The 45764-nt window shown below is 53.8% G+C and carries 52 protein-coding genes, 3 tRNA genes, 1 pseudogene and 2 riboswitches; of the genes and pseudogenes, 7 read left to right on the forward strand and 49 right to left on the reverse strand.

What is annotated here, in order from left to right:
- Positions 1-113 precede the first annotated feature (113 nt).
- From PVA01S_RS20310 to upp, 23 genes are all read right to left on the reverse strand, one after another.
- Positions 114-1631, reverse strand: a complete 1518-nt coding sequence (locus tag PVA01S_RS20310) for an NADH-quinone oxidoreductase subunit N (protein WP_127609100.1) — start codon at positions 1629-1631, stop codon at positions 114-116.
- A 4-nt stretch (positions 1632-1635) separates the two neighbouring features.
- Entirely contained in the window at positions 1636-3261 is a 1626-nt protein-coding gene (locus PVA01S_RS20315; RefSeq protein WP_127609101.1) for a complex I subunit 4 family protein, read from the reverse strand.
- Positions 3254-5146, reverse strand: coding sequence for an NADH-quinone oxidoreductase subunit L (nuoL, locus tag PVA01S_RS20320; protein WP_127609102.1), 1893 nt, complete (start codon positions 5144-5146; stop codon positions 3254-3256). Before nuoL ends, PVA01S_RS20315 begins: the two co-directional genes overlap by 8 nt.
- 44 nt (positions 5147-5190) lie before the next feature.
- On the reverse strand, positions 5191-5508 hold the full coding sequence (gene nuoK / locus PVA01S_RS20325) for an NADH-quinone oxidoreductase subunit NuoK (RefSeq protein WP_054796279.1): 318 nt from the start codon (positions 5506-5508) through the stop codon (positions 5191-5193).
- 2 nt (positions 5509-5510) lie between these two features.
- Entirely contained in the window at positions 5511-6035 is a 525-nt protein-coding gene (locus PVA01S_RS20330) for an NADH-quinone oxidoreductase subunit J (protein WP_127609103.1), read from the reverse strand.
- Entirely contained in the window at positions 6036-6479 is a 444-nt protein-coding gene (nuoI, locus tag PVA01S_RS20335; RefSeq protein ID WP_127609104.1) for an NADH-quinone oxidoreductase subunit NuoI, read from the reverse strand.
- Positions 6480-6522: 43 nt separating this feature from the next.
- Positions 6523-7530, reverse strand: coding sequence for an NADH-quinone oxidoreductase subunit NuoH (gene nuoH, locus PVA01S_RS20340; protein WP_054799360.1), 1008 nt, complete (start codon positions 7528-7530; stop codon positions 6523-6525).
- Entirely contained in the window at positions 7530-8633 is a 1104-nt protein-coding gene (locus tag PVA01S_RS20345; protein WP_127609105.1) for an NADH-quinone oxidoreductase subunit D, read from the reverse strand. The genes nuoH and PVA01S_RS20345 overlap by 1 nt, the downstream gene beginning before the upstream one ends.
- Positions 8634-8639: 6 nt before the next feature.
- Positions 8640-9533, reverse strand: coding sequence for an NADH-quinone oxidoreductase subunit C (locus PVA01S_RS20350; RefSeq protein ID WP_127609106.1), 894 nt, complete (start codon positions 9531-9533; stop codon positions 8640-8642).
- Entirely contained in the window at positions 9530-10048 is a 519-nt protein-coding gene (locus PVA01S_RS20355) for a NuoB/complex I 20 kDa subunit family protein (protein WP_127609107.1), read from the reverse strand. The genes PVA01S_RS20350 and PVA01S_RS20355 overlap by 4 nt, the downstream gene beginning before the upstream one ends.
- Positions 10033-10398, reverse strand: coding sequence for an NADH-quinone oxidoreductase subunit A (locus PVA01S_RS20360; protein WP_127609108.1), 366 nt, complete (start codon positions 10396-10398; stop codon positions 10033-10035). Before PVA01S_RS20360 ends, PVA01S_RS20355 begins: the two co-directional genes overlap by 16 nt.
- A gap of 390 nt (positions 10399-10788) precedes the next feature.
- Positions 10789-11196 carry a F0F1 ATP synthase subunit epsilon gene (locus PVA01S_RS20365; protein WP_127609109.1) on the reverse strand — a complete coding sequence of 136 codons (408 nt, stop codon included), beginning with the start codon at positions 11194-11196 and terminating at the stop codon, positions 10789-10791.
- Positions 11197-11339: 143 nt separating this feature from the next.
- Positions 11340-12746: a F0F1 ATP synthase subunit beta gene (atpD, locus tag PVA01S_RS20370; protein ID WP_127609110.1), complete on the reverse strand. Its 1407-nt coding sequence runs from the start codon at positions 12744-12746 to the stop codon at positions 11340-11342.
- Positions 12747-12890: 144 nt separating this feature from the next.
- Positions 12891-13748 (reverse strand): ATP synthase F1 subunit gamma, encoded by an 858-nt coding sequence (gene atpG, locus PVA01S_RS20375; RefSeq protein ID WP_127609111.1) that lies wholly within the window; start codon positions 13746-13748, stop codon positions 12891-12893.
- A 132-nt stretch (positions 13749-13880) separates the two neighbouring features.
- Entirely contained in the window at positions 13881-15395 is a 1515-nt protein-coding gene (atpA, locus tag PVA01S_RS20380) for a F0F1 ATP synthase subunit alpha (protein WP_127609112.1), read from the reverse strand.
- 16 nt (positions 15396-15411) lie between these two features.
- Positions 15412-15963: a F0F1 ATP synthase subunit delta gene (locus PVA01S_RS20385; protein WP_054796276.1), complete on the reverse strand. Its 552-nt coding sequence runs from the start codon at positions 15961-15963 to the stop codon at positions 15412-15414.
- A complete protein-coding gene (gene atpF / locus PVA01S_RS20390) occupies positions 15960-16445 on the reverse strand; it encodes a F0F1 ATP synthase subunit B (protein WP_127609113.1) in 486 nt (161 codons plus the stop codon). The genes PVA01S_RS20385 and atpF overlap by 4 nt, the downstream gene beginning before the upstream one ends.
- A gap of 84 nt (positions 16446-16529) precedes the next feature.
- A complete protein-coding gene (gene atpE / locus PVA01S_RS20395; RefSeq protein ID WP_054796275.1) occupies positions 16530-16745 on the reverse strand; it encodes a F0F1 ATP synthase subunit C in 216 nt (71 codons plus the stop codon).
- A 41-nt stretch (positions 16746-16786) separates the two neighbouring features.
- Complete coding sequence (atpB, locus tag PVA01S_RS20400; protein ID WP_054796274.1) at positions 16787-17569, reverse strand: F0F1 ATP synthase subunit A; 783 nt, start codon at positions 17567-17569, stop codon at positions 16787-16789.
- A 33-nt stretch (positions 17570-17602) separates the two neighbouring features.
- Positions 17603-17962: an ATP synthase subunit I gene (locus PVA01S_RS20405; RefSeq protein ID WP_127609114.1), complete on the reverse strand. Its 360-nt coding sequence runs from the start codon at positions 17960-17962 to the stop codon at positions 17603-17605.
- 4 nt (positions 17963-17966) lie between these two features.
- On the reverse strand, positions 17967-18197 hold the full coding sequence (locus tag PVA01S_RS20410; protein WP_127609115.1) for an AtpZ/AtpI family protein: 231 nt from the start codon (positions 18195-18197) through the stop codon (positions 17967-17969).
- A 280-nt stretch (positions 18198-18477) separates the two neighbouring features.
- Positions 18478-19620 (reverse strand): non-hydrolyzing UDP-N-acetylglucosamine 2-epimerase, encoded by a 1143-nt coding sequence (wecB, locus tag PVA01S_RS20415; protein WP_054799355.1) that lies wholly within the window; start codon positions 19618-19620, stop codon positions 18478-18480.
- A 30-nt stretch (positions 19621-19650) separates the two neighbouring features.
- Positions 19651-20280 (reverse strand): uracil phosphoribosyltransferase, encoded by a 630-nt coding sequence (upp, locus tag PVA01S_RS20420; RefSeq protein WP_054796272.1) that lies wholly within the window; start codon positions 20278-20280, stop codon positions 19651-19653.
- A 246-nt stretch (positions 20281-20526) separates the two neighbouring features.
- Between upp and PVA01S_RS20425 the strand changes: the two genes are divergently transcribed.
- Complete coding sequence (locus tag PVA01S_RS20425) at positions 20527-21291, forward strand: TrmB family transcriptional regulator (RefSeq protein ID WP_054796271.1); 765 nt, start codon at positions 20527-20529, stop codon at positions 21289-21291.
- Positions 21292-21473: 182 nt separating this feature from the next.
- On the opposite strand, the gene glyA is transcribed toward PVA01S_RS20425, so the two are convergent.
- The 12 genes from glyA to PVA01S_RS20485 form a co-directional block, all read right to left on the reverse strand.
- Positions 21474-22721, reverse strand: coding sequence for a serine hydroxymethyltransferase (gene glyA, locus PVA01S_RS20430; protein ID WP_054796270.1), 1248 nt, complete (start codon positions 22719-22721; stop codon positions 21474-21476).
- 53 nt (positions 22722-22774) lie between these two features.
- The gene (locus tag PVA01S_RS20435; RefSeq protein ID WP_127609116.1) at positions 22775-23395 is read right to left on the reverse strand and encodes a TIGR01440 family protein; all 621 of its coding nucleotides are present in this window, start codon (positions 23393-23395) and stop codon (positions 22775-22777) included.
- Between the two features lie 19 nt (positions 23396-23414).
- Complete coding sequence (gene rpiB / locus PVA01S_RS20440; RefSeq protein WP_054796268.1) at positions 23415-23873, reverse strand: ribose 5-phosphate isomerase B; 459 nt, start codon at positions 23871-23873, stop codon at positions 23415-23417.
- Between the two features lie 105 nt (positions 23874-23978).
- Positions 23979-24059: riboswitch (ZMP/ZTP riboswitch) on the reverse strand.
- 85 nt (positions 24060-24144) lie between these two features.
- Positions 24145-24729: a low molecular weight protein arginine phosphatase gene (locus tag PVA01S_RS20445; protein ID WP_054796267.1), complete on the reverse strand. Its 585-nt coding sequence runs from the start codon at positions 24727-24729 to the stop codon at positions 24145-24147.
- A gap of 93 nt (positions 24730-24822) precedes the next feature.
- Entirely contained in the window at positions 24823-25386 is a 564-nt protein-coding gene (locus PVA01S_RS20450; protein WP_127609117.1) for a manganese efflux pump MntP, read from the reverse strand.
- 84 nt (positions 25387-25470) lie between these two features.
- The gene (locus PVA01S_RS20455) at positions 25471-26529 is read right to left on the reverse strand and encodes an L-threonylcarbamoyladenylate synthase (protein ID WP_127609141.1); all 1059 of its coding nucleotides are present in this window, start codon (positions 26527-26529) and stop codon (positions 25471-25473) included.
- A gap of 39 nt (positions 26530-26568) precedes the next feature.
- Entirely contained in the window at positions 26569-27375 is an 807-nt protein-coding gene (spoIIR, locus tag PVA01S_RS20460) for a stage II sporulation protein R (protein ID WP_127609118.1), read from the reverse strand.
- 124 nt (positions 27376-27499) lie between these two features.
- On the reverse strand, positions 27500-28450 hold the full coding sequence (prmC, locus tag PVA01S_RS20465) for a peptide chain release factor N(5)-glutamine methyltransferase (RefSeq protein ID WP_127609119.1): 951 nt from the start codon (positions 28448-28450) through the stop codon (positions 27500-27502).
- Positions 28443-29522: a peptide chain release factor 1 gene (prfA, locus tag PVA01S_RS20470; protein WP_054798171.1), complete on the reverse strand. Its 1080-nt coding sequence runs from the start codon at positions 29520-29522 to the stop codon at positions 28443-28445. Before prfA ends, prmC begins: the two co-directional genes overlap by 8 nt.
- A 166-nt stretch (positions 29523-29688) precedes the next feature.
- Entirely contained in the window at positions 29689-30789 is a 1101-nt protein-coding gene (gene ychF, locus PVA01S_RS20475; RefSeq protein ID WP_127609120.1) for a redox-regulated ATPase YchF, read from the reverse strand.
- Positions 30790-30925: 136 nt separating this feature from the next.
- Positions 30926-31654, reverse strand: coding sequence for a peptidoglycan recognition protein family protein (locus tag PVA01S_RS20480; RefSeq protein WP_054798175.1), 729 nt, complete (start codon positions 31652-31654; stop codon positions 30926-30928).
- Between the two features lie 130 nt (positions 31655-31784).
- Positions 31785-32492 (reverse strand): PilZ domain-containing protein, encoded by a 708-nt coding sequence (locus PVA01S_RS20485; protein WP_127609143.1) that lies wholly within the window; start codon positions 32490-32492, stop codon positions 31785-31787.
- Between the two features lie 93 nt (positions 32493-32585).
- Positions 32586-32678: riboswitch (cyclic di-GMP riboswitch) on the reverse strand.
- 346 nt (positions 32679-33024) lie between these two features.
- On the opposite strand from PVA01S_RS20485, the gene tadA reads away from it, so the two are divergent.
- The 3 genes and pseudogenes from tadA to PVA01S_RS20500 all read left to right on the forward strand — a co-directional run.
- Complete coding sequence (tadA, locus tag PVA01S_RS20490) at positions 33025-33492, forward strand: tRNA adenosine(34) deaminase TadA (protein WP_269058707.1); 468 nt, start codon at positions 33025-33027, stop codon at positions 33490-33492.
- Positions 33493-33550: 58 nt separating this feature from the next.
- Positions 33551-33627: transfer RNA gene (locus PVA01S_RS20495), tRNA-Pro, on the forward strand.
- 110 nt (positions 33628-33737) lie between these two features.
- Positions 33738-33911, forward strand: a pseudogene (locus PVA01S_RS20500) (amidase family protein); the annotation flags it as partial.
- Positions 33912-33996: 85 nt separating this feature from the next.
- On the opposite strand, the gene PVA01S_RS20505 reads toward PVA01S_RS20500, so the two are convergent.
- The 4 genes from PVA01S_RS20505 to PVA01S_RS20520 are packed head-to-tail and all read right to left on the reverse strand — an operon-like array spanning position 33997 to position 36901.
- Positions 33997-34659, reverse strand: a complete 663-nt coding sequence (locus tag PVA01S_RS20505; protein ID WP_127609121.1) for a LiaI-LiaF-like domain-containing protein — start codon at positions 34657-34659, stop codon at positions 33997-33999.
- Between the two features lies 1 nt (position 34660).
- Entirely contained in the window at positions 34661-35875 is a 1215-nt protein-coding gene (locus tag PVA01S_RS20510; protein ID WP_127609122.1) for a hypothetical protein, read from the reverse strand.
- Positions 35868-36380 carry a zf-HC2 domain-containing protein gene (locus PVA01S_RS20515; protein WP_164751916.1) on the reverse strand — a complete coding sequence of 171 codons (513 nt, stop codon included), beginning with the start codon at positions 36378-36380 and terminating at the stop codon, positions 35868-35870. The genes PVA01S_RS20510 and PVA01S_RS20515 overlap by 8 nt, the downstream gene beginning before the upstream one ends.
- Positions 36377-36901: an RNA polymerase sigma factor gene (locus tag PVA01S_RS20520; protein ID WP_127609124.1), complete on the reverse strand. Its 525-nt coding sequence runs from the start codon at positions 36899-36901 to the stop codon at positions 36377-36379. Before PVA01S_RS20520 ends, PVA01S_RS20515 begins: the two co-directional genes overlap by 4 nt.
- 174 nt (positions 36902-37075) lie before the next feature.
- On the opposite strand from PVA01S_RS20520, the gene PVA01S_RS20525 reads away from it, so the two are divergent.
- Both PVA01S_RS20525 and PVA01S_RS26785 read left to right on the forward strand, forming a co-directional pair.
- A tRNA-Arg gene (locus PVA01S_RS20525) sits at positions 37076-37148 on the forward strand.
- A 67-nt stretch (positions 37149-37215) separates the two neighbouring features.
- A complete protein-coding gene (locus PVA01S_RS26785) occupies positions 37216-37386 on the forward strand; it encodes a hypothetical protein (RefSeq protein ID WP_164751917.1) in 171 nt (56 codons plus the stop codon).
- A 75-nt stretch (positions 37387-37461) separates the two neighbouring features.
- Here PVA01S_RS26785 and map read toward each other — a convergent pair whose 3' ends face one another.
- Positions 37462-38205 carry a type I methionyl aminopeptidase gene (gene map / locus PVA01S_RS20530; protein WP_054798166.1) on the reverse strand — a complete coding sequence of 248 codons (744 nt, stop codon included), beginning with the start codon at positions 38203-38205 and terminating at the stop codon, positions 37462-37464.
- 198 nt (positions 38206-38403) lie between these two features.
- Here map and PVA01S_RS20535 point away from each other — a divergent pair, with 198 nt between their 5' ends.
- The gene (locus PVA01S_RS20535) at positions 38404-38583 is read left to right on the forward strand and encodes a hypothetical protein (protein ID WP_127609125.1); all 180 of its coding nucleotides are present in this window, start codon (positions 38404-38406) and stop codon (positions 38581-38583) included.
- 120 nt (positions 38584-38703) lie between these two features.
- Here PVA01S_RS20535 and PVA01S_RS20540 read toward each other — a convergent pair whose 3' ends face one another.
- From PVA01S_RS20540 to guaB, 9 genes are all read right to left on the reverse strand, one after another.
- A complete protein-coding gene (locus PVA01S_RS20540; protein WP_054798173.1) occupies positions 38704-38847 on the reverse strand; it encodes a hypothetical protein in 144 nt (47 codons plus the stop codon).
- A gap of 22 nt (positions 38848-38869) precedes the next feature.
- A complete protein-coding gene (locus PVA01S_RS20545) occupies positions 38870-39055 on the reverse strand; it encodes a hypothetical protein (protein ID WP_127609126.1) in 186 nt (61 codons plus the stop codon).
- A 17-nt stretch (positions 39056-39072) separates the two neighbouring features.
- The gene (locus tag PVA01S_RS20550) at positions 39073-39420 is read right to left on the reverse strand and encodes a hypothetical protein (protein ID WP_054798165.1); all 348 of its coding nucleotides are present in this window, start codon (positions 39418-39420) and stop codon (positions 39073-39075) included.
- 235 nt (positions 39421-39655) lie between these two features.
- A tRNA-Ser gene (locus tag PVA01S_RS20555) sits at positions 39656-39745 on the reverse strand.
- A gap of 46 nt (positions 39746-39791) precedes the next feature.
- Positions 39792-41072: a serine--tRNA ligase gene (gene serS, locus PVA01S_RS20560; RefSeq protein WP_127609133.1), complete on the reverse strand. Its 1281-nt coding sequence runs from the start codon at positions 41070-41072 to the stop codon at positions 39792-39794.
- Between the two features lie 11 nt (positions 41073-41083).
- Positions 41084-41656: a pyridoxal 5'-phosphate synthase glutaminase subunit PdxT gene (gene pdxT, locus PVA01S_RS20565; protein ID WP_127609135.1), complete on the reverse strand. Its 573-nt coding sequence runs from the start codon at positions 41654-41656 to the stop codon at positions 41084-41086.
- Positions 41657-41695: 39 nt separating this feature from the next.
- The gene (gene pdxS / locus PVA01S_RS20570; RefSeq protein ID WP_127609137.1) at positions 41696-42577 is read right to left on the reverse strand and encodes a pyridoxal 5'-phosphate synthase lyase subunit PdxS; all 882 of its coding nucleotides are present in this window, start codon (positions 42575-42577) and stop codon (positions 41696-41698) included.
- A gap of 117 nt (positions 42578-42694) precedes the next feature.
- Entirely contained in the window at positions 42695-43990 is a 1296-nt protein-coding gene (locus PVA01S_RS20575; protein ID WP_127609139.1) for a D-alanyl-D-alanine carboxypeptidase family protein, read from the reverse strand.
- A 147-nt stretch (positions 43991-44137) separates the two neighbouring features.
- Positions 44138-45595: an IMP dehydrogenase gene (gene guaB / locus PVA01S_RS20580; protein WP_054800301.1), complete on the reverse strand. Its 1458-nt coding sequence runs from the start codon at positions 45593-45595 to the stop codon at positions 44138-44140.
- Between the last annotated feature and the right edge of the window lie 169 nt (positions 45596-45764).

The raw sequence follows: 45764 nt of genomic DNA on the forward strand, positions 1-45764 counted from the left end.
CCTCCGCTGCTCCTTTTTCATCCCGCATTCCTCCCTTCAAACGTACGGTAAAAAAGCCCGCAGTCCCGGAATCGATACGATCGTTCCGGAAGTGCGGGCTTAGCCCTGGGCTATTAACTAAACATAAACAAATCTTGCGTGAGCGTGAAAATCTGCTCGATGTAGGCCAGCACGCCTTGCGGGAACAGACCGAGCAGTACGCTGGCGGCCGCGCAGAGCCACATGGTGATGCTCAGCGGAAGCGCCGGCCGAATCGGTGCGGATGCGTCGTCGCTGCGCATGAACATTTGGCGGATGAGGCCGAAATAGTAGTAGAACGAAATGACGCTCGTCGCAATCAGGATCGCGCCCAGCCAGTAATGCTGCGTCTGCATCGCGCCCAGCAGGATGAACAGCTTCCCGAAGAAGCCGGCCGAGACCGGCAGTCCCGCGAGGGACAAGACGAGCAGCACGGTGGCGACCGCCATACCCGGAGCGCGATAGTACAGGCCGGCGAACCCTTTAAGATCTTCTTCTCCGGTCGAGCGCTCGATGATCATCAACACGGCGAACATCCCGATGTTCATGAACAGATACGCGATCAAGTAGTAAACAAATTCGGCAAAGTTAGAGAAATGCACGATCGAGAATTGAACCGCGATCGGCACAAGCAGGTAGCCCGAGTTAGCGATGCCTGAATAGGCGAGCAGGCGCTTCAAGTTCGTTTGGCGAAGCGCGACGAAGTTGCCGACGATCATCGCCGCAGCCGCCACCACCATCATCCCCAGCAGAAAGTCGCTGTGAATCGGCGTCCCCATGATGCCCGGCGAGGCGAAGACAGTATACATGACGCGGAACAAGATCGCGAATGCGGCCGCTTTCGAGACGACGGCCAGGAATGCGGTTACCGGGGTGAAAGACCCCTGATACACGTCCGGCGCCCACATATGGAACGGCGCTGCCGCTGCTTTAAAGCCGAAGCCCGCCAGCAGCAGGAAGAAGCTCAAGTAAATCATCGGCTGCAGCGTCTCTCCGCTCCGCTCCAGCACGCTGCTAATCTGCGGGATCACCGTCGAACCGGTCATTCCATAGAGGAACGACATGCCGTACAAGATGACCGCGGACGAAATGCCGCCCAGCACGATATATTTAAAGGCGGCTTCGTTAGTCAGCCAATTTTTCTTCCGCATCGCGACCAGGATGTAGGATGTGATGCTAAGCAGCTCAAGGCCGACGAACAGCGTAATCAATTCGCCGGACGAAGCCATGATCATACCGCCGATCGTGGCCGGCAGCAGCAGGTAATAGTATTCGCCGACATGCGGCACTTCCTCTTCCCGAACCGAGCCGATGCTCATGAACGTTACAAGTCCGGCGCCCACAAGCAGCACCAGCTTGATGATGCTGGCAAAATCATCGATCCGGTAGCTGTAGAGAAGCAGCTGCTTCGGTTCCGCCGGATTCAACTGATACAGGACGACGAATACGGCCGATATCGCAATGCTGATCAGCGACAACCAACCGAGCCACGTTCGGCCGGCTTGACGAGGCAGCAGCAAATCGAGCAGCGACAGAATGACGGCAGCGACGACAAGCGTCAGCTCCGGTGCCAGCAGACCGAGATCTTGGAGTTGAAGACGTATTGGTTCCACCGGTCTAACCCCCCATCTTCGTTACGCTGCGAATGAATTGATCGAAACCGACGACGGTTTGATGCAGCGGCTCGCTCAGTACGCTCGGGTAAATCCCGAGCACTACAATAAACGCCACGAGCGTAATCATTGGAATCGCCTCGATGAAACGTGCGTCCCGCATCGCAGGCAGCTCGGTCCGGGACGGACCGTAGGTGATGCCGAGCACCCCGCGCAGCACGTACACGGCGGCCAGAATGATGCCGAGCGCTCCGACAGCCGTCAAGATGGGGTGCGATTCAAACAGCCCTACAAAAGCAAGAAACTCGCTGATAAAGCCGGACAGCCCCGGCAGCCCGAGCGACGCCATACCCGATACAAGCAGGATGCCGGAGATGAACGGCACCGACTTCGCCAGTCCGCCGAGCTCATCCAGCTTCGTTGTACGGGTGCGCTCATAGATGCTGCCGACGATCAGGAACATCAACGCCGAGATCAAGCCGTGCGAAACGAGCTGGAAGATCGCGCCTTCCAATCCGATCGTGTTGAATGCGGAAATCCCGAGAAGCACGATGCCCATATGGCTAATACTCGAGTAGGCCAACACAAGCTTGAATTCCTTCTGCACGAAGGCGAGCACCGCGCCGTACAAAATATTGACGATTCCCAGCACGGCGAGCACGGTTCCCCAGGCCACCGCTTGATCCGGGAACAGCAGGATGCCGAAGCGGATTAAACCATACGCCCCCATTTTCAGCAAGAGGCCGGAGTGAATCATGACGATCGACGGGGGCGCCTCCGTATGTACCTTGAGCATCCAGGTATGGAACGGGAAGAGCGGCAGCTTGATGCCGAACGCCACGAGCAGCATGAGGAACAGCGCCCATTTCATCGTATCGCTTAAGAAAAATACGTTGCCTTCCAGATCGCTCTGATTGACATAAGAGTCGGCATTTTGAAACAAGTTTTCCGTGATTACGTTGAGATCGCCGGAGTAGTGAATCGTAACGCCGTTCTCCACCGCCGTTTGCGTGAAGCCAGCCGTACTGACCAAGATGAGAAAGGCGATGATCATAATCGCCGAGCCGAGGCCGTTATAGATGAGGAACTTGTTGGCCGCCCGTTCGCGGTCCATATATCCCCAAATTCCGATCAGGAAGAACATCGGCACCAGCGTCAATTCGAAGAAAGCGAAGAACAAGAACAGGTCTTGCGCCATGAATACGCCGAACATCCCCATCTCGAGCAGCAGAAACCAGATAAAGTACGACTTCCACCGCTTCTTGATGTATACGGAAGCCAGAGCGGCCATCGTGGAGACGAGCGCCGTCAGGAACACGAGCGGCAGCGACAGCCCGTCGACCGCGAGCGTGAACTTGAACTCCAGGAAGTAGGCCGACATTTGGCTTAAGCCCTGCGTCTCTCTATCGAGCGGGATTGAAATCCACGGCAGATCTTCTTTAAACTGCATGCCGCCCACATTCGAATTGAATTTCACATAGAGCCATGCAGACAAAATCAATGGAATAAGCGTGACGGCAATAGCCGTAATTTTGATCCATTGGCCCTGCGTCTTAGGCATGAACAGCAGGATCAGCACACCGATGAGCGGCGAGAACGTAATCAACGACAAAATCGGGAAATTATCCAAAGTTGATGAACCTCCTTCCCGCGATCACAAGCATCAGGACGAGCAAACCGAGCAACGTCGCAAGACCGTACGTTTGCACTTGCCCGTTCTGCAAGCGGGAACCGAGGCGGCCAAGACCCGTTACGGCATAAGTCGATAAGCGCACGACCCCATCCACCACGTATACGTCGAACAGATTCAGCACCTGTCCGATCGCCCCCAGCGGACGTACCCATACGGCTTGATACAGTTCGTCAATGTAATATTTGCGGTTCAGCAGCCTATACAGCCAAGGCGCCGAGGACACGAACGACGCTGAAGAAATCGATCGTTTCACGAACACCAGGTAACCGAAGCCGATGCCCAACAAGCCGACGACGTTAGATAAAATCATAACGAGCGCGGATGCATGCTCTTCTGCTTCATGACCGGTCAGCCACCCGCCTAACCACGGGTTAAACGGTGTGAACACGAAGCCCGCTGCGACGGCTAATACGGCGAGTACGATCAGCGGGAATGTCATCGTCCCCGGCGATTCGTGAACGTCATGACGGTGCGGGTTTCTCGATTTGCCGAAAAACACCAGGAAGAACAATCTCGACATATAGAATGCCGTGAAGAAGGCAGCCGCCAGCCCGACAATCAGCAATCCGTAATGTCCGGTGTTATACGCCTCCGTCAAGATCGCGTCCTTCGACCAGAAGCCGGACAACGGCACGATGCCGCTAAGCGCCAAAGCGCCGATGGCGAATGTCCAAGCCGTGATTTTCATTTTGCGGCCTACGCCGCCCATCTCGTGAATGTCCTGCGTATGCACGGCATGGATGACGTTGCCCGCTCCGAGGAACAACAGCGCTTTGAAGAAAGCATGCGTGAACAAGTGGAAAATCCCCGCCGTGTAAGCCGCCGCCGTTCCGATCCCAAGCGCCATCATCATGTACCCGAGCTGACTGACCGTCGAGTAAGCGAGGATACGTTTTATATCGTTCTGCGCGGTGCCGATCGTCGCCGCGAAAATCGCCGTAAACGCCCCGACCACCGCTACGACGGTAAGAGCCGCAGGCGCTGCCGTGAAAATATCGAAAGTACGCGCCACCAAGTAAACGCCGGCCGCTACCATCGTCGCGGCGTGAATGAGCGCACTGATCGGCGTAGGACCTTCCATCGCGTCCGGCAGCCACGTATGCAGCGGGAACTGCCCCGATTTCCCCATCGCACCGATAAAAATCAGAATGGCAATCCACGTCGCTATTTCCTCGGAAATTTTTCCGCTTGAGAAGGCGTTGCTGATCGAAGTGAAATCGAGCGCATGATCCGGCATCGCCCAGAACAGCAGCAGAATGCCAATGAATAATCCGACATCGCCGACGCGGGTAACGATGAACGCCTTCTTCGCCGCTGCGCGCGCTTCCGGCTTGAAATACCAGAAGCCGACAAGCAGGAAGGAACAAACGCCGACGAGTTCCCAAAATATGTAGAGCTGTACGAGATTCTCGGAAATGACGAGTCCCAGCATCGAAAACGTAAATAACGCGATATAGGCGAAGAACACGTTGATCCGTTCGTCGTCGTGCATGTAGCCTTTGGAATAAATATTGACGAGTAAGCTGACAAGCGTCACGATCACGAGCATGAGCGAATTGAGATTCGTCACCTCGAAACCCATCGTCAAGACGACGTCGCCGAGCTTAATCCATTGCAGCTTGTTCCACGTGTAACCTTCAAGGTGTCCCCCGATCCGTTCCATGAAGACCAGCACGGACAACACGAACGAAGCGAACACGGCTACAATGCTAATATAGGCGCCTACTTCCCGCAGCGAGCGTCCTGCCGCCGTTAAGATCAAAAACGACAGCAGCGGAAACAACGGGATGAGCCAGGCGTATTGCGAGTAAGCCGATATCATGAGCTTAAATCCTCCTCTACGCGTTTGCCGACGGCAAACCTGCGCTATCGCTTCAGCGAATCCATATCCCCAACATCCGTTGTTCCCTTATTGCGGTAGAGCGCAATCAAAATTGCGATGCCGACGGCCGCTTCGGCTGCGGCAACGGTAATGTTGAACAGCGAGAAAATTTGACCGGTCAAACTTGGCTGAGCCCCGAACTTGGAGAATGCGACCAAATTCAAGTTGACCGCATTAAGCATCAGCTCGATGGACAGCAAGACGATGACGGCATTTTTCTTGGACAACGCTCCGTAAAGCCCGATGCAAAACAAGATGGCCGCAAGCGTTAAATAAGGGGTGGCTAAGCCGCTGGCTCCCATGCTTAATCCTCCTCCCTCTTCGCCACGATGATCGCACCGATGAAGGCTACCGTCAGCAGCAGCGACATCAATTCAAACGGCAGAACGTGAAGGTTAAAGAGCAGCTTCCCGATTTCCATCGTATTGTCTTCCACCTTCGGGAACTCGCCGGTCGGCAGCTCCGTCCGTTGGATGACGTAGAAGATGATCCCGAACAACCCCGCAGCCCCGATGAACAACAGCCCGTTATGCCAAGGGCGCTTCGGCTCCTCTTCTTCGTTGTGGTGCTTGGTCATCATAATTCCGAAGATCATCAAAATCGAGATGGCCCCGGCGTAGATAAGAATTTGGACCACGGCCACAAATTCCGCCTGCAGCACGACGTACAAGCCGGCCAAGCTGACGAAGGTTAACGCGAGCGCCAATACCATGTGCACCACTTTCGTGTAGCTGAGCATGAAGATCGCTCCGCCGATGGCCAGCAGCGCACACACGAAGAACACCAGGTTTTCACCGCTGGATAAAAAAGTCACGACGTTGGATAGCATTTACTTCGCACCGCCCTTCGGCATCGCGGAGTTATTTTCTTTACGTATGTTCGAATTGTTATCGTTCAACCACTCCAGGTTTTTGAACAAATCGTCGCGGCTGTATGTGCTCAGCTCGAAGTTGTTCGTCATGACGATCGCTTCCGTCGGACAAACCTCGGTACACAGATCGCACAGGATGCAAATTTCAAAATTAATATCGTAGGTGTCGATGACCTTGCCTTTTTTCTCGGGGTCGGGATTCGGTTTACCTACCAGATTGATGCACTCGGTCGGACAAATGCGCGCACATTGATTGCAGACGATACATTTCTCCGGATCGAAGTGCTGGATGCCTCGAAACCGGTCCGGCATTTCGAGCGGGACGTCCGGATAGGCGTACGTGATTTTCTTCTGCGTCAAGCTCTTCAACGTTACGCCCAGGCCTTTTACAATGCCTTTCATTTCACATTCACCCTTTCGTCAATCAATACGGCAGCCGGTTTCGTCACATCGCAATCGCCATGTAAATTGCCGTCACAAAAATGTTCAGCAGCGCCAGCGGCAGCAGCACCCGCCATCCGAGACCCATCAGTTGATCCACCCGAACCCGCGGCAGCGTGCCCCGGATCCAGATGAGTACGAATACGATGAGTGAAAACTTCAGCAAGAACCAGACGATTCCCGGAATAAAATCGAGGAACGTGAACGGCGCATGCCATCCGCCCAGAAAGAGCGTCGTCGTCAGTCCGGAAATCGCAAACACATATACATACTCCGCCAGCATGAAAAAGGCGAACCGGAACCCGCTGTACTCAACATGGTAACCCGCAACAAGCTCAGATTCGGCCTCAGGCAAGTCAAAAGGCGTCCTGTTTAACTCGGAGACGGCTGCCACAACGAATACGGCGAACCCGACAATTTGCGGCAGGAAGTTCCAATGCCAGAAGCCGCCGGCTTGGCCTTCTACGATTCGATTCAAGTTCATGCTGCCAGTCATCATGATCACGCCGACGACGGAGATGACGAGCGGAATTTCGTAGCTGATCATCTGCGCGGCGGAACGCATGCCGCCAAGCAGCGCATATTTGTTGTTCGACGCCCAGCCCCCAAGCACGATGCCGATCGTGGAGATTCCCGACAGCGCCACGTAATACAGGACGCCGACGTTGAGATCGCTGCTGATCAGGGTGCTCGAATAAGGGATGACTGCCGTGACGACAAAGGCCGGAATAAACGTAATGATCGGCGCAAGGATGAACAACTCGCGGTCGGCCTTCCTCGGAATCGTGTCCTCTTTAATCAACAGCTTGAACACGTCCGCCACCGTTTGCAACAGACCGAGCGGGCCCGTACGGTTCGGTCCGATCCGCAGCTGCATCCATCCGAGGATTTTGCGTTCAAAGTAGATGGCGTAGGTCACGAAGCCGAGAATGACGAGAAGCAGCACGACGACCCATGCAAAGAAAATGGCCGCGTTCGTCCATGTTAAAGGCTGCTGCAATAAATCCGGCATTAACAATCGACCTCCCCGACGACGATATCAATGCCTCCGAGGATCGTAATCAAATTCGTCATCGTTTCCCCGACAAGCAGCTTAGGCAAAATTTGCAGATTGACAAACGACGGTCTGCGGAATTTTAAGCGGTATGGCTTATCTTTGCCCTTGGAAATAATGTAACAGCCGATCTCGCCGCGGGGCGATTCGATCGCCGAGTAAATTTCCCCTTCGGCCGGACGCAGGACACGAGGCACTTTGCCCATGATCTCACCGTCCTCCGGAAATTGCTCGACCGCCTGTTCCAAAATGCGGAGCGACTGGACGACTTCCTCCATTCGCAGGTTATAACGATCGAAGCAATCGCCGTTGGTCGATACCGGTATGTCGAACTCGAAGCGATCATAGATGCTGTAAGGCTGATCCTTCCGTAAGTCCCACTTCACCCCGGTGCAGCGCAAATTCGCGCCGCTTAGCCCGTAAGCGATCGCCGTCTCGGCATCATACTTGCCGACTCCTTTAATCCGGGCCAAGAAAATCTCGTTCCCGGTCACGAGATTATGATACTCATTCAGTTTATCACGCATATAGGGAATGAATTCCCGCACCTTCTGAATCCAGCCTTCCGGTGCATCCCATTTCACTCCGCCTACGCGCATATAGTTATAGGTTAAGCGGGCGCCGCAAAGCTCGTTAAATAGGTTGATGATAATTTCCCGATCGCGGAACGCGTACAGGAAAGGGCTCATGGCCCCGATATCGAGCAAGTACGTTCCCCACCAGACCAAATGGCTGGCGATACGCTGAAGCTCCATCACAATCAGCCTTAGAAACTCGGCGCGCTCCGGGATTTCAAGCCCCATCAATCGCTCCACCGCATTGACGAGTACATAATTGTTCGTCATGGCGGAAACGTAATCCATTCGGTCGGTGTAAGGAATGATTTGCGTATACGTCAGGTTCTCGGCCAGCTTCTCCGTACCACGGTGCAAATAGCCCATGACCGGAATCGCTTCCGTAATCATCTCGCCGTCCAGCTTGACGATAATTCGGAAAACGCCGTGCGTACTCGGATGCTGAGGCCCAACATTCAATAAAATTTCTTCGGTTCTAATGGCCAAGCTTCATTACACCTCCGGGTCGAGCGGCTCATAATCTTTTCGCAGCGGATAGCCAACCCAGTCGTCGGCCATCATGATACGTCGCAGGTCGGGATGACCCGGGAAATCGATTCCGAATAAATCGTAGGCTTCGCGCTCATTCCAATTCGCCGTCGGCCAAACGGGTGTCACGGACGGAATCGATGGCGTCTCCCGATTCGTCTTGATCTTCACGCAGTACTCCCGCTTCGTTTCCAGCGAGATCAGATGATACGCTACTTCCATATGAGTTTCCATATCAACGCCGGACAGGTTGCGCAAATAATTTAATTTTAATTCCATATGATTTTTCAACAGATGCGCGGCTTCCGGCCAAACCTCGCCTTTGAGCACCACATAAGGGAGATGACCGCCCTTTTCATTAATGAAAGCTTCCTCGACCACTTCACCGAAATTCTCTTTCAGGATCGCTACGAAACGATCGAGCAGCGGCTGATTCGGCGACGGTTCTTTGGGAGCATCCGGAGCCGCGGCTTCCGTCTTAGCCGCCCGTTCGCGGGCTCTAGCCGCTCTAGCCTCCGCAGCCGCCTTAGCCTTGGCTTCCTTCTCCTCATCCGTCGGGGCTGCCTTCTCCGCCTCCGGGGCGTCCCCTGCTTCGGCAGCTTTGGCCGCCCGTTCAGCCGCTCTAGCGGCTCTGGCTTCTGCAGCCGCTTTGATCTTCGCCTCTTTATCCGCATCGGTCGAGGCCGCCTTCTCCGCCTCGGCTTGTTCCGCTGCAGGTGGATTCGCACCCGCGTACCCGCCCGGCGGCTCGCCCGCTCCGCCCGTTTTGGTGATTTCGGCGCCCTCTACCTTTTGCGGTTCACCGCTCATACCGGTGCCGGCTGCTTCGGGTCGATCGCGCTTTTGGTCCTCACTCATCGATTGGTCACCTGCTTACCGGTTTTCGCCTCATAGCGTATTTTCTCCTGCAGCTTGTTGATCCCGTAGATCAGCGCGGCCGGATTCGGCGGACAGCCAGGGATATAGACGTCTACCGGAACGATCTGGTCGACGCCCTTTACCACAGCATACGATTTGACGTACGGACCGCCCGCCGTCGCACAGGAACCCATCGCGATCACCCATTTCGGCTCAGGCATTTGCTCGTATAACCGGCGCAGCAGCGGCGCCATCTTCTTCGTTACCGTACCGGCAACGATCATCACATCCGATTGCCGCGGAGACGTCCGGAAAATAACGCCGAATCGGTCCAAATCATAATGCGAGCCGCCTGTGCCCATCATCTCTATCGCACAACAGGCGAGCCCAAAGGTAAGCGGCCACAGCGAGTTGCTTCTCGCCCAGCCCTTGACCTGTTCCAAAGTGGTCATGAACACCGTGCGTTCCATTTCTTGACGCTCTTCCGGAGTAATTTTTTCTAAATTGAAGTCCATTGCAGCACCTTCTTCTTCCAGGCGTAAAGTAAACCTATGATGAGCAGCGCAACGAATATACACATCTCCACAAGCGCAAACAAGCCTAATTGCTTATATGCAACGGCCCAAGGATAAAGAAATGCAGTTTCCACATCAAAAATGACGAACATCAGAGCAAACAAATAGTAGCGGATGTTAAAGCGAACTTGCCCTTCTCCTACCGGTTCGTTACCGCTTTCATACGTTGTGTATTTTTCTTCAACCGGCTTGTGCGGCCTTAATAATCGACCAATTGTAAGCGCTGCAATCGGAAGCAACACGCCTAAGAAGAGAAAAATCGCTACGACCACGTAATTGTTCATGTACATCGTGAACGAACCGCCTCCCTATGTATCATTATGCCCTTATCCGGCTCTGCGGAAACCCGGCGTCGAACTTCCGCGCTACAGCCGATGACGACTGTCTTCTCATCGCAAGGGCTTCGATCAAAAGCTTTCTTATTATTTCCACAAAAATTGTTAATATGTGCCTTTCCAATTATATCAAATGGCTTTTGGGGTGTCTAACATTTTTGAGCAATTCCAACGGTTCTCAAACCGTTTAGACACACAACATATGTTATTCCCGCAATCTAAGATTCGTTATAAAAAAATGCGAAGCCTTCGTTTCTTACACACCGGGTAGTATTCCATCATCCCTATTTTCGGATTAAAGTGAAAAAGCGAGGGAACTGTCGTTCCCCCGCTTAGCTCACATTTTTATTTTTTTCCGGAAACGTCCAGCCGGTTAACAGCTCGCTGTAAAGCCAGCTCGGCGCGTTTGAAATCGAGATTTTCTTGCTTGGCGTCTTTCAAACGCTTCTCGGCGCGTTCCTTAGCGGCTTTCGCCCGGTCGACGTCGATTTGTCCCGGCAGCTCGGCGCTTTCCGCCAGTATAACCACCTTATCCTTGCGCACTTCCATAAAACCGCCGTTCACCGCGAGGATTTCGTCTTTCGACCCTTGCTTCTTTACGGTAATCGGTGCGATTTTGAGCGGAGTGACCAGCGGAATGTGATTCGGCAGAATACCAAGCTCTCCTTCGACTCCCTTTACGATAATCATGTTCACCTCTTCGGCGTACACTTTACGCTCAGGAGTTACGATTTCCAGCAGGAATGTGCTCACTTGGATTCCCCTCCTAAGGGTTTTCGTCAGAAAACCGCTTCGTAAGCAATAACTAAGGACATTCGGCAGAATGTCACCTCGTAAGCCTCATGTATACCTATGCCCGCCCCCAGACGGGAGTGGGCATAGGCACGATGTTTCAATTACAGTGTTTTTGCTTTTTCGACCGCGTCTTCGATCGTACCGACGTTATGGAACGCCGGCTCCGGAAGATGGTCGTATTGGCCGTCCAAGATTGCACGGAAGCTGCGGATCGTGTCTTTAACCGGAACGTATAAGCCCGGGATCCCGTTAAACGCCTCGGCCACGTGAAGCGGCTGAGACAAGAACAGGCGCAAGCGACGAGCGCGGTGTACGACCAATTTGTCCTCATCGGACAACTCGTCCATACCCAAGATCGCGATGATATCGAGAAGCTCTTTATAGCGCTGCAAAATTTGTTTTACGCCTTGCGATACCGCGTAGTGCTCTTCGCCAAGAATTTCCGGCGTCAAGATACGGGAAGAAGAAGCCAGCGGGTCAACGGCTGGGAAAATACCCGCTGCCGCGATGCTGCGCTCCAAGTTCGTCGTTGCATCCAAGTGGGCAAATGCCGTTGCCGGAGCCGGGTCGGTATAGTCGTCCGCCGGAACGTAGATCGCTTGGATGGAAGTAACAGAACCTTTTTTGGTCGAGGTGATCCGCTCTTGCAATTGACCCATCTCGGTTGCCAGCGTCGGCTGGTAACCTACCGCGGATGGCATACGGCCCAGCAAGGCCGAAACCTCGGAACCCGCTTGAGTAAAGCGGAAGATGTTGTCGATAAACAGAAGAACGTCACGGCCTTCCTCGTCACGGAAGTACTCCGCCATGGTCAAGCCGGACAAGGCTACGCGAAGACGCGCACCCGGCGGCTCGTTCATTTGGCCGAATACCATCGCCGTTTTCGAAATAACGCCGGATTCCTTCATCTCGTGGTAAAGGTCATTACCTTCACGAGTTCTCTCGCCTACGCCGGCGAATACGGAGATACCGCCGTGCTCTTGCGCGATGTTATGAATCAACTCTTGCATTGTTACGGTTTTACCTACACCGGCACCACCGAAGAGACCGATTTTACCACCCTTGGCATAAGGAGCCATCAGGTCGATAACTTTAATCCCCGTTTCCAGGATTTCGGCTTTCGTCGACAAATTGTCGAATGCAGGAGCCGATTTGTGGATCGGGCTCGTCAGTGTACGGTCTACGGTAGCATTTCCGTCGATCGGCTCACCCAGTACATTAAACACGCGGCCGAGCGTAGCCGGCCCTACAGGTACGGAAATCGCAGCGCCGGTATCGACAGCTTCCGCACCGCGAACCAATCCGTCCGTGGAAGACATCGCAACGCAGCGAACCATGTTGTCGCCAAGGTGAACAGCCGCTTCAACCGTCAGGCTAATGTCTTGCCCGCCGTTGTCTTGCGCTTTTGTTTCAATTCGAATTGCATTAAGAATCTCAGGGAGGTGCCCACGCTCGAACTCGATGTCGACGACCGGCCCTGTGATATTCACAACGCGCCCCTTGCTCATGTTTTCCCTCCTCCAGGTTTTTGCTGTAGCAAAAACCGCATCGTAAGCATTAACTCTGTTTTGCCTCAGCAAAACGACTTCGTAAGCATTTCTTGAACCTATTTCAAGCTTTGCCCAGCAAAGCCTTCGTCTTATTTACACCGCTTAACTGCTTGCGTTCGCGCCTGCGACGATCTCGGAAATCTCCTGCGTGATCGAAGCTTGACGCGCCCGGTTGTAAGCAAGCGTGTACGTGCTGATCATCTTCGTTGCGTTTTTGGTCGCGCTGTTCATAGCCGACATCCGCGCACCGAACTCACTTGCTTTTCCTTCCAGAACCGCACTGTAAATAAGCGTTTCAGCATACTTAGGAAGCAGAACTTCCAGTACGCCTTCCGGCGACGGTTCATACTCGTAACTGGCCGTCGTCGTTCCGGACACGTCATCCAAAGGCAGGAGACGCTTAATCGTCGGAATTTGGGTCATTGCGTTCTTGAACTGGTTATACACCAGGAACAACTGGTCGTATTCACCCTGCTCGAATTTCGCAACGGCTGCGTATGCGATCGACTTAATGTCCGCGAAGCTCGGCAAATCCGGAACTCCGGTGACTTCATCCGTGATCGGCATATTCCGTTTCTTGAAGAAGTCGCGACCTTTACGGCCGATGACGAAAATGGTGTATTCGTCCGTCGACTTGTGGTTCTCGCGAATTTCGGAGGCCACTTTACGCAATACGTTCGCATTATAACCACCGGCAAGCCCGCGGTCCGATGTGATGACCAGATAGCCGGTCTTTTTCACTTCACGGGTTTGCAGCATCGGGTGCTTCACACCCTTGGTGCCTGCAGCGATGCTTCCGACCACTTCCTTCAGCTTATCCGCGTAAGGTCGTGCGGATTCGGCCGATTGCTGCGCTCTTCTCAAGTTCGCAGCCGCCACCATTTCCATCGCCCGGGTGATTTGCTTCGTATTTTGTGTGGATTTGATTTGACGCTTAATCTCGCGCATTCCTTTTGCCATACTTGCTCACCTCTCTTTCGAGGCCCTTCCCGGCGAGGAAGAGGCACCTGGCGTTGTCGCCTTGGATGGTCATTCACCGGGAGGAGAAGCCTGCTGTAGAAAAGATTGATTCCAAGCTTGCCGTACTATCGTTTATGCCGAAGGAGCAAATCCTTTTTTGAATTGTTGGATCGCTTCCGACAATGCTTTTTCATTATCCGCAGTCAAGTCTTTCGTGTCGCGGATGCTGTTCAAAATTTCCGCACGGCTGGAATCGAGGAAAGAAAGGAATTCTTCTTCGAAACGACGTACGTCTTGAACCGGAATATCGTCCAGGTGGCCTTTAACAACCGTGTATAAGGACGCTACTTGTCTTTCGAGCGTCAACGGTTGGTTTACGCCTTGTTTCAAAATTTCCAGCGTACGAACACCACGGTTCAAGCGAGTTTGCGTCGCTTTATCGAGGTCCGATCCGAACTGAGCGAACGCCGCGAGCTCACGGTATTGAGCCAAGTCGACACGGAGTGTACCGGCAACTTTTTTCATCGCTTTCGTTTGAGCGGAACCCCCTACCCGGGAAACCGAGATACCGACGTTAACCGCCGGACGTTGGCCGGAGTAGAACAAGTCGGATTCAAGGAAGATCTGTCCGTCCGTGATCGAGATCACGTTCGTCGGAATGTAAGCGGAGACGTCGCCCGCTTGCGTTTCGATGAACGGCAGCGCGGTCAAGGAACCTCCGCCCAGCTCGTCGCTCAATTTCGCAGCGCGCTCCAGCAAACGGGAGTGCAAGTAGAACACGTCGCCTGGATATGCTTCCCGGCCCGGAGGACGGCGAAGCAGCAAGGACAGCTCACGGTAGGCAGCCGCTTGTTTAGTCAAGTCGTCGTATACGATCAGGACGTGCTCGCCTTTGTACATGAAGTATTCACCCATCGCGCAGCCCGCATAAGGAGCAAGCCACAGCATCGGGGATGGCTCGGAAGCCGAAGCCGTAACGACGATCGTGTAATCGAGAGCGCCTGCTTTACGCAATTGCTCGACAACGCCGACAACCGTCGATTGTTTTTGACCGATAGCAACGTAGATACATTTCACGCCGTTGCCTTTTTGGTTGATGATCGTATCGATCGCGATCGACGTTTTACCGGTTTGACGGTCCCCGATGATCAACTCGCGCTGACCGCGGCCGACAGGAATCATCGCGTCGATAGCTTTAATACCGGTTTGCATAGGCTCATGAACCGATTTACGGGCCATAACGCCTGGTGCCGGAGATTCAACCGGACGGAAAGTCGTCGTTTCGATTGGACCTCTGCCGTCAACCGGTTGACCAAGTGCGTTCACGACGCGGCCGAGAAGCGCCTCGCCTACCGGAACCTCCATGATCCTGCCGGTACGTTTCACCGGATCGCCTTCACGGATATCCGTGTAAGGTCCGAGAATAACGATACCGACGTTGCTTTCCTCAAGGTTAAAGGCATAGCCCAGAACCCCGTTGGAAAACTCGAGCAGCTCACCTGCCATGACGTTCTCCAAGCCGTGTGCGCGGGCGATACCGTCACCGACCTGAATGACTGTACCAACGTCAACGACTTGAATTTCCGATTTATAGTTCTCAATCTGTTGTTTAATCAATGTGCTGATTTCTTCAGGTTTGATACTCAACGATCCTCACCCCTATCTACAGTGCTTGAGATTGATTCAAGGTTCTTTCCAAACGCTTGAGCTTGCCGGACAAGCTGCCGTCGTACAGACGGTCGCCGACGCGGATTTGAAGGCCGCCTAGCAAGCTTTTATCAATAACCGATTCCACGCGGATTTGTTTGCTTGTCAATGTGGAAAATGTGCTGGCTACTTGCTGAAGTTCCTGCTCGGATAAAGCAACCGGCGTATAAACGATCGCGCGCGCTTGTCCCAGCGATTCATTCGCAATGGCCGAATAATAATCGACCAAGGCTTCGAGCAGCTCCTCACGGCCTTTGTCGACAAGAAGCATAAGCGTGTTCAAAACCGTCTCCGACAATTGAGCGCCGAATACTTGTTGAAGGATCTCGTTCTTGGCCGAAGCGGCAAGCCCCGGATGAACGATCAGCTTGTAGAAGTCTTCATTGCTGCGCAGAGCCGAAACAACAGCCTGCAGCTCTTCTTCAATTGGACTGATGCGATTTTGGTCGCGGGCGATTTCGAACAAGGCCTTTGCATACCTTTTGGCTACAACAGTATCCTTGCTCATTGCTTGCCCCCTACTTCTTTCAGATAGTGTTCAACCAGCTCTTCTTGCGATTTCTCATCGATTTGCTTCTCAATAATTTTGGAAGCGATGAGAACGGACATCGCGCTGACTTCATTTCTCAAAGAAGCAACAGCTTTATTTTTCTCCGTCTCGATATCACGGACAGCCTCTTCTTTCAAACGAACCGCTTCCTCTTTCGCTTGATCGATAATGTCCTGACTTTGTTTATTGCTCATCGCGCGGGCTTGCTCCAGAATAGTCTGGGCTTCCTTACGCACGTTCTGCATAGCTTCTTTTTGCTCCGCAAGCAAGCTTTCGGCCGCTTTGCGGTCTTGCTCCGTTTTCGAAATTTGCTCAGCGACGATGCGTCTGCGCTCTTCCATAATCCCGAACAAAGGTCCGAAGGCGTACTTATTGAGGAGCCAGTAGAGCACCACAAATGCTATGATCGCAAACACGAACGATTCCCAATGCCAACTCATCTATGCCACTCCTTTCAGTCATTTTAGGCAAAACGAAGGCGTGGATGGCTCAGGCCTTCCGCGCCAAACCTAATCGTCATGGAATTAAGCACCGAAGAAGATCAGGAATCCGAGTACGACGCCGATGATCGGAACAACCTCTACGATACCGACCCCGATAAACATCGTTGTTTGCAACGTACCGCGCAATTCAGGCTGACGGGAGATCCCTTCAACTGTTTTGCTTACGATCATACCGTTACCGATACCTGCGCCAAGTGCACCCAAACCGATTGCTAATGCTGCTGCCAAAAATTCCATTTTAAAATCCTCCTCAATAATTTTGTTTTTATAGTTTCATGCTAGTGGCTATCGTGACTCTCGTCGTGAACGGTAGCCTGCGAAATGTAAACCATGGTGAGAATAGTGAACAGGAACGCTTGAATGGCTCCGACGAAAATACTGAAGCCTTGCCATGCCATCAAGAGCGGCGTTCCGGCAATACCTGCCATCAAAATCGTGGCAATCAACACCTCGCCCGCAAAAATGTTCGCGTACAAACGCAAACCGAGCGTAAGGGGCTTGGAAATCTCTTTGATAACGTTAAGCGGGAAGAAGAACCAGAACGGCTCGAAATAGTGTTTCAGGTAATGCTTGGTGTTCTGTTTCAATCCCAAATAATGAATCAGGAAGAACACGATGATCGCCAAGCCGAAGGTAACGGAGACATCCGCTGTAGGTGACTTCCACCAAGCCAGTTCGTATCCGTGCCCGCCATGCGCATTATGAATCATTTCCTCTGTAATGATCGGATAGCCTAGAAAAGATAATGGCTCCGTATAAGAGAAAACAAGACCGAACGGCAGTCCAAGCAGGTTGGATACAAATATGAACATAATGATCGTCATCCCAAGCGCAACGTAAGGCTTCACTCGGTTTAAAGGCATCGTGCTCGCTATAATGCCATGCACGAATTCAATGACCCATTCCATGAAATTTTGCATTTTGGACGGATTTGTTACGGATAAATTTCTCACAGACAAACGCGCCAAGATGAACACAATCAAGCAGGAGACGATAATCCCCAGAAACGTGGAGAGGTCGATATTTAACCCGCCAATTTGCCACACCGGAAAATGATGCATCTGATATTTTCCTCCTTTCCAAGAATTTCATGATTATTTTTTAATAAAAAGATAACCCATCAGGAGTGTTGCCAATTGGACCGAAAATAATCCAGCGATGGTGAATACGAGATTGAACTGCGGGTATTTCACGGCGATCATGACGGCCAGAAGAGCTACGCACATCCGGGAAAGCGTCCCGAGGTTCACGCGCTTTCTTCCTTCCTGCTGGGTGAGCTTGGACAACGTTTCGATCTTCAGGATCAGCAGCCAGGCGTTAGTCAGGCTGGCCAATGTTCCGAGGATGAATCCGGAAGCGTACGTCCGGTACGCAGGCAAAAAGGCCCAGACAAGCAGCAGGGCGGAAATCATGAATAAGGCGATGCGGGCGATTACTTTCAACTGGTCCTTCATGTCTCTACGGCTTATCCTCCAGAAACTTTTTCACAACCAGTATGGACGTCAGGATTCCAACCGCGAACCCGACCAGCACCCCGCCGATAACCCAAGCTTTCAGACTGCCTAGATGTGTTCCGGTCCAGCTCCCAACCCAATAACCGGCTGCCGTACAAAAAACAACATCAACTCCCAGAGCGCTGACGAGCGCAGCGGCACGCCATGGATTGTCATTGGAATTTTGCCGTTTCATAACCCTTCCTTTTGGACGTGCGCCGGAAAAGACTCCTGCCTGCGGCCGTCCCATAGGATTGCAACCGTTCACACAGCTACACACTGAGCCGGTTGGTCGATCGACTCGTAACTCTAACCCAAATCCTAGTTTATTTTATCTAAGTAAAGTGATCTTTGTCAATTGGACAAGTTTGCTTATCATCTATGACATAAATCACAAAAAGCCCGATAGAACAAGGGTTTTCGGCATTTCAAACCAAACAGTGCAACTGTATGCTGTATCGTTTGTCATCAGATTGTCACGGTTGGAAAGTTTGCGGCCTTTCAGAGCGCTGTCCGAAGTGATATAAAATCGCTTCGACGATGCGTCCGGACGCTTTGCCGTCGCCATACGGATTCGCCGAACGGCTCATGCGATCGTACAGGTCCGCATTGCTCAGCAGTGCTTTAGTCCGTTCGTACACGTTCGTCTCATCCGTACCGACCAGCTCGAGCGTTCCCGCCTCGATGCCCTCCGGACGCTCGGTCGTCTCCCGCAGCACAAGGACAGGCACGCCGAAAGAAGGCGCTTCTTCCTGTAAGCCGCCGGAGTCCGTCAAGATCAGATGCGCGTGCGGATAAAAATTGTGGAACTCGAACACGTCGAGCGGTTCAATCAGTTTGATCCGGTCATGACCGCTGAGCAGCTCGTAGGCCGGTTCCTTCACGGCCGGGCTCGGATGCACCGGATATACGATCGCGATGTCGTCGAACTCGTCGGCGATGCGCCTTATTGCGCGGAACACCTGACGGTGCGGCTCTCCCTGCGATTCCCGGCGATGCGCCGTCATCAGCACAAGACGCTTGCCGGCCGCCCAATCGAGCACAGGATGCGCAAATTGTTCCCGCACCGTGTATTGGAACACGTCCGTCACCGTGTTTCCGGTAATATGAATCCGATCCTCCGGCTTGTTCTCCTTCCGCAAGTTGCCCGCAGACCAGCCGGTCGGCGCAAAGTGCAGATCGGCCAGCACGCCGGTCAACTGCCGGTTCATTTCCTCCGGATAAGGAGACAGCTTGTTCCAGGTACGCAGACCTGCTTCCACGTGGCCGACTTGAATTTGATGCAGGAACGCCGCATAACTCGCAAGGAAGGTGGTCAGCGTATCGCCGTGAACGAGAATCATATCGGGCTTCTCTTGCTTGAACACCGGATCAAGCCCTTGCAGCACCCGGATTGTAATCTCGTTCAATGTCTGACGATCCTTCATGACATCCAGATCGTAGTTCGGTTTAATATTGAAAATGTCGAGCACCTGGTCAAGCATTTGCCGATGCTGCGCTGTTACGCAAACAAGCGACTCGATCTGCTCCGAATGCTTCTCCAGCTCCTTCACCAGCGGAGCCATCTTAATCGCTTCGGGTCTAGTCCCGAAAATCGTAATGATTTTCGTCTTTTTCATGGATACGGCTTCCCCTTTCCCCACCGAAAATTATTTCGTGCCGAATAAACGGTCCCCGGCATCCCCTAAACCGGGCACGATATACCCGTGATCATTCAAATAATCGTCAATGGCCGCCACATAGAGGTCGACATCGGGATGCGCTTGCTGCACGGCTTGAACGCCCTCCGGCGCGGCAATCAGGCACATCAGCTTTATCTGGGTGCAGCCCCGGTTCTTGAGCGCCGTCAGCGCCGCATTGGCCGATCCCCCCGTAGCGAGCATCGGGTCGATCACGATAAGCTCCCGCTCCTGAACGTCGGTCGGCAGCTTCGCGTAATATTCGACCGGCTCGAGTGTATCCGGGTCGCGATACAAACCGATATGCCCGACTTTCGCAGCCGGCACAAGCTTCAGGATGCCATCCACCATGCCGAGTCCGGCACGCAGGATAGGAATCAATCCCAGCATCCGCCCGGAGATGACACGGCCCTCTGCCGTAGTCACTGGCGTACGCACCTCAACCTTTTCAAGCGGAATATCTCTCGTTATCTCATAAGCCATCAAAGTCGCCACTTCGTCTACAAGCTCTCGAAAATCTTTCGTCGTTGTGTTCTCATCCCGAATATACGTTAATTTGTGCTGAATGAGCGGATGATCGCAAACGAATACTTTTCCCATGCCTAAGCTTCCCCCTAAAACGCTAAAAATGCGCGACAAACCGCTTTTTATAAGCTTTTTTCGCCAAATCTCGTCTATTATACCACAAGTGCATGAACTTATCCCAACTGTCGTAAAAAATATACATTTGCCCCGAATTTGATCCACGTGGAACAGTTGTACGTGTTGGTTTGCCCGCTTGACGACAGCTTCCCGAATAGGCAGTATTATGACATACCACCCAAGTATTAGGAAGCAGGTGTCCCTATGGAATTATTGAAAAAGATCGGCTTGTCCGATTTGGAATCCCGCTGCTATTTGACGCTTCATGAACAATCGAAGCTATCCGGCTATGAAGTGGCGAAACGCGTGTCGGTCTCCCGTACGAACGTGTATGCGGCTTTGCGTTCTTTAATTGACAAAGGAGCATGCCGCATGATCGAAGGGGACCCGGTCCGGTACGACGCCGTACCAATCCAGCAGCTGGTCGGTCATCTGCGGCTGGAGTTCGAGCAAGCGGCAGACAGCTTGGTTCATCAGCTGCGGACTCCGCCGAGAACGGCCCCGTCCTTCTACAATTGGGAAGGCGGAGACGCGCTGGAGCAAGCGGCGCGAAGAATGACGGCCAACGCCCGGGCCTCCGTCATCGTCGAAATCGGGTCCGAAGACTTGCCGCGCCTGGAAGATGCGCTCGTCTACGCCGAGAACAAAGGCGTTCGCGTCATCTTGATGTCGTTCGGCGAGGTGAATACCCGCCTGAAGCATGTGCTCGTCCATAGGCGGTTCGATGAGCCTGCATCCGAGCAGCCGCGTAAATTTACCATGTTGTTCGACCATCGGTACGCGCTGCTCGGAAGCTTCGGAGGACCGATGAAGCCGAGTGCGCTTGAGACCGATCACCCCGCCGTCGTTGAAACGCTGACGAACGCCTATCACCACAACGTGCTGATGCTGAGAATCGAGGCCGACTTCGGTCCTCAGCTCGCAGCCAAATACGGCGACAATTATAAGAAGCTGGAGGCCGGTTCGTAAAGAGAGGCGCTGCAAGTGTGCGTATAGTTCCACTGGTTGCCGGGAGAAGCCGAGAACTACGCCAGAGCAGGCATCCGATTCCCGCTGCGGCATAAATGGCAAAAAATAAAGACCGAAGCTCGCGGACAGACGAGAATCGGTCTTTATTGGGCAGGCCGGATAACGGCCCCGTTCGTATTCGCTTAGTAGCTCAAGCCCGGATACAGCGGGAATTGGGCTGTCAAATCCTTCACCATGCCGCGAACTCGGTCGTGTACGGCGGCGTCGGTTGGGTTTTTCAAAGTCAATGCGATAATCTTCGCGATCGTCTTCATCGCTTCTTGATCCATGCCGCGGGAAGTCGCCGCCGGCGTACCGATGCGGATACCGCTGGTGACGAACGGGCTGGTCGGGTCGAACGGAATCGCGTTCTTGTTGCATGTCACGCCGACTTCGTCGAGCAGGTGCTCGGCGTCTTTACCCGAGATGTTCAAGCTGCGCAGGTCGATCAGCATCAAGTGATTGTCCGTACCGCCGGACACGAGGTTGATGCCTTCGGCAAGCAAGCCTTCAGACAACACTTTGGCGTTGTTCACGACGTTCTGCGCGTAAGTCGTGAATTCCGGCTGCAGCGCTTCGCCGAGCGCTACCGCTTTCGACGCGATGACGTGCATCAAAGGACCGCCTTGCGTGCCCGGGAACACAGCCTTATCGATCGCCGCCGCCCACGGCTTGCGGCACAGAATCAAGCCGCCACGAGGACCGCGGAGCGTCTTGTGCGTCGTCGTCGTCACGAAGTGCGCATGCGGCACCGGATTCGGGTGCAGGCCTGCCGCCACGAGACCGGCAATGTGCGCCATGTCAACCATGAACAGCGCGCCTACATCGTTCGCGATTTGCGCAAGCACTTCAAAGTCGATCGTACGCGGATACGCGCTGGCGCCCGCTACGATCAGACGAGGCTTATGTTTGAACGCCGCTTTGCGGACGTCGTCGTAGTCAATGCGGGAATCTTTCTCCGAAACGCCATACGCCACGAAGTTATACAAAATGCCGGAGGCATTCACCGGGCTGCCGTGCGTCAAGTGACCGCCATGCGCAAGGTTCATGCCGAGAACCGTGTCGCCGGGTTGAAGAGCCGCCAGGTATACGGCCATGTTGGCTTGCGCGCCGGAGTGCGGCTGGACGTTAGCGTGCTCGGCGCCGAACAGCTCTTTCGCGCGGTCGCGGGCGATATCTTCAACGATATCGACGTACTCGCAGCCGCCGTAGTACCGCTTGTTCGGGTAGCCTTCCGCATATTTGTTCGTCAATACGGTACCCATCGCTTCCAGCACCGCTTGGCTCACGAAGTTCTCGGAAGCGATCAGCTCGATTTTATCGCGCTGACGGCCGAGCTCCAGATTCATTGCTTCGACGATTTTCGGATCTTGTTTACGTAAAAAGTCCATGATAAGGTTCCTCCCGTTGATGTCAGATATAAATTCAGAGTCGTTTCTCAACTTTATTCGCAGGTTTCATTCGCAGGCTGCTGCATATCCGCCGCATACACCGCTCTGGCGCCCCCGATCAGCTTCGGACGGGTGAACGCCGCCTGCACGAACGCTTCGCCGATCCGCCGCACCGACGGCTTGAACGGAACCGCCACCCGCTTCAGGTGCATCCCGATCAATGTCCCGCCGATATCGAGGCCCGCGTGCGCCTGCACCGTCTCGACGACCACGGCAGACCGTAAATGCCGATAAGCATAAGCAGCCATCGACCCGCCGGCTTTCGGCACCGGCACGACGCTTACCTGCTCGAAGCCGTACCGCTCCATCGCCTCGCGCTCCAAGACGAGCGCCCGGTTCAAATGCTCGCAGCACTGATACACCGGATAAAACCCGGCGTCCGCCCGCACGGCTTCCACCGCCTCGTACAACTGTCGGGCCACCGCTTCGCTCCCCGACGTTCCGATATGCCGTCCGAGCACCTCGCTCGTGCTTGTCCCGATAACCAAGAGCCGTCCGGGCTCGAGGTGTCCTGCCGCGGCAAGCTCGCGCAGGATCGTCTCCGCTTGCGAGCGGACCATCGTCAGATCCGGAGCAACCGCGGAAGCATCTTGTCCGATATTGGGAATGTTCATGTCGCGCCCCTCTCTCCGGTTACGGATGCAGCGCGTATTTATCTTCAAGCGCCTTCACTTTGCCGACGCGGTTCTTATGACGTTCTCCATTGGAAAATTCGGTTTCCAGCCAAATTTTCACAATCTCTAGGGCAACCCCCGGGCCGATCACGCGTTCGCCCATTGCTAACACGTTGGAATCGTTATGCTCCCGCGTCGCTTTCGCCGAGAACAAATCATGTACAAGCGCACAGCGGATGCCGGGCACCTTATTCGCCGCAATGGTCATCCCGATGCCGGTGCCGCAGATCAGAATCCCTCTGTCCGCTTTCCCCGACACCACGTCGTCGCAGACCGGAATCGCATAATCGGGATAATCGACAGAATCGGAACAATCGCAGCCGTAGTCGATGACCTCGTGACCCAATTGTTCAATGAACGGCTTGATCACATCCTTCAACCGATACCCGCCGTGATCCGCACCCATTGCAATTTTCATCTCTCTCGCCCTCCTCGCTATTGTCCATTTCATTATAACTCAAAACGCGACGGCAAAAAAACGAAAAAAGAGCATGACACAACGCGAGATATCCCGCGTGATGCTGCTCTTTGCCCAGGCGACCGGCCGTATATCCCGATGCTCCACCGTGGTTGAATCCACTTGTCGCCAGTTACACCGGGTCTGATGTTGTTACAATTATCATAGCCCATTCCGCGATGGCTGTAAAGCCTAACTTGTTACGGCTTCGAATCGTAGAGCGGACCGGCGGTTAGCGGTTCGCCCGCAGCTTCGCCGCCAGCTTGATTAAGCATTCCTCTATCTCTTGGGCTGCGCTCTGATACATCCGAAGCGAGCCGCCATACGGGTCAGCGATGTCGTGCGAAGGCACCTCTTGCTGCAGTTCCTCGATACGGCGGCGCTCCTCGTCGGTCACCGGCTCGGACAACGCCTGCTTCAGCTGAACCTCTGTCAGCAGCGTTTCGATTTCCGCGATTTTGACCGCTGCTCCCGCGTCATCCTGCACATATTCTTTCAGCGTATACACCTTATCGACCGCTTCCGGGTACAGCTGGATCGTATGTCTTTTATGGCTGGAGGTCATCGTTAACACCAAATCGGCCCAATCGACCAGCGATTGTGACAGAAGCGTCGATTCCGACGGCCCGCTGCTGCCCTTCATGGAAAGCACGGATGCGGCATGATCGGAGATCGGCGTTCCCGGGTACGCCGACACGCCGGCCGAGCGAACCTCGATGTCGGACAACCCCGCTTCCGCCAATATGCTGCGCATGATCCCCTCCGCCATCGGACTGCGGCACGTATTGCCTGTACATACGAACAAAATCCGGTTCATCTTCTCTCCCCGCTTTCTTCATCCATTATGATAAGAATGGTCCTGCCTTTCTTAGTTTACCTCAAAATCGCCCAATTATGGATAACTAGGCGCTTAGAACAAAAAATGAATGCCAAAGGCGAGCAAGATGACGCCGCCCAGCGCCTCGCCGTATTCGCCTGTCCACTCGCCTACGCGCCGGCCGAGCAGCAATCCGGCGATCGACATGAGACCGCCGGCGGCGCCGAACATCAGCACCGTCATCATCACGTCTCCGGCAAACATCCCCAGCGACACGCCCACGGAGAACGAATCGATGCTAACGCTGAAGGCGAACAGCATCAATCCCCAAAAGTTCCGGTGGTTGTGGCCCCGCGTTTCATTCGACTGCAGCGCGCTGTACACCATATGTGCGCCAAGGAGCACCAGCAGGAGACCGCCGCCTACCGTCGCCACTTTCCCGAGCAGCACGCTCAAGTAACCGCCTGTCCACATGCCGGCCAGCGGCATGACCATATGAAAGAGCGCGGTCACGACACTGATTTTCAATACATCCAGCTTGCGGATGCCTCTCATCCCAATGCCGAGGCCAAGCGATAGCGCATCCAATCCGAGGGCCAGCGCCAGTAAGCCGGTGGACACGAGTTGTCCCCAATACAGCGGTGCTGCCAAATCCATGCCTTCTACCTCCCTGTCCCACTCCTAACCAACCTATGCGGGACAAGGGGGAAACATGTCTTCCTGCAGGAAGCATCATGATCCTTACACTTGTAAAATGCGGCCGCTTGCGGCTTTACGCAGGCGGTTCATGACTGCGGCGCCAATCCCTTCCTCGGGACAAGCCTCCGCCACGATGAACGTGGCGTCCGCCTCGTCGAACGAACGGAGCGCCGCGTACAGCTCCCGCCCGACCGACGCCAGGTCGGAGAGGCGGCCGCACACGGCCGCATGGTCGGCCTGCACGGCATCCGCGTGCTCGGCGAAGACGAGCGCGCCCGTGCGTTCGCCGCGAGCGCGCGCCGCCTCCAGCTCGCGCCGCATGCGCGCGAGCACCTGCTGCCGATCGGCGCCCTGCACGATCGTGAGCTGTCCACGCGGCGCGTAGTGGGCATATTTCATGCCCGGCGCCCGCGGCGTCTCTTGGGCGGTGGGCGCCTCCACCGCCTCCACGAGGCGCACGCCCGCAGGCAGCGCGCGGCGAAGCTCGCCGGCGGTGACGCCGCCCGGACGCAGTACGTGCAGCGCGTCGCCCGCCAGCTCGACGACGGTGGACTCAAGGCCGACGCCTGCGGTGCCGCCGTCCACGACGCCGTCGATGCGCCCGTCCAAGTCGCGCAGCACGTGCGCCGCTTGCGTCGGACTCGGGCGCCCGGAGCGGTTCGCGCTCGGCGCGGCGACCGGGCAGCCGGCGGCGGCGATGAGCGCAAGCGCGACCGGATGGTCGGGCATGCGCACGCCCACGCTGGACAGCCCGGCGGTGACGAGCGGCGACAGCACGCCCGGGCGTGCCGGCAGCACGATCGTGAGCGGCCCCGGCCAGAACGCGTCCATCAACCGCAAAACGGCCTCCTCCGGCGGAGCGGTCAGCTCGGCCAGTTGAGACCTGTCGGCGATATGCACAATCAGCGGATTGTCAGACGGTCGGCCCTTGGCGGCAAAGATAGCGGACACGGCCTCCGTATTGCGCGCATCCGCACCGAGCCCGTAGACCGTTTCCGTCGGAAACGCCACCGTTCGCCCGGTCCGCAGCCAGGACGCCGCTTCCTGCAGCGCCTGCGCGGCCGGCTGCGCCGCATCCGTCTTCCATATCTTCGTCTCCATCATCGAATTCCATCCTCCCGATGTAACCTGCACCCCGTATTAAGCAAACAGCGACGCGACTTTCTTCATCATATCCCAGAGGAAAAATCGGACTTCCGGCTTAGCGCTTTCTGTGGTTTCCGCGGTTTCCGCCGCTTGCTGAGTCGCGTCCGCGTTCTGCTTTGCAGCAGCATCCGTTTTGGAAGCTTTCGCCGCTTCTTTCCCTGCGCTTTTCCCTTTTTCCGCACCGGCGGCTTCGGACTTGCTCGCGCTCATCTTGTCCTTCTGTTCCGGTTCGTCGTCAAACGCTGCCGCATGGGCTTTATTTTGTTTCTTGACGACCATCTCCGAATCGACGAAGCAAAGCGGCGGGAACAGCACGCACCACCAATTTTGCCCGGCGGCGGCGCCGATCGATATGCGCAGCGCCTCGTAATCGCCGGCCGGATATACTTGATTGCCGTACATTTTCGTCGGGAACGGGACGAGCCCAAGCTCCACCTGATACGTATAGTCAAAGCCGTTCTGCTGCAGCGTCTCACGGACTACCGCTCCCAGCTCCGGCAAGTGCTTGCGAATGGTTTCGCGCGCCGCCTCCAGGCCGTCGGGTTGTTGAACCCAGCCGGACATCTCCGCAATAACGGCGTCACGGACCTCGCGTTTGATCCATTGGTCGGCAGGCGCATCGGAATTGGCCAGGATGCGCAGGCGGATCGACTCCGCCGGGATGACGCTTGCGCCCGCTTCATCAGCTTTAGACGCCGTGAAGAGCATCGCATTCGCGCGGCTCGACTCCCAGCACATCAGAAGCATCAACAAAGCGAACCCCACATACGCATACCGTTTCCACGCAAACCGTTTGACCATTTCGATCGCCGCCTCTCTCATACTCCAAGCCTGAACCGCTAGCAACTTCGAATCTATCGAATCTAGTTTCTAGTGTTTCCGGCTTTAAGAGAGTCTAAACGTGGCGATCCGTTATATTTTATCGTTACTTCCGATACGCGATGACGTGCCGTTCAATGCCGGCCAAGTCGGGAACGACATACAAGTCGTCCCAATCGCCGGCCTGTTCGAGCAGCCCCCGGACCGCTTGCGCTTGCCCGAAGCCGACTTCAAAGCCGACCAGCCGCGGCAAGGCAACAAGCCCGGCCAGCTGGGCCGTCATCCGCCTGTACAGCACGAGACCGTCCTCCCCGCCGTACAGCGCGGTTCGAGGTTCATACAGCCTGACTTCCGGCTGCAGACCCGGTTCGTCTGCTTCCGGAATGTACGGCGGATTGGACACGAGAATGTCGATCCGTTCACGGCGCTCGATCCACGGACGCAATAGATCTCCTTCGGCGAACGTAACTCTTTCGCCGACGCCGAGACGAAGCGCATTGCTCCGGGCAACGGCAAGCGCCTCCGGCGACAGATCGGATGCCAGCACACGCCATTCGGCGCAAGCTGCGGCTAAAGTCAAGGCAATGGCTCCGCTTCCCGTCCCGATATCGCATACAGTCGGTCGGTGGCGGACGGCCTCTCGCTCCTCTGCCCCGTCTGCATGCCTCAACAAGCCTGTCCCGCTATCCACGGCCTCCGCACTCCAAAGCAACCGTCCGAGACGCAGCACCTCCTCGACGAGCAGTTCCGTCTCCGGTCGCGGAATGAGCACCGCAGGCGTTACTTCGAAAGCATGCCCATAAAACTCCTGCTCCCCGATTATATATTGCACCGGTTCGCCGGCCGCTTTCCGCTCCAGAAGCGCCTTCCAATTTCCTAATTGTTCCACGGGGAACTTTTCTCCCCATCGGAGCAGCATACCGCTGCGGCTTTCCCCGAGCACATGCTCAAGCAGACGTTCAGCGTTCGCTTCCGGATCCCGCACCCCGTGCCGCCGCAAAAAAGAAGAAGCCTCCGAGTAGGCTTCACGTATCGTCAAACGCCGTTCCTCAAGCACCGGCGTACTCTCCTTTTTCCATCTGATCCGTTTGCGCCGCAATCGTAAGCGCCGAAACGATCTCTTCCATATCGCCGTTCAATACGGCGTCCAGCCGGTGCAGCGTCAAGCCGATCCGATGATCGGTCACGCGGCTTTGCGGGAAGTTGTACGTGCGAATCCGCTCCGAACGGTCGCCGGTGCCGACCTTGCTTTTCCGCTCCGCGCCGTACTTCTCCATCTCTTCCTGCTGCATCTTGTCATAGATACGGGCGCGCAGCACTTGCAGCGCCTTCTCTTTGTTCGAGTTTTGCGACTTGCCGTCCTGGCAGGTCGCTACGATGCCCGTAGGGATATGCGTGACGCGAACGGCCGACTTCGTCGTATTGACGGATTGTCCGCCCGCTCCGCTCGAACAGAACGTATCGACGCGAATGTCGTTATCGTGAATCTCGATGTCGAAATCTTCCATCTCCGGCATCACCGCAACCGTCGACGTCGACGTATGAATGCGTCCACCGGACTCTGTTGCCGGTATGCGCTGTACCCGGTGTGCGCCGCTCTCGAACTTCAGTTTGCTGTAAGCGCCCTTCCCGTTCACGAGGAAAATAATCTCTTTGAACCCGCCGAGATCGTTCATGTTCACATCCAGCACTTCCGTCCGCCAGCCTTGCGCGTCCGCGAATTTGGTATACATCCGATACAAATCGGCTGCGAACAAAGCCGCTTCATCGCCGCCGGCCGCGCCGCGGATTTCTACGATTACGTTCTTATCGTCGTTCGGATCCTTCGGCATCATCAACACCTTGATCCGCTCTTCCAGCTCGTCCTTGCGCGCGGACAGCTCTTCCAGCTCCATCTTGACGAGCTCTTTCATCTCGTCGTCGAGCTTCTCGTTCTGCATCGCCCGCGCCGCCTCATATTGTTCCATAACGCTCTTATACTCTGTATAAGCTTCATACGTCTCTTGCAGATCCGACTGCTCCTTGGAATACTCGCGAAGCTTCTTGGAATCCGACGCGACATCCGGGTCGCACAACAACTCGCTTAACTTATCGTAACGGTCAGCCAAAGCTTGTAACCGATCCAGCATTCGTCATCCATCCTTTCTTTCCGTAACCCGTTTTTCCTTACTAAGCGACCATCCTGTCCTTCAACACCCATTGCTCCGAGCAGGCGTCTTCTTCATGCCGACCACCGCTGATCTTCCCGCTTCCTCGCGCCAAGGCTGCAGGCACTTGGACCGTCTCTTAGCCTAGCTAAACGTTGAAACGGAAGTGCATGACGTCGCCGTCTTGAACGACATATTCTTTGCCCTCGAGGCGCAGCAAACCTTTTTCCTTTGCAGCATTCATCGAGCCCGAACCGATCAGATCATCGTAGCCGACAACCTCAGCGCGGATAAAGCCGCGTTCGAAATCGGTATGGATTACGCCTGCCGCCTGCGGCGCTTTCATTCCTTTGCGGATCGTCCATGCGCGAACTTCCTGTACCCCTGCCGTAAAATACGTGTACAGCCCGAGCAGCCTGTAAGCGGCACGGATCAACCGGTTCAACCCGGATTCGGCAAGGCCCAGCTCCTCCAGAAACATCTGCTTGTCCTCGCCTTCCAGCTCAGCGATCTCCGATTCCACCTTCGCGCTGATCGGAACCACTTCCGCGCCTTCGAGCGCCGCGTATTCGCGCACTTTCTGCACATACGGATTGCCGTCCGTGTCCGCAACCTCCGCCTCACTGACATTCGCCGCATACAACACCGGCTTCATCGTCAGCAGGTGCAGGTCGCGGATCAGCAAGCGCTCCTCATCGCTCAGCTCGACGCTGCGCGCCGGCTTATCGTTGTAGAGCGCCTCCTTAATGCGTTCCAGACACTCGACTTCCTGCGCATATTTCTTGTCGCCGCCCTTCATGTTCTTCCGGGAGCGATCGATTCTTTTGTCCACCGAATCCACGTCCGCCAAAATCAGTTCCAGGTTGATCGTCTCGATATCGCTGATCGGGTCGACCGTTCCGGAAACGTGCGTAATGTTCTCGTCTTGGAAACAGCGTACGACATGCACGATGGCGTCCACCTCGCGGATGTGGGCAAGGAACTTATTGCCGAGTCCCTCGCCTTGGCTTGCGCCCTTGACCAATCCGGCAATATCGACGAATTCGAACGCCGTAGGCACGATGCGATTCGGCACGACGATTTCCGCCAAGCGGGTCAAGCGCTCATCCGGTACCTCCACTACGCCGACATTCGGATCGATCGTGCAGAACGGATAGTTAGCCGACTCCGCACCGGCCTGTGTAATGGCGTTAAACAACGTAGATTTACCGACATTCGGCAAACCGACGATTCCACAAGAAAGACTCATATATAAACAGCTCCTTATGCTCTGAACGGAATTTCAAATCCTGACATTATATTATATCCCAAAAGTAGGCCCCGTGTCATCTCCCTATGGGAAAAACCCTCCTTCCATTCGGAAAGAGGGCATGGTGACGGGCGCGTTACTGCGGCGGCTGCCCCGAAATACGGCGAAGCTCATTGGCCAGCCTGTGGAACTCCGCCTTGGCCGCCTGATCTTCCGCTGTGAAATAGGAGGCTGATAGAAAGCCGATGATCTTGTTCGCATCCTCCGCGCTAATTCGTGTCTGCGGTTCCGGCGCGGGTTCCGTCACAAGGCTGGCCCGGTACTCGTTCACAACGTCCTGAACGAAGCTCTGGAACGTCTTGCCGAGCAGCCGCAGCGGCTCCTGCGGATCGCTTCTCCTTGCCGGATCCAGCATATAGTGCCCGACGATATCGGTAGCCGGGTTTAGTCCGTACCGGTAACAAGCATACGCAAGCACCCATACGTACCGCTTGTAAGATTCCGTCAAGCTGATCCTGCCTCCGTAACAAAGCTCCACCGCGCCCGCCGCGTCGTTGGCGTCGTCGCCGTAACGCGCGTTATCGGTCGTTACGTTGTACACGACGTGATAGGCAATCTCAGCCGGTCCGGTCAGGAACGGTATGCACTCGATGATCTGTTTATCGTCCACAAACAGATGCGCGGAAGATGACATTTCATTGCGGGTATTTTCAAAATAAGACACATTCGCTGCGGCCGTTGACCCCGGATTTCCCGTATCGTGGGCCACCATAAACCGGCAGCGGGCTAACGCCGTCTTCGGACGCCGCTGGCTCGGCCCCGTCAAATAGCGTGGAATGATCTCATATTTCATAACAAAAGCCACCGTGCTCACCACCCTGCGGATATTTCGGAAGGTCTCGGGCGCTGGGGGCCCCAGCCGATCCGACGAGAATCCTTGCCTTACGATCAGCATATGCGAGCGCCCTGCAAGAAGTCCGTGGCATTGCCGGCCTCTATTTGAATATACGTTTGTTAAAATCGTCCCGTTTCGAACTGAAATGGTTTTCCACTTGCTTTTTCAACACAAACGCCCGCAGCGCATTGGCTTTGTCCGTCGGCATGTCGATGTAACGCGCTCCGTAATAGATTACGGTTTCTCCCGGATCCAACCGTATGATCTCGACTTGGCACGGCATCTCGAAGCCCAGGTCCAGCCGAACGTCGGCCATAGCATGCTTGCTTAACTCAATATCGCTCGGCAAAATAAACCCGAGCCCGCTGATGCTAATATTTCGAACCTCCAGCGCGACATGCTCCTTCAACAATTGGAGCTCCGCATTCGGTTCGCGGATCGAGAGCAGGTGTCCGTCATGTTTGACGTCGACCCGCGGGTTCTCCCGCTTCTCGGCGAATCGGCTCCGATTCTGAGGGGGGTTGATAACCATCAGCGCTCCTTGATCTTTAGCCACGACCGTCGATTGGAACGTATAGATTCCGCCGGGTGAATAGACCGTTAATTTAACCGTATCCCCAAGTTCGAACGCCTTGTATTCCGAAATCTCAACTTCAAGAATATCACCCTCGGCATAAGTCAAAATGCCGGTCGAAACGAAATCCCGCTTCTCCACCGCCACCCGGCTGTTCAGCAGTATTCCGCTTGGGCTTCTATACGTTTCGTGGGTAAACTCGTAGGATATTTTTTCACTCGTAACGGACTTCATCACCTTCGTTACCACCTTTCGCTCTCATGTCTTCGGTAAAAAATAAGCTGCATCTCAACATGCGAGACTACAGTCTGTTCACCGGTGCGCCCAATCGGCGGCCAGGCTGTCGTCATCCTCAATAAAGAAGATCTTAGACCCTAAGCTTTGCGTCCTTGCCTTTCGACAAGTTTGTCAAAAAAACGAATGATAACGACTATTTAACTAAACTTCACATCACCGAACTTGGGTACATATGCCCACATCTTGATCTCATTATAGGTGTTTCCTAAATCCCCTTCAAGAATATTCACACTTTTCACAAAAAATTAACAGCGCTTTTCCGTAAAAAAATTATTCACATGTTAACCGTTCTGTGGATAACTTATATATCCACACCCGGACTTGCCCTAAAAGCGCGATTTACCTACAATGGGGATAAGAAATTAATCCTCTTTATCCACATACTTATCCACAGTATGTGAGTAAGAATGCTTGTTCGTTTTTCTTACCCGCAATCGACGAATGACTAATGATGAATGAGGTGTAACGATTGATAGCCATAGAAGAACACGAGTATTTTATGCGGGCGGCAATCGAAGAAGCGCGGAAAGCCGAAGCGATCCGCGAAGTGCCGATCGGAGCGGTCATTGTTCGCGGCAGCGACATTATCGGCCGCGGTCATAACGTTCGGGAAACGGCCAAAGATCCGCTTGCCCACGCCGAACTGATCGCGATTAAACAAGCGAGCGAACAGCTGGACGCCTGGCGGTTGCTGGAATGCCGGCTTTATGTGACCCTTGAGCCGTGTCCGATGTGCGCCGGAGCGATCGTCCAGGCGCGAATTCCGCAAGTGATTTACGCATCCCCGGACCCAAAGGCCGGCTGCGCGGGGACGCTGATGAACCTGCTGCAGGAAGATAGATTTAACCATCGCGTCGACGTGATTCAAGGCGTTCTGCAGGAAGAATGCAGTTCCATGCTCACCCAATTTTTCCGTAGATTAAGGGGGAAGACGTAACCTAATTCCCTTTACAACGCCTATTTACCCATGCTAAAATATAATCGTTTCAGAAGTTCGAGACGTGGCTCAGCTTGGTAGAGCGCTTGGTTCGGGACCAAGAGGTCGCAGGTTCAAATCCTGTCGTCTCGACCATCCTATATGAACTACGAATTGCGGCGTAAACCGCAATTTTTTTATGCCCAAATTCCGATATCCCTCTCTTCTCCCGTTGTTTTCCCTCTCTCCCTTCAGTCTATTTTGTTAGCCCGTTCTCCGGCTTCCCGGCTATCACTGTACCGGCCGGTTATACGACGGATGGCTTGGGGGTCGGCATCGAATTTTTGGGCCGCGCCTTCGATGAAGCAACCTTGATTAAACTGGCCTACGCTTATGAACAGGGCACCCATCACCGGAAGCCTCCCGTTCTGGTTCCTTAAGGCCAGGGTCCTAAACAAAACCCCCTTCGTGCCGCTCTATTTCATACATAGCAGCCCGAAGGGGATTATTCGATATTTTCGACTCTTAGCCAGGGTTCGATTCGTTATTTGGGCCCTGCACTTCAACCTGCACGTCCTGCGGTAGCACTAACGTAACAGACATCTCCGGGTAGACCGAATTCAGGCCGCGGTAGACCGGAGGACGCTTCACCTGCACATACATCGTGTCGCCAACCGTTCGCACCGTGTAGAATTGCTCCTTGTCGACCGTCGGACGGTCTCCTTCCTGTACGCGGGTTCGGTAAGTGCCGAACAGGTGCATGGAACGCTCCGCCGTTTTGTCGATGCGAACCGGTTCGCCGGATGTTTGCACGACCAGCTTTTGGATGGCCGGATTTACCGGTTCCTGCAGTTCGGGCAAATCCGCCGTGACCTCGACTTCGCCTACGAGTTTGCGTACTTCATCCGTCACCCCGAGACCGGTCAGCATCGTAAACATGAAACAGCCGGCGAACAACACCCCGACGAACAGGACGCTCATCCAATCATACCGGATGACCTCGCTCTCTTTCTTGGCGATGAACACATACGCGAGGATCTCCAGGCCAAGCAGCACAAGGACAATCGGCCACCAGCGGATGAAGCTGGTGAATGCGCCAAGTCCCTGCCATTGCGATAAGAACAGGAGGACTCCGAAGCCGATCAGCGTGAGCCCCATCGACAACGTGCCTACGCGCCATTTTCTCAATCTACTCCCCCCGCTTCCCTTTCTTGCCGCCCCATAATAGGCGTATCCCCCCGCCGATCAGCAGTACCGAAACGATAAAGGTTTGAAAATAGGTATGGTACCAGTTCAACACCCGCGACCGTACTTCTCTCGGCAGCCAAAGATCAAGCATATTCAACAGCACCTGATCCAGCAAATAATACAAACCCAGACCAAGCAATCCGATTCCGATCCAACGCTGCCGGTGGACGAGCCAATCCACGATGGGTGCATCCGTCAACGGCTCCCTGCCGGATTTCGAGATCTGCTGCAGCGCGTCGAAGAAGCTGTAAAACCATAGAATCGGAATCAAGAACAAAAATAACGACAACCGGAGCGCATCCATAAAATAAACGCTGAACAGAAAAGCCGCCATCAGCTGCAATCCCCGTTTTTGCAGGCCCAGGTACATATGTCCCGCTCCCGGAAACATGGACAGCAGCATCGCAATCGTTTTGTTTTTCTTGCCCGATTCGCGGCCGTCCTGAAAATCTTCGAATATCGTCCGATCAACCAGCGTCTCGCCCCGCTGCTTCCGGTGTAACTGCTGGACGCAGTCGAATAACCCATAGAGCCAAATAATCGGCAGCCCGCCCAGCAGGACCAGGAAATCATCCTGATTCGTCATCGCGGTTAAAAAAACCGTTACAACCCCCAGACCGAAGAACAACGCCAGGAACGCGAGACCGCGCTGCATCAGCCCGAGCTGGAAGTGTCCGAGTCCCGGAAGGAAGGATAGAAGTATCGTAAAGTGACGATCGCTTACGCTGCCGGACGGATATTGCGGCGGCACGCTGCCATATCGCGGTGGTTCCCCTTCCGAAGGCCGCTCCCGCTCCATGTGTCGCGGCATAGCTTCAGGCCCATAGGGCCGCTCAGAAGCTTGCTCAGGGCCATAGGAACGGCTGCCGGCATGATTAGGGGATCCCCATTCGGCATGAGCCGGGTAGGGCGGTCCTGCAGCAATCGTACGCACAATATCGAAGAGGCTGCCGAACCAAATCAGAAAGGCAATGATCAGCGTGGCGACTGCCACTTCTTCTATATTTTCCGATAGCAGGAATAAAGTCATGACCAACGATCCCAAGAAGGCCCCACCGAGTAGAACGCCTTTCAATGCGCGGCCCATGTACAAGTGACCTAGACCCGGAATCAGAGACAACATGAATGCTACAGTAGGGTTTTTATGTCTATTCATCACGTTTCCCTCTCTCTTCTTGTTTCGGTTGAATGGCATCGAGCATCCCGATCGTTTTGTCCATCAGCTGGTCGCTGAATGAACGGTACGTTACGGAATCCGCCTCCGCATGCGATTTCGGATCCAGCGCATTCACCTGCTGGGTGAAAATTTGAAACACCCCCGAGCCCATCAATAAGAGCGTAACCGCCGCGGCCACCGCATAATGGAAGATCGGGTGCCGCGTCCATGCTCGCCGGTATGCGCTATGATGCAAATGAGCGTCGTGTCCATGTGAACGATCCGCCTGCTGCTCAAGATGCTCGTCCCACCGCAGCATCGTTATTTCCGTCAGGGTGTGCATATCCGGCTGAGGCAGACGCTCGGCGGCCTTGTCCAGGCAGGTCATATAAAGCTCCAAACAGTGGTCGCATACCTTCATATGATCCTCGCAGCGGTCCCGCTCATCGGCTGACAGCTCATCGTTGATATAGAGCAGCCATGCTTCCTCCGAAATGTGGATCATCCCCGATCCTCCTCCTTCCATGCTTTGCGCAAATATTGTTTGGCCCGGTACAGCTTCGATTCTACGGTTTTTAACGCAATCTGCTGTTCCTGTGCAATTTGTTGATACGATTTTTCCTCAATATAAAAGGCGTACACGACGTCCCGGTAATGCTCCGGCAGCTGGTCCACATAATTGCGCACCCTCTCCCGCTTCTCCCGTTCGAGTAACGTATCTTCGACGGTATTCGGGCCCACTCTGGCCGCAACCGGCTCAAGCTCCTCCCAATCGGAGGTTAGCTGCTCCTTCTTGCGTTCCTTCGATCGCTTATAATCGATCGCCTTATTGACCGCTATGCGTGTAATCCATGATTTAAATCCTTGATGCCGGTATTGGGGGAGAGCCGCAAAGATGTTGATCAGCGCTTCCTGCGTCACGTCTTCGGCGTCTTTCACCGAATGGAGCACGCCGTACACCGCTTGAAACAAATAACGGCCGTAACGGTCGACAAGCTCGCGGAACGCTTCCCGGTCGCCCGCCATCAAGCGCGCAATCCAAGCTTCTTCCGTAATTGTTCTCCCCCTCCTCTCCTGTTTACTTAGACGAATCGAGCTTTACAAAACCCTGCAAGCGCATGGTTTATATTTTTTTCATGCGGCTGTCTTTGTCTGGATTCCCTCCATGCCCTTCGGTATGTTATAATAACTTTGTTTCAAGTCCCCGTAGCTCAACAGGATAGAGCAGTCCTCTCCTAAAGGACCGATAGAGGTTCGAGTCCTCTCGGGGACGTAAAGTCCATTACATCCGGCGCATAAGGCTCGTCCCCCCGCGGAACACTAGGGCGGAGGTGATACGGATGGCCAATGAGCAGGATCAAACGGAAGAAATTTACCTTTACAACAACGAAGGCATTAATGATGTGAAGACCGATGCGACGGCAACCGTAACGACAACCGGTGTAGCCGCAAATGACAACGACGAAGTGACAAACGAACGTCGTAAGGATAACTGTTCCCCATCGTCCTAACAAACGAAGAAGGGCCCGCAGCTGCGATTGGATCGTGCCGGCGGGCTCTTTTAGTTCCGAATTTCTACATTCTCCTTACTCCGTTAACACCCATGGTCCGTCTTTCGTAATGGCAACCGTATGCTCGAATTGCGCCGATAAACTGCCGTCCACCGTACGTGCCGTCCACCCGTCGAAATCAATGAACATTTCCAGCTTACCGGCGTTCACCATCGGTTCGATGGTGAACACCATGCCTTCTTGCAGTCGAAAGCCGCGTCCCGGCTTCCCCGCATGCGGAAAGGAAGGCTCCTCGTGCATCGACCGTCCGATCCCATGGGCGACCAGATCGCGGACAATCGAGTAGCCTGCTCGTTCCGCATGCTGTTGAATGACATGAACTACATCCCCGATCCTGTTGCCGACGACGGCTTGAGGAATGGCGAGCTCCAGGCATTCCCGCGTGACCTGCACCAGCCGTGCCGCTTGCGGCGAAAGGTTCCCGACGGCGTACGTTTGGCACGTATCGGCACACCACCCGTCGTAACGGCAGACGATGTCCATTTTGACAATATCGCCTTCCTGAAGAGGTTCTGTATTCGGAAATCCGTGCGCAATAACGTCATTAACCGAAGCGCAGGTAGCGAAGGGATACCCTTTGAACCCCTTCGTCACTTGTTCCGCTCCATGATCCGTAATGAACTTCTCGGCAAAATCGTTAATCGCGAGTGTTGTTATTCCCGGACGAATCATTTTTGCGATCTCTTTATGACATGCTGATAGAATGGCACCCGCTTTACGCATTTTCAGCATCTCTTCCTTCGTTTTCAAGATAATCATCCGCTATCCTCCTTCAAATATACATGATTTATTTTACGCTTTTTTAGAATAAAATGCTCCTCTCGCAAAAATCATTATATTTTACGTAAATATGCTAAAGAAAACATTAGAATTCAAGGTTGCTTGTTCTCTTTTTAATTACCTCGTGGTAAAATAAGGGATAAATCTCGAAAAAATAAACCCGAGGTGGATATGGAGATGCCGGCAAACACTTTCTACATCGTTTATGATGAGTTTTCGATTTCCATTTGCACGTTAATGGATGATGTTTGCGAAGCCATCGCCGGCGGCGCTTTGTTATACGGGTATACGGATAATGAGGCCATGGCGCAAATTTTACTCAACGAATGCTTTCAAATCGTCGAAAAAAACAATTAACGCTCTCTCACAACTAAGCCCCTCACACACAAATAAAACAGCCTCCTACTCTCTAAAGCGTCAGCTTGCATCGAATATCTTTGATGCGGCCGCACTTTAGTTGGTAAGAGGCTGATTTTTTTAGCCTTCGCCGTTATTTTGACGGCTGTGGTTTTCGTTTTTGATTCGCTTCGAGCCCGGCTTTGGTCCGGTCCGTTGACGCTGTTCGTTCTGATTCTCCTGGCCGCTCGGCGGGTTTACCGGTTGCGGAATGTCTTTAGGCATAATCATTCAGCCCCCTCTAGATTTATTGAATATCCGAGATACCGGATGCATGGGCGTGCTTCTTGTCGTGGTTAAGCGCATCCTGATGGCGATGGTCATTCGTTTGCTGCTGTACCTGCTGCGCTTGATGACTCGTAACGGCAATATGCTCGAGGTCTTTAACCACGTTCTGCAAATTTTTATCTACGTTGCTTTTATTTTTCGTCATCGTTCAATGCCTCCCTCTTAACGCGTCGTCAGCGCATGAAGCTGCTGCGCGCATTCATGGATGTGCCTTACGTAGTCGTCCACTAACGTCTGGATCACGTCCGTGCGCTCGTCCACATTGTTGCCATCGCGTTCCACATCGACCAGATCGACCTTTACTTCCCGCGAATCGACATACGTACACTTAAAATCGAAGCTGTAGTCGTTTCGCCCTGCCGTTGTGATATGAACGCGAAGCACATTGGAATCAGCTTCATCGGCGAACACTTCTGCCCGGTCGGAAGCATTCAATACGGTTGGCAGCGTCCGCGACCATGCCTGAACCAGCTCCTGTTGATCGATCCGCAATTGATCCGATTTCGCCATGATGTCATTAACACCTCCATACTTATAAAATGCGGATTCTCCAACCTCTCTATACTTCACCCGGCGTTGAAAAATTAGGAACCGCCACGATTAATCGGGCTCGGCGCTCGACTCGACGACAACTACTCCTAGTGGCTGTGCCTGGCAGCGCTAGACATACTAAAAAGGCCACCGACGAAGTCGATGACCTTGTTGCTATCTATGTAGGCACGTAGATGCCTGTTATTTAAAATAATGGCGGAGAGGGTGGGATTCGAACCCACGGTGCCCTCACGAACACGGCGGTTTTCAAGACCGCTGCCTTAAACCACTCGACCACCTCTCCGGGTGACAGATGCATTGTATCACAACTGCCAAACCGGATTCAAGCGCTAAATTTTACTGATGCGTTCGATGCCGCCCATATAAGGCCTTAACACCTCAGGGATGAGCACGCTGCCGTCTTCCTGCTGGTAGTTCTCCAGAATAGCCGCTACCGTTCGTCCTACCGCAAGCCCCGAGCCGTTCAGCGTATGCACGAACTCCGGCTTTGCTTTTGCTTCGCGGCGGAACCGAATATTAGCGCGACGCGCCTGGAAATCCTGAATGTTGCTGCACGATGAAATCTCGCGGTACGTATTGCTGCTAGGCAGCCAAACTTCGAGATCGTACGTCTTCGTCGATGAAAAGCCGATATCGCCCGTACAAAGCACGAGAACGCGGTATGGCAGCTGCAGCAGCTGCAGCACCTTCTCGGCATCCGCCGTCATCTTCTCGAGCTCCTCATTCGAACTCTCCGGCGTCGTCAGCTTAACCAGCTCCACTTTGTTGAACTGATGCTGACGAATCAAGCCGCGGGTATCCCGTCCGGCCGAACCTGCCTCAGATCGGAAGCAAGCGCTCAAAGCCACATAATATTTCGGCAGCTCTTCCACCGACAAAATATCGTCACGGTGATAGTTCGTCACCGGCACTTCCGCGGTTGGGATCAGGTAATAATCCATCCCCTCGAGCTTGAACACGTCCTCCGCAAACTTCGGAAGCTGTCCGGTTCCCGTCAAACTATCGCGATTCACGATTTGCGGCGGCAGCACTTCCTGATAGCCATGCTTGTCCGCATGCAGATCCATCATGAAGTTAAACAATGCACGCTCTAGACGGGCGCCTAAGCCCTTGTAGAACACGAAGCGCGAGCCGGTCACTTTCGCCGCAGCTTCAAAATCTAGAATGCCCAGCTGCTGCGCTACTTCCCAATGCGGCTTCGGTTCATAAGAGAATGCAGGCACCTCGCCTATACGGCGAATCTCCACGTTCTCCTCTTCGCTGAAGCCGATCGGCACGTCGCTCTGTGGAATATTCGGAATAGATAGTAAGATCGCGTCCAGTTGCGTTTCAAGCTCACGAATTTCTTCATCCAGTGATTTGATCCGGTCTCCGACGACCTTCATCTCCTCGATCAGATGGTCCGCGTTTTCCTTCGCCTTCTTCAGTTGCGCCACTTCTTGAGACACAACATTCCGGCGATTTTTCAATTGCTCCGTTTCTTGCAAAAGCTCTCTGCGCTTCGTATCGAGCGCTGTGAAACGATCAAGCTCCTCGAAGTTTTTCCCCCGGTTCGCCATCGCTTGCTTCACTTGATCCAGATCGCTTCGCAGCAATTTAACATCCAACAAGGAGATCCCTCCTACCTCGTCTCACGTACCATATCTAGAAAATAGCCATGCATGCGTTCATCATCGGTCAATTCCGGATGAAACGAAGCGGCCAGCAGATGTCCTTGTCTTGCGGCTACGATGGAACCTTGATAGGTAGCCAGAACTTCCACTTCATCCCCGACTTGCTCAATTAACGGGGCGCGGATGAATACGGCGCGTACGTCTTTAGCAATGCCTTTTACATCCAAATCGGTTTCGAAGCTCTCACGCTGACGACCGAAAGCATTCCGAGCCACCCGGATATCCATCAGCCCGAGATGAGTCTCGTCCTGCCCGACAATATCATTCGCAAGCACGATCAAACCGGCACAAGTGCCGAAAATCGGTTTGCCCTGCCGCGAAAATTCGCGTAGGGCCTCGATAAATTGATATGTGCGCATCAGCTTGCCGATCGTAGTGCTTTCGCCTCCGGGGATCACGATCCCCTGGATGTCGTCAAGCTGCTCCGTCCGTTTCACAATAACGCCTTCGCCGCCGGCTTTCTCGATTAACCGAATATGCTCGGCGACGGCGCCTTGCAACGCCAAAACACCTATCTTCATGTCGCTCAACCTCTTCCTTCCGCGGCTGTTATACTCGGTTTACCAGCCGCGATCCTGCATACGTTCCGACACGTGCAGCTTCGAAATTTCGATGCCTTTCATCGGCGTACCCAAGTTTTTCGAAATGTTGGCAATTAGCTCATAGTCGGTATAATGCGTCGTCGCTTCGACAATCGCTTTCGCGAACTTCTCCGGGTTATCCGATTTGAAGATACCGGAGCCGACGAATACGCCGTCCGAACCGAGGTGCATCATCAATGCGGCATCGGCCGGTGTCGCCACGCCGCCTGCGGCAAAGTTTACAACCGGCAAACGACCGGTTTCATGTACTTGCAGCAGCAGCTCGTAAGGAGCGCCCAAGTTTTTTGCTTCCGCCATTAGCTCGTCTTTGGACAAGCTCTGCACTTTGCGAATTTGACCCGTAATCATGCGCATATGACGAACGGCTTCCACAATGTTTCCTGTCCCCGGCTCGCCCTTCGTACGAAGCATGGAAGCTCCTTCGCCGATCCGACGGAGCGCCTCGCCAAGATCTCTTGCGCCGCATACGAACGGTACGGTAAATTCTTTTTTATTAATGTGGAACACTTCGTCAGCAGGTGTCAGCACTTCGCTCTCGTCGATATAGTCGACGCCCATCGATTCCAACACTTTCGCCTCGACAAAATGCCCAATACGCGCTTTGGCCATTACGGGAATAGATACAACTTTCATAACTTCTTCTACGATCGTCGGGTCCGCCATACGAGCAACGCCGCCTGCTGCACGAATATCCGAAGGCACCCGTTCCAAAGCCATAACGGCTGAAGCGCCTGCCGCCTCTGCAATACATGCTTGCTCTGCATTCATGACGTCCATGATGACGCCGCCTTTTTGCATTTCGGCCATACCTTTTTTAACGCGAGATGTTCCAGTTTCCATGTCCGACTCCTCCCGAGACTCTGCTTTTATGTTGGCACGTTCCTTTACTTAGGACAAACTAACTAAAGAAATATTTTACATGAACTGTTCTAAATGTACAACCCATACGCTCGGATTTTAACCGTTCTTGGCACCGGAGAGCGTATCGATGAAAAATTGTTTAATCGCCCGGAAAAATAACCGGAACCAGCCGGCTTTCTCCACCTCTTCCGTGGTGATTAAATTTACGTTGTATTCTTTGCCTTCATAAGTCACTTTAGCCGTACCTACCACTTGGCCTTTCTCAATCGGCGCTGTTAATTTCGATTCGTCCAGGGCCTGGGCGGTGACTTTGAATTGATCGTCCGGCGTCCCTTTTTTCGCGATGAGCGTGAGTCCGGTTTGCGTCACCACAGGAACTTCCAATTGCACGCCTTTTTTAATATTGACCGTTTTCAACGAATCTATTTCAGCTTTTGCCGTTAGTACTTGTTTCGGGGCAAAATTATTAAAACCGTAGTCCAGCACTTTACGGGTTTCGATAAACCGCGCCTCTTCTTTCGGGCCTGTGCCCATCACCACACTGATCAACCGCATGCCGTTACGTTCGGCCGTGCCGGTGAAGCAGTAGCCGGCCTCATCGGTATGACCCGTTTTCAACCCGTCCAAACCTTCATACGCATATTTAGCAAAGTTTTTATTGCTTTTATTATCCGCCAGCATCCAGTTCCAGTTGATCATAGGCGATTTGTCCGTCTCACGGAATTTGCGAGCCGGCGTCTTCGTGTATTCCAGCAGGTTCTTGTGGTCGTTGATAAGATGGTAAGCAATCAGGGCGGCATCTTTGGCGCTTAGAAGCGTCTCACCCTGCAGTTCTTTGGGAGCATACTTGCCCATATCGGCGCGCGACAACCCCGTCGAATTAATAAAATGCGCATCCGGTGACAATCCGAACTCCTTCGCCTTCTCGTTCATCATTTTCGCGAAGCTTTCTTCCGAACCGGCAATCGCTTCAGCCAGAGCAACCGTGGCATCGTTGGAGGAGTAGATCGACATGGCTGCAAACATATTGTCGACGGTCGCTTGTTCGTTCAACGCGAGCAACTGGCCCGAGCCGATCGCGTCAGCCGCGGCAGGCGTCGTATTCACCATATCCGTCGTTTTGATTTTACCGCTTTCTATCGCATCCATTACCAAGTATTCGGTCATCATCTTGGCCATACTTGCAGGAGGCAGCGCCTTATCAGCATTATATTCATATAAGATTTGCCCCGTACTAGCCTCCATCAATATGGCCGAGGACGCATTCAGCTGCAAGTCGGCCGTATTCGTATCGGCGGCGCTCGCTTGAGGAGGCTGCACGAGAGCAAGGGATGTGTTCAAGAAAAGGGCTACAGCAACAACCGAACAAATTCGTTTTACGTTTACAAACAATCATCTCACTCCTATGATTTAATAATAAATAAGAAAACAAGTTTAATTGTACCACAAGCCACTTATAAGGTAAAAAAAGCTTGTTCCTTCCAATAAAAACAGAAACGGAAGCCGCAGCTTCCGTCCCTTTGATAGGCTATATAATTCTTATAACGAATAGTTAGGCGCTTCTTTCGTAATATGCACATCATGCGGGTGGCTTTCGCGCAGCCCTGCGCCTGTAATTCGAATGAAAGACGTATCATTGATCAACGAAAGGATGTTCGGGGAACCGCAATAACCCATTCCGGAACGAAGTCCGCCGACTAGCTGATACAATGTGTCTGCGAGCGGTCCTTTATAAGCGACCCGACCTTCGATACCTTCCGGAACCAGCTTGCTTTCGTTCTCTTGAAAATACCGGTCCTTACTTCCTTCCTTCATCGCGCCGAGCGAGCCCATTCCGCGGTATACTTTAAACCGGCGACCCTGATAAATCTCCGATTCACCCGGACTTTCTTCCGTTCCTGCAAAAAGACTTCCGATCATCACCGCACTTGCGCCCGCGGCAATCGCTTTTGTTACGTCGCCGGAGTACTTGATGCCGCCGTCAGCGATAATTGGTACGTTGTAACTGCGCGCTACACTGGCGCAATCGTAGATGGCCGTAATTTGCGGTACGCCGATACCGGCAATGACACGCGTCGTACAGATCGAGCCCGGTCCGATACCTACCTTCACGATACTAGCCCCGGCTTCAATCAAATCCCGGGTGCCATCACCCGTTGCTACGTTACCTGCCATAATCGTCAACTCCGGGTATTGCTCCCGAATGGCTCTCACCGTGTTGAGGATATTAATGTGATGGCCGTGTGCAGAGTCCACGACGATCAAGTCGGCACCGGCTTCAACCAAGGCCGCCGTACGTTCTAACACGTCTTTGGATACGCCGACTGCAGCACCTACGAGTAACCGTCCATGCTCGTCTTTAGCCGAATTCGGAAACTGGATCGCTTTCTCGATGTCTTTGATCGTAATCAGACCTTTAAGGATCATTTGATCATCGACTAAAGGAAGTTTCTCGATCTTATGTCTTTGGAGGATGCCTTCCGCTTGCTGAAGCGTAGTGCCTACCGGAGCCGTGACCAGGTTGTCCTTTGTCATGACATCTTTGATTTTGATGGAATAATCATGAACAAAACGAAGATCGCGGTTGGTCAGGATACCGACCAATCTTTTATTGTCATCACAAACAGGTACGCCTGAAATGCGGTACTTGGCCATCAACTCTTCCGCGTCATACACATGATGTTCTGGAGTCAAATAAAAAGGATTTGTAATTACGCCGCTCTCCGAACGCTTAACACGATCGACTTCTTCCGCTTGCTGCGCGATCGGCATATTTTTGTGAATGATTCCGACTCCGCCTTCTCTAGCTATTGCTATTGCGAGCTTCGATTCCGTAACGGTATCCATCGCAGAGCTGATGAAGGGGATATTGAGCTTAATCTTGCTTGTCAGTTCTGTGCTGATATCAATCTCTTTACCGAAAACATTCGACTTTCGCGGTACGAGCAACACGTCATCAAACGTTAATCCTTCTTTTTCAAACTTAGACTCCCACACGTAATAAATCCTCCTTATTGAATACTTGCCGAAATATATTATTGCAATCTTACCAAAAGCTCATTTTTGGTGTCAAGCAAAAAGCTGTGTCCATTTTCAAACCATTTTCAATTTGAAATAAAATAAAAGAGCCCTCCTGGATAGTATTCTACCCAAAAAGACTCTTAAT

The sequence above is a fragment of the Paenibacillus validus NBRC 15382 genome (genome assembly GCF_004000985.1).
Classification (GTDB): domain Bacteria; phylum Bacillota; class Bacilli; order Paenibacillales; family NBRC-103111; genus Paenibacillus_G; species Paenibacillus_G validus.

Excerpts from the sequence above, each read along its gene's own strand:
- nuoL (WP_127609102.1), bottom strand. The coding sequence starts at position 5,146 with ATGATATCGGCTTACTCGCAATACGCCTGGCTCATCCCGTTGTTTCCG.
- nuoK (WP_054796279.1), bottom strand. The coding sequence starts at position 5,508 with ATGGGAGCCAGCGGCTTAGCCACCCCTTATTTAACGCTTGCGGCCATC.
- PVA01S_RS20330 (WP_127609103.1), bottom strand. The coding sequence starts at position 6,035 with ATGCTATCCAACGTCGTGACTTTTTTATCCAGCGGTGAAAACCTGGTG.
- nuoI (WP_127609104.1), bottom strand. The coding sequence starts at position 6,479 with ATGAAAGGCATTGTAAAAGGCCTGGGCGTAACGTTGAAGAGCTTGACG.
- nuoH (WP_054799360.1), bottom strand. The coding sequence starts at position 7,530 with ATGCCGGATTTATTGCAGCAGCCTTTAACATGGACGAACGCGGCCATT.
- PVA01S_RS20350 (WP_127609106.1), bottom strand. The coding sequence starts at position 9,533 with ATGAGTGAGGACCAAAAGCGCGATCGACCCGAAGCAGCCGGCACCGGT.
- PVA01S_RS20355 (WP_127609107.1), bottom strand. The coding sequence starts at position 10,048 with ATGGACTTCAATTTAGAAAAAATTACTCCGGAAGAGCGTCAAGAAATG.
- PVA01S_RS20360 (WP_127609108.1), bottom strand. The coding sequence starts at position 10,398 with ATGTACATGAACAATTACGTGGTCGTAGCGATTTTTCTCTTCTTAGGC.
- atpD (WP_127609110.1), bottom strand. The coding sequence starts at position 12,746 with ATGAGCAAGGGGCGCGTTGTGAATATCACAGGGCCGGTCGTCGACATC.
- atpG (WP_127609111.1), bottom strand. The coding sequence starts at position 13,748 with ATGGCAAAAGGAATGCGCGAGATTAAGCGTCAAATCAAATCCACACAA.
- PVA01S_RS20385 (WP_054796276.1), bottom strand. The coding sequence starts at position 15,963 with ATGAGCAAGGATACTGTTGTAGCCAAAAGGTATGCAAAGGCCTTGTTC.
- atpF (WP_127609113.1), bottom strand. The coding sequence starts at position 16,445 with ATGAGTTGGCATTGGGAATCGTTCGTGTTTGCGATCATAGCATTTGTG.
- atpE (WP_054796275.1), bottom strand. The coding sequence starts at position 16,745 with ATGGAATTTTTGGCAGCAGCATTAGCAATCGGTTTGGGTGCACTTGGC.
- atpB (WP_054796274.1), bottom strand. The coding sequence starts at position 17,569 with ATGCATCATTTTCCGGTGTGGCAAATTGGCGGGTTAAATATCGACCTC.
- PVA01S_RS20405 (WP_127609114.1), bottom strand. The coding sequence starts at position 17,962 with ATGAAGGACCAGTTGAAAGTAATCGCCCGCATCGCCTTATTCATGATT.
- PVA01S_RS20410 (WP_127609115.1), bottom strand. The coding sequence starts at position 18,197 with ATGAAACGGCAAAATTCCAATGACAATCCATGGCGTGCCGCTGCGCTC.
- wecB (WP_054799355.1), bottom strand. The coding sequence starts at position 19,620 with ATGAAAAAGACGAAAATCATTACGATTTTCGGGACTAGACCCGAAGCG.
- upp (WP_054796272.1), bottom strand. The coding sequence starts at position 20,280 with ATGGGAAAAGTATTCGTTTGCGATCATCCGCTCATTCAGCACAAATTA.
- PVA01S_RS20425 (WP_054796271.1), top strand. The coding sequence starts at position 20,527 with ATGGAATTATTGAAAAAGATCGGCTTGTCCGATTTGGAATCCCGCTGC.
- glyA (WP_054796270.1), bottom strand. The coding sequence starts at position 22,721 with ATGGACTTTTTACGTAAACAAGATCCGAAAATCGTCGAAGCAATGAAT.
- PVA01S_RS20435 (WP_127609116.1), bottom strand. The coding sequence starts at position 23,395 with ATGAACATTCCCAATATCGGACAAGATGCTTCCGCGGTTGCTCCGGAT.
- rpiB (WP_054796268.1), bottom strand. The coding sequence starts at position 23,873 with ATGAAAATTGCAATGGGTGCGGATCACGGCGGGTATCGGTTGAAGGAT.
- PVA01S_RS20445 (WP_054796267.1), bottom strand. The coding sequence starts at position 24,729 with ATGAACCGGATTTTGTTCGTATGTACAGGCAATACGTGCCGCAGTCCG.
- PVA01S_RS20450 (WP_127609117.1), bottom strand. The coding sequence starts at position 25,386 with ATGGATTTGGCAGCACCGCTGTATTGGGGACAACTCGTGTCCACCGGC.
- PVA01S_RS20455 (WP_127609141.1), bottom strand. The coding sequence starts at position 26,529 with ATGGAGACGAAGATATGGAAGACGGATGCGGCGCAGCCGGCCGCGCAG.
- spoIIR (WP_127609118.1), bottom strand. The coding sequence starts at position 27,375 with ATGGTCAAACGGTTTGCGTGGAAACGGTATGCGTATGTGGGGTTCGCT.
- prfA (WP_054798171.1), bottom strand. The coding sequence starts at position 29,522 with ATGCTGGATCGGTTACAAGCTTTGGCTGACCGTTACGATAAGTTAAGC.
- ychF (WP_127609120.1), bottom strand. The coding sequence starts at position 30,789 with ATGAGTCTTTCTTGTGGAATCGTCGGTTTGCCGAATGTCGGTAAATCT.
- PVA01S_RS20485 (WP_127609143.1), bottom strand. The coding sequence starts at position 32,492 with ATGAAGTCCGTTACGAGTGAAAAAATATCCTACGAGTTTACCCACGAA.
- PVA01S_RS20510 (WP_127609122.1), bottom strand. The coding sequence starts at position 35,875 with ATGAATAGACATAAAAACCCTACTGTAGCATTCATGTTGTCTCTGATT.
- PVA01S_RS20515 (WP_164751916.1), bottom strand. The coding sequence starts at position 36,380 with ATGATCCACATTTCGGAGGAAGCATGGCTGCTCTATATCAACGATGAG.
- PVA01S_RS20520 (WP_127609124.1), bottom strand. The coding sequence starts at position 36,901 with ATGGCGGGCGACCGGGAAGCGTTCCGCGAGCTTGTCGACCGTTACGGC.
- PVA01S_RS26785 (WP_164751917.1), top strand. The coding sequence starts at position 37,216 with ATGGCCAATGAGCAGGATCAAACGGAAGAAATTTACCTTTACAACAAC.
- map (WP_054798166.1), bottom strand. The coding sequence starts at position 38,205 with ATGATTATCTTGAAAACGAAGGAAGAGATGCTGAAAATGCGTAAAGCG.
- PVA01S_RS20535 (WP_127609125.1), top strand. The coding sequence starts at position 38,404 with ATGCCGGCAAACACTTTCTACATCGTTTATGATGAGTTTTCGATTTCC.
- PVA01S_RS20540 (WP_054798173.1), bottom strand. The coding sequence starts at position 38,847 with ATGCCTAAAGACATTCCGCAACCGGTAAACCCGCCGAGCGGCCAGGAG.
- PVA01S_RS20545 (WP_127609126.1), bottom strand. The coding sequence starts at position 39,055 with ATGACGAAAAATAAAAGCAACGTAGATAAAAATTTGCAGAACGTGGTT.
- PVA01S_RS20550 (WP_054798165.1), bottom strand. The coding sequence starts at position 39,420 with ATGGCGAAATCGGATCAATTGCGGATCGATCAACAGGAGCTGGTTCAG.
- pdxT (WP_127609135.1), bottom strand. The coding sequence starts at position 41,656 with ATGAAGATAGGTGTTTTGGCGTTGCAAGGCGCCGTCGCCGAGCATATT.
- pdxS (WP_127609137.1), bottom strand. The coding sequence starts at position 42,577 with ATGGAAACTGGAACATCTCGCGTTAAAAAAGGTATGGCCGAAATGCAA.